The organism is Candidatus Buchananbacteria bacterium CG10_big_fil_rev_8_21_14_0_10_42_9 (assembly GCA_002773845.1).
Taxonomy (GTDB): domain Bacteria; phylum Patescibacteriota; class Patescibacteriia; order Buchananbacterales; family 21-14-0-10-42-9; genus 21-14-0-10-42-9.
On the sequence record PEZZ01000017.1, the window covers coordinates 6816 to 50337 of the forward strand.

At 42.1% G+C, this 43522-nt stretch carries 41 protein-coding genes, 1 tRNA gene and 1 pseudogene (1 of these 43 running past the window's edge); 26 read left to right on the plus strand and 17 right to left on the minus strand.

The annotated features are described in order from the left end of the window. Together COT81_02385 and COT81_02390 are read right to left on the minus strand one after the other, a co-directional pair. Nucleotides 1–1020, minus strand: a pseudogene (locus tag COT81_02385) (leucine--tRNA ligase) (it extends 1452 nt beyond the left edge of the window). Between the two features lie 444 nt (nt 1021–1464). Beyond that, on the minus strand, nt 1465–4329 hold the full coding sequence (locus tag COT81_02390) for an excinuclease ABC subunit UvrA (protein ID PIS05166.1): 2865 nt from the start codon (nt 4327–4329) through the stop codon (nt 1465–1467). Nucleotides 4330–4504: 175 nt separating this feature from the next. Here COT81_02390 and COT81_02395 point away from each other — a divergent pair, with 175 nt between their 5' ends. Beyond that, nucleotides 4505–4918: a hypothetical protein gene (locus tag COT81_02395; GenBank protein ID PIS05167.1), complete on the plus strand. Its 414-nt coding sequence runs from the start codon at nt 4505–4507 to the stop codon at nt 4916–4918. A 163-nt stretch (nt 4919–5081) separates the two neighbouring features. On the opposite strand, the gene COT81_02400 is transcribed toward COT81_02395, so the two are convergent. Further along, a complete protein-coding gene (locus COT81_02400) occupies nt 5082–5837 on the minus strand; it encodes a hypothetical protein (GenBank protein ID PIS05168.1) in 756 nt (251 codons plus the stop codon). Between the two features lie 337 nt (nt 5838–6174). Between COT81_02400 and secG the strand changes: the two genes are divergently transcribed. The 10 genes from secG to COT81_02450 all read left to right on the plus strand — a co-directional run bounded on the left by secG (nt 6175) and on the right by COT81_02450 (nt 14846). Continuing rightward, a complete protein-coding gene (secG, locus tag COT81_02405) occupies nt 6175–6387 on the plus strand; it encodes a preprotein translocase subunit SecG (GenBank protein ID PIS05169.1) in 213 nt (70 codons plus the stop codon). 72 nt (nt 6388–6459) lie between these two features. Beyond that, nucleotides 6460–8367: a hypothetical protein gene (locus tag COT81_02410; GenBank protein ID PIS05170.1), complete on the plus strand. Its 1908-nt coding sequence runs from the start codon at nt 6460–6462 to the stop codon at nt 8365–8367. Between the two features lies 1 nt (nt 8368). Next, nucleotides 8369–8453, plus strand: a tRNA-Leu gene (locus COT81_02415). 14 nt (nt 8454–8467) lie between these two features. Further along, nucleotides 8468–8749 (plus strand): hypothetical protein, encoded by a 282-nt coding sequence (locus COT81_02420; protein ID PIS05171.1) that lies wholly within the window; start codon nt 8468–8470, stop codon nt 8747–8749. Between the two features lie 24 nt (nt 8750–8773). Further along, complete coding sequence (locus tag COT81_02425; GenBank protein ID PIS05172.1) at nt 8774–10585, plus strand: ribonuclease J; 1812 nt, start codon at nt 8774–8776, stop codon at nt 10583–10585. A gap of 170 nt (nt 10586–10755) precedes the next feature. Then, nucleotides 10756–10962 (plus strand): hypothetical protein, encoded by a 207-nt coding sequence (locus tag COT81_02430; protein PIS05173.1) that lies wholly within the window; start codon nt 10756–10758, stop codon nt 10960–10962. 73 nt (nt 10963–11035) lie between these two features. Then, complete coding sequence (locus COT81_02435) at nt 11036–13177, plus strand: ribonucleoside triphosphate reductase (GenBank protein PIS05174.1); 2142 nt, start codon at nt 11036–11038, stop codon at nt 13175–13177. A gap of 8 nt (nt 13178–13185) precedes the next feature. Continuing rightward, nucleotides 13186–13875 (plus strand): anaerobic ribonucleoside-triphosphate reductase activating protein, encoded by a 690-nt coding sequence (locus COT81_02440; GenBank protein PIS05175.1) that lies wholly within the window; start codon nt 13186–13188, stop codon nt 13873–13875. 77 nt (nt 13876–13952) lie between these two features. After that, nucleotides 13953–14303 (plus strand): hypothetical protein, encoded by a 351-nt coding sequence (locus tag COT81_02445; protein PIS05204.1) that lies wholly within the window; start codon nt 13953–13955, stop codon nt 14301–14303. After that, a complete protein-coding gene (locus tag COT81_02450) occupies nt 14304–14846 on the plus strand; it encodes a disulfide bond formation protein B (protein PIS05176.1) in 543 nt (180 codons plus the stop codon). Between the two features lie 65 nt (nt 14847–14911). Here COT81_02450 and COT81_02455 read toward each other — a convergent pair whose 3' ends face one another. Continuing rightward, the gene (locus COT81_02455; protein ID PIS05177.1) at nt 14912–15571 is read right to left on the minus strand and encodes a hypothetical protein; all 660 of its coding nucleotides are present in this window, start codon (nt 15569–15571) and stop codon (nt 14912–14914) included. 84 nt (nt 15572–15655) lie between these two features. Between COT81_02455 and trpS the strand changes: the two genes are divergently transcribed. The 3 genes from trpS to COT81_02470 all read left to right on the plus strand — a co-directional run bounded on the left by trpS (nt 15656) and on the right by COT81_02470 (nt 18997). Then, nucleotides 15656–16624, plus strand: a complete 969-nt coding sequence (trpS, locus tag COT81_02460) for a tryptophan--tRNA ligase (GenBank protein PIS05178.1) — start codon at nt 15656–15658, stop codon at nt 16622–16624. 234 nt (nt 16625–16858) lie between these two features. Further along, complete coding sequence (locus COT81_02465; protein PIS05179.1) at nt 16859–18130, plus strand: glutamate dehydrogenase; 1272 nt, start codon at nt 16859–16861, stop codon at nt 18128–18130. 165 nt (nt 18131–18295) lie between these two features. Continuing rightward, a complete protein-coding gene (locus COT81_02470; protein PIS05180.1) occupies nt 18296–18997 on the plus strand; it encodes a DNA alkylation repair protein in 702 nt (233 codons plus the stop codon). A gap of 196 nt (nt 18998–19193) precedes the next feature. Here the strand turns inward: COT81_02470 and COT81_02475 are convergent, their stop codons facing one another. Then, nucleotides 19194–19406, minus strand: coding sequence for a hypothetical protein (locus tag COT81_02475; GenBank protein PIS05181.1), 213 nt, complete (start codon nt 19404–19406; stop codon nt 19194–19196). 104 nt (nt 19407–19510) lie between these two features. Here COT81_02475 and COT81_02480 point away from each other — a divergent pair, with 104 nt between their 5' ends. Beyond that, nucleotides 19511–21154: a thymidylate synthase gene (locus tag COT81_02480; protein ID PIS05205.1), complete on the plus strand. Its 1644-nt coding sequence runs from the start codon at nt 19511–19513 to the stop codon at nt 21152–21154. Nucleotides 21155–21699: 545 nt separating this feature from the next. On the opposite strand, the gene COT81_02485 is transcribed toward COT81_02480, so the two are convergent. From COT81_02485 to COT81_02505, 5 genes are read right to left on the minus strand one after another with little or no spacing between them, the layout of a single operon-like run. After that, a complete protein-coding gene (locus tag COT81_02485; GenBank protein PIS05182.1) occupies nt 21700–22287 on the minus strand; it encodes an NADPH-dependent FMN reductase in 588 nt (195 codons plus the stop codon). Nucleotide 22288: 1 nt separating this feature from the next. After that, the gene (locus COT81_02490; GenBank protein PIS05183.1) at nt 22289–23095 is read right to left on the minus strand and encodes a glutamate racemase; all 807 of its coding nucleotides are present in this window, start codon (nt 23093–23095) and stop codon (nt 22289–22291) included. A gap of 1 nt (nt 23096) precedes the next feature. Continuing rightward, a complete protein-coding gene (gene manB / locus COT81_02495) occupies nt 23097–24431 on the minus strand; it encodes a phosphomannomutase/phosphoglucomutase (protein PIS05184.1) in 1335 nt (444 codons plus the stop codon). Further along, complete coding sequence (locus COT81_02500; GenBank protein PIS05185.1) at nt 24432–25604, minus strand: hypothetical protein; 1173 nt, start codon at nt 25602–25604, stop codon at nt 24432–24434. Between the two features lie 33 nt (nt 25605–25637). Next, nucleotides 25638–26345: a hypothetical protein gene (locus tag COT81_02505; GenBank protein PIS05186.1), complete on the minus strand. Its 708-nt coding sequence runs from the start codon at nt 26343–26345 to the stop codon at nt 25638–25640. On the opposite strand from COT81_02505, the gene COT81_02510 reads away from it, so the two are divergent. The 5 genes from COT81_02510 to COT81_02530 all read left to right on the plus strand — a co-directional run bounded on the left by COT81_02510 (nt 26344) and on the right by COT81_02530 (nt 31871). Continuing rightward, nucleotides 26344–27966 (plus strand): tRNA uridine(34) 5-carboxymethylaminomethyl modification radical SAM/GNAT enzyme Elp3, encoded by a 1623-nt coding sequence (locus tag COT81_02510; protein PIS05187.1) that lies wholly within the window; start codon nt 26344–26346, stop codon nt 27964–27966. The genes COT81_02505 and COT81_02510 overlap by 2 nt on opposite strands. Before the next feature lie 431 nt (nt 27967–28397). Beyond that, complete coding sequence (locus COT81_02515) at nt 28398–29693, plus strand: serine hydroxymethyltransferase (protein ID PIS05188.1); 1296 nt, start codon at nt 28398–28400, stop codon at nt 29691–29693. A gap of 1 nt (nt 29694) precedes the next feature. Then, the gene (locus COT81_02520) at nt 29695–30327 is read left to right on the plus strand and encodes a hypothetical protein (GenBank protein ID PIS05189.1); all 633 of its coding nucleotides are present in this window, start codon (nt 29695–29697) and stop codon (nt 30325–30327) included. 3 nt (nt 30328–30330) lie between these two features. Beyond that, a complete protein-coding gene (locus tag COT81_02525) occupies nt 30331–31380 on the plus strand; it encodes a redox-regulated ATPase YchF (GenBank protein ID PIS05190.1) in 1050 nt (349 codons plus the stop codon). Between the two features lie 20 nt (nt 31381–31400). Continuing rightward, nucleotides 31401–31871 (plus strand): hypothetical protein, encoded by a 471-nt coding sequence (locus COT81_02530; GenBank protein ID PIS05191.1) that lies wholly within the window; start codon nt 31401–31403, stop codon nt 31869–31871. Here the strand turns inward: COT81_02530 and COT81_02535 are convergent. Further along, entirely contained in the window at nt 31864–33018 is a 1155-nt protein-coding gene (locus COT81_02535; GenBank protein PIS05192.1) for a hypothetical protein, read from the minus strand. The genes COT81_02530 and COT81_02535 overlap by 8 nt on opposite strands. Before the next feature lie 24 nt (nt 33019–33042). On the opposite strand from COT81_02535, the gene COT81_02540 reads away from it, so the two are divergent. The 6 genes from COT81_02540 (at nt 33043) to COT81_02565 (ending at nt 36279) form a co-directional block, all read left to right on the plus strand. Further along, the gene (locus tag COT81_02540; GenBank protein PIS05193.1) at nt 33043–33258 is read left to right on the plus strand and encodes a hypothetical protein; all 216 of its coding nucleotides are present in this window, start codon (nt 33043–33045) and stop codon (nt 33256–33258) included. Between the two features lie 402 nt (nt 33259–33660). Next, entirely contained in the window at nt 33661–34095 is a 435-nt protein-coding gene (rpsF, locus tag COT81_02545) for a 30S ribosomal protein S6 (protein ID PIS05194.1), read from the plus strand. A gap of 55 nt (nt 34096–34150) precedes the next feature. Next, nucleotides 34151–34612: a single-stranded DNA-binding protein gene (locus COT81_02550; protein ID PIS05195.1), complete on the plus strand. Its 462-nt coding sequence runs from the start codon at nt 34151–34153 to the stop codon at nt 34610–34612. A gap of 89 nt (nt 34613–34701) precedes the next feature. After that, a complete protein-coding gene (gene rpsR, locus COT81_02555) occupies nt 34702–34935 on the plus strand; it encodes a 30S ribosomal protein S18 (protein ID PIS05196.1) in 234 nt (77 codons plus the stop codon). 249 nt (nt 34936–35184) lie between these two features. After that, nucleotides 35185–35751, plus strand: coding sequence for an elongation factor P (gene efp / locus COT81_02560; protein ID PIS05197.1), 567 nt, complete (start codon nt 35185–35187; stop codon nt 35749–35751). Between the two features lie 3 nt (nt 35752–35754). Next, nucleotides 35755–36279, plus strand: a complete 525-nt coding sequence (locus COT81_02565; GenBank protein PIS05198.1) for a hypothetical protein — start codon at nt 35755–35757, stop codon at nt 36277–36279. Nucleotides 36280–36323: 44 nt separating this feature from the next. On the opposite strand, the gene recA is transcribed toward COT81_02565, so the two are convergent. From recA to COT81_02595, 6 genes are all read right to left on the minus strand, one after another. Further along, a complete protein-coding gene (gene recA / locus COT81_02570) occupies nt 36324–37364 on the minus strand; it encodes a recombinase RecA (protein PIS05206.1) in 1041 nt (346 codons plus the stop codon). Between the two features lie 48 nt (nt 37365–37412). Next, nucleotides 37413–38108, minus strand: a complete 696-nt coding sequence (locus COT81_02575) for a hypothetical protein (GenBank protein ID PIS05199.1) — start codon at nt 38106–38108, stop codon at nt 37413–37415. A 268-nt stretch (nt 38109–38376) separates the two neighbouring features. Beyond that, entirely contained in the window at nt 38377–40713 is a 2337-nt protein-coding gene (locus COT81_02580) for a cell division protein FtsK (GenBank protein PIS05200.1), read from the minus strand. Nucleotides 40714–41079: 366 nt separating this feature from the next. Next, nucleotides 41080–42585: a hypothetical protein gene (locus COT81_02585; protein PIS05201.1), complete on the minus strand. Its 1506-nt coding sequence runs from the start codon at nt 42583–42585 to the stop codon at nt 41080–41082. Nucleotides 42586–42685: 100 nt separating this feature from the next. Continuing rightward, a complete protein-coding gene (locus tag COT81_02590; GenBank protein ID PIS05202.1) occupies nt 42686–42958 on the minus strand; it encodes a hypothetical protein in 273 nt (90 codons plus the stop codon). Then, nucleotides 42933–43522, minus strand: a 590-nt coding sequence (locus COT81_02595; GenBank protein ID PIS05203.1) for a hypothetical protein, incomplete at its 5' end; no start/stop codon positions are given. The genes COT81_02595 and COT81_02590, both read right to left, overlap by 26 nt.

The window sequence follows — 43522 nt, forward strand, 5'->3', positions numbered from 1 at the left end:
GGCCATAATCGCGCCGGTGCCGTAAGAAATCAAAACATAATCAGCCACCCAAACAAGAATTTCTTTATTGTTGACTGGGTTAACCGCCTTGACACCTTTTAATTCAACTCCGGTTTTAATTTTACTCTCGTCAGTCCTATCAATATCGGTTTTCAATTGAGATGCCTCAATATAAGCAGCAACTTCTTTATAATTATCAATTTTATCTTTTAATTTATGAATAATTTGATGCTCTGGAGCGACCACAATGTATGTTGCGCCAAACAAAGTATCTGGGCGCGTGGTAAAAACATTTAATTTTTCGTCACTACCTTTTATTTTAAAATCAACGTTGGCGCCATAACTTTTCCCAATCCAATTGCGCTGCATTAATTTGATTGGTTCAGGCCAATCCAAATATTCTAAATCGTCCAGCAAACGGTCGGCGTAATCAGTAATTTTTAAAAGCCACTGCTTTAAATTTTTTAGCTCAACTTTTGTGCCACAGCGATCGCATTTACCGTCAACTACTTCTTCGTTGGCGAGTCCCGTTTTATCTTGCGGACACCAATTGATAGGGATTTCCGCCTCATAGGCGAGTCCCTTCCCCCATAGTTTAAGAAAAATCCACTGTGTCCATTTGTAGTAATTTGGATCAGTGGTGTTGATTTCCCGGTCCCAATCATAGGCAAAACCAAGCGATTGAATTTGGCGTTTAAAATTTTTAATATTATCTTCTGTCGTTTGTTTCGGATGCGTGCCGGTTTTAATCGCGTAATTTTCCGCCGGCAAACCAAACGCGTCCCAGCCCATCGGATGCAATACGTCAAAACCTCTCATAGTTAAAAAACGGGTTAAAATATCAGAGGCCGTATAGCCTTCCGGGTGGCCAACGTGTAATCCGTGAGCTGAAGGATATGGGAACATATCTAAAACGTACATATTTGGCCGGCTGGATTCGTCTTTAACTGAAAACGTTTTATATTTGGCCCAATATTTTTGCCATTTAGCTTCTATTTTTTGATGGTCGTATTTTGGCATACTTGTGGCATCCCCCTTAATTTAAGGGGGAGTTGAGGGGGTTACTTAATAAAATCATTTAACTTCTCAAATACTCCTTCAATATTACCAGTTATTTCAATATTCCAAAACATGCTAACTTTTACTATCATTCCTCACTGGGGGTGAGGCGGGGTGGGGGTTGTCATCCTGAGCGGAGCGTAAGCGGAGCCGAAGGATCTCATCATAGGTGAAGTTAACAGAGGTGAGATTTCTCGACGGAGTTTACCCCGTACTTGATACGGGGCTCGAAATGACAAATTGTTTAGCTTTAACACCCCTATCCCCTCTTATGCTAAGCGGGGAACACGCTATTAATGGTACTAGTTGCCTATCAATAAATTAAAAATCCATTTTGAGTAACTCCCTTACCCCTCTTAAATTAAGAGGGGGATCATCTAAAAATATTTTTTCATTCTCCATTAGCTATTTACCATTCGCCTTTTTCAATTTCATCTCTTCCTTCAAATATTTACCAGTGTAACTTTTTTTCTCTTTAACAATATCTTCCGGGCGGCCTTCGGCTACAATCTCACCGCCTCGATCGCCGCCTTCCGGCCCTAAGTCAATCACCCAATCGGCGGATTTAATCACATCCAAATTGTGCTCAATAATCATCACGGTATTACCTTTATCAACCAATTTATTTAACACGTTTAAAAGGCAGGCAATGTCGGCAAAATGCAAACCAGTGGTTGGTTCATCTAAGATGTATAAAGTTTTACCGGTCGCTCGGCGGGACAATTCAGTTGCTAATTTAACCCGTTGAGCCTCTCCGCCGGACAAAGTCGTGGCCGATTGTCCTAACTTCAAATAACCCAGTCCAACATCAAACAAAGTTTTTAACTTATCAAAAATTATATCATTCCCTTTAAAAAAATGCATCGCTTCTTCTACCGACATGCTTAAAACATCGGCAATATTTTTTCCTTTAAAATGAATTTCTAAAACTTCTTTTTGGTAACGCTGGCCATGGCATTCTTCACATTTAACATAGACGTCCGGTAAAAACTGCATTTCCACCTTGACGTAGCCTTCGCCGGCGCACGTTTCACAACGCCCGCCTTTGGCGTTAAAACTAAATACGCCGACATTGTAACCGCGAATTTTGGCTTCGGGAGTATTGGCAAATAAATCACGGATGTATGTAAACACACCAGTGTAAGTCGCTGGATTTGACCGCGGGGTACGGCCGATTGGCGATTGGTCAATCGTAATTACTTTATCAATATTTTCTATGCCATTAATGTCTTTGTGTTTACCCGGAATATCTTTGGCGCGGTAAAACCTTTTGGCTAGCGCCCTGGCTAAAATATCCAACATTAAAGTTGACTTACCTGATCCTGAAACTCCAGTTAAGCACACCAGCATGCCGAGCGGTACCTTAACATTAATATTTTTTAAATTAAATTCTTGCGCGCCGATTACTTCCAAAAACTTCTTATTGCCTTCTCTACGTTTTGTCGGCGGTTCAATTTTTTCTTTACCCGAAAGATAACGACCGGTAATAGAATTATTGTTTTTTAATATTTGGGCTGGACTGCCAGAAGCAATCACTTCGCCGCCATTTTCTCCAGCGCCCGGACCCATATCAATAACATGATCAGCCGCTAAGATGGTCATGGAGTCATGCTCTACCACTAATACAGTATTATCCAAATCGCGTAAATGCCGCAAGGTATCAATTAATTTTTGGTTATCTTTTTGATGCAAACCAATTGACGGCTCATCTAAAATGTAAACAATGCCAGTTAGATTCAAGCCTAATTGGGTTGCCAGCCGAATGCGCTGTAATTCTCCGCCAGATAGTGTCGTGGAAGTACGGTGCAAGGTAAGATAATTCAAACCAACGTTTTGCAAAAATTGCAAACGCTGATGAATTTCTTTAATAATTGAGGTGGCAATTTTTTTATCCTTTTCATCCAAGCTGAGCTTACCTTTAATCTTGCCGTTACTAATACCAGCAAAAAATTTAACCAGTTCGTCAATTGTCATCGCCGTTAAATCAGCAATATTTTTATCAGAAATTGTAACTAGCAACATATCGCTTTTCAATCTTTTGCCTTGGCAAACCGGGCAAATGGCCGTACGCATATATTTTTCTAGCTCTTGCTTTAAATATTCAGAGGTTGTTTCTAAATATTTTTCTTCCAGCATCGGGATGGCTCCGGGAAAAGTCATGCCGCCATCCACGTCATACTTTTGTTCGCTACTGCCGTGCAACACAATGTTTAAAGCTTCCGCAGATAAATCACTAATCGCATCATCTAATAAAAAATTATGGACTTTCGCCACTGCCTCTAACAGCTTCCAGTATTTCGCTTGATTGGAAAAATTTCTAGCCCATGGCTTGATTGCGCCTTGGGCTAATGTTAATTTTTTGTTTGGAATAACTAGTTCGGGATCAATTTCCAAACACGTGCCAATTCCCAAACATCGGTTACAAGCACCCGCCGGGCTATTAAATGAAAAGTTCCTTGGTTCAATGTTGGGTAAGTTAATATTGCACCTTGGGCAATTAAAATATTGCGAGAATAAAATATCCTTGTCCGCACTCGTTAACACAATTAGTTGGCCATTGCCTAAATCTAAGGCTAAATCCACCGCTTGGGCTAAATCACGGCGCAGATCGCGCGTTTGGTTGTATTGACTCGCTTTAAATTGACTAACTAATATTTCCAAAGTCGGACTGCTATTCCAATCAATATTGCCAGTTAGAGCCGCGTCAATTTTCATAAGTTGACGATTTATTCTAACTTGACTATAGCCGGCTTTTTTAATTTCTTTTAAAGTTGAGCTGCGGTCAGATTTTTTATCTTCGTCAACCGGAGATAAAATTGAAATTTCTTTTTCCTTTTTAGTAATCTCTGTTGCCTGATTGATGATTTGAGTCGGCGTAAGTTTACTCACCTCCTGGCCGCAACGAGGGCAATGTAATTTACCAACACGTGAATAAAGCAACCGCAAATAATCATAAATTTCGGTGATTGTTCCGACCGTTGAGCGCGGATTGGTGGCTGAAGTGTGTTGGTCGATTGAAATCGTGGGTGATAATCCATCAATCCTATCAACGTCTGGTTTGTCCGCCAAACCTAAAAATTGTTTAGCGTAAGTTGACATGCTTTCAACATATCGCCTCTGGCCCTCAGCAAAAATTGTGTCAAAGGCTAATGATGATTTGCCCGAACCTGAAAGTCCGGTAATTACCACAAACTTGCCTTGCTCAATATCAACAGAGATGTTTTTTAAATTATTAACGCGAGCGCGTTTGATAGAGATCACTTTTGGCATAAATACAAAACAGGAAACCAGCTTACCACAAATTCCAGCGACTGTCAAACCCTTGGTCTATCCGCCAAGGTTGACATTTTCCCTTAATTTTGCTAAATTATCCGGTTCGCGCCAGATATTTAGGGAGGGCGTTGGACCGCCTGGCGCAGGGCCAGGTCGTTGAGGGGAGACTATCATGCAATACCTGCACCCAGGCCGGACGCTGTCCGGACTGTTCATAACCTTGGCCATAATCGGCGCGATTATGTACTTTGCCGCGCCTGTGTGGGCCGAGGAGACGGCAGAGGCCGGCGCGTGGGTCGGCGATTTCTTCGTCTACGACGAGGGAGCCGACGAGTCGCAGTGGTTTTGCGGCTCGTTCGCCGAACAAGCGCCACCGCGGCCTTGCGCCGATGTTCGCGAAGAGCTCCAAGACGAACTGCTCCGCCAAGAAGAGCAGTTTCTTGATCACCTTCAAGAGTTCGAGCGTGAAATGCTCCAACTCGAAAAGGAGATGAGGAAAAACCCGGACCGTTTCCGGGAGGAGCTTGTTTTAGGACCCCATGCGGCTACGGCTGTAGTGGGGTCCAACTGCTTTATAGGTAGTTAAACTCGATCAACGATAAATTTGTATAAGACAAAACCAGTAATTAAAGCTAAAGCGCCCTTAACCCAAAACCCCCCTGAATAAATCTCATACGCCCAAGACAACACCGCAAACATAGCGCCAAACGCAGAGAGAAAAATCCAATAGTGCTTAGCCTTATTTTTCATTAAAGTAATGATTCAATAATTTGGGTCAATTGTTTTTCAAGAATGACGCCCTCAAATTTCTGGCCATTGATAAAAAAGGTGGGTGTGGCTTTAACGCCGCGGCTAATACCTTCCTCAAATTCGGCATTGACGTCGTCAAAGTATTTGTTGGAATCCAAGCACTCATTAAATTGAAAGCTATCCAGGCCGAGCTGAAAAGCGCCGCGTTTCAAATCAGTCGCAGATAACTTACTTTGGTCAGCGAACATTAAGTCATGAAACTCCCAAAATTGAGCTTGTTCAAAAGCGCACCGGCCAGCAAGGGCGGCCACCAAGGCGTTACTATGAATATTAATTAAAGGAAAATCTTTATAAATAAACTGTATTTTATCGCCAAATTTCTCGACCACTTTTTTTAGTATCGGGGCGGCCTGTTGGCAAAAAGGACACTCAAAATCTGAATACTCTTCAATCACTACTTTGGCTTCTGGATTACCTTTGAACCGCGGCGTAGCTTGGCTAACAGCCGGGGAAGAAGGGGGTGATAAAGTTTGAGGTAAATTATTTAAAACCGTTTGTCCACCATGTCCATTAACAATATTATTCGGCTCCAAATTGTTTGAATTAGCAGCAAATTTTCCTACTAGTAGCGCGCTGGCATATAAAACTACAAACGCCCCCAAAAAAATTGCTGGCGCCAAAACAAAGCAGTTACGATACCAACGCCGATTTTTTTTCCGCGGCTGCTCAAAAGTGGTAAAATTATTGTCGACCATACCAAAATATTATACTATTTAATCAGCTAGGACAAATTAGCCAACTGTTTAAATTACAACTATCCCAAAGGCATATGGCAACTCTAAAAGATGAGGAGCTAGAAAAACTGGCCCGGAAACAAAATCGGCAAAAACGAGGACGGGCAAAAATGAAAGTTACCGGCAAACAAAATTTAAAATTACAAAAAATAATCGCTAAAAAAGCCTTTAAATCAAAACCCGAGGGCAAGGCTTGACAATTATGACTCTTCCTGCTATCATAAGCGCAACGTTTTCATCTCGCATACCTACTCTTTAATAACAATACGAATATTAATTTCATTTCGAATATTTCTCTATGCTTTTAGATGTTTTACAAGTTGTTGTTTCAATTATTTTGATTATTGTCATAATTTTGCAAAACCGGGGTGCTGGCCTTGGGGCAGCCTTTGGGGGAGAGGGCAATGTTTACCGAACTAAACGCGGCTTAGAAAAAATTCTTTACACTTTGACTATCGTTTTTGCTACCGCTTTCATGGTAGTGTCTTTTTTAAATATTGTGACTGTTTAATACCCCGTGGACACAACCCAATCCCCGATCCCGGAGGAGGAAACCCGCGACAATTCTGGGCCATCAAGCAAAATGGCTTGGCGCGAGTATTTTAAAAAAAGACCCAATTTCCAACAGCTTAAAGAGATAAAAAAATTTTTATCCCCCCAAGAGCTTTGGGCGACCAAACTGCTATTAGCGGCAATCACTCTGAGCACCGTTTGGCTCGGCACACAGTTGTACCAAGACAATGTGACTAAAGTGCCAATGGCTGGAGGCACATATGTAGAAGCTTTAATTGGCGCGCCAAAGTTTATTAACCCCCTGCTGGCCCAAACCAATGATGTTGACACTGATATATCCCGCCTAGTTTTTTCCGGCCTTTTAAAATTTGATGCCGATTTAAACTTAGTTCCAGACCTAGCAACGAGTTATAAAATTTCAGAGGATAAATTAACTTACACTTTTTTCCTTAAACCGAATGCTTTTTGGCATACCCGGGGGAGCGAAGAGGCCAAGCCGGTCACAAGCGACGATATAATTTTGACCTTTGAAAACATCCAAGACCCTGATTTTAAAAGCCCTTTAATTGTAAGCTTTCGGGGCGTTCAAATTAAAAAAGTTGACAACTTAACAGTTCAATTTATTTTACCTGAGCCATTTGAGCCATTTTTGGAGAGCATGACATTTGGCATTTTACCAGCCCATGTTTGGCAAGAAATCCCAAACACTACCGCGAATTTAGCAGAAGCAAATATTCGCCCGGTTGGCTCAGGTCCGTGGCAATTTTCAACGCTCACTCGCGATAAACTAGGCAATATTAAATCCTATACTTTGGTACCGTTTGAAAAATATTATGACAACCCGCCTTTAATCCAAAAACTAACATTCAAATTTTACCCAAACTTTGAAGAGGCGGTCGGGGCTTTGATTAACAACAACGTTGAGGGCATTAGCTTTTTGCCCAAGGCGCTCAAGGAACGGTTGATTAGCGAATCCGATATAAATTTTTACTCCTTTGACTTGCCGCAATATACTGGCGTCTTTTTCAACCAAAAAATAAATTCTATTTTAAAAGACAAAAATGTTAAACAAGCCTTAGCCTATGCGATTGATAAAACTAAAATCATATCCGAAGCCTTAAGCTTAGAAGGTCAAATTGTCGATGGACCAATTTTACCAGGATATGAAGGTTATAATGAAAATATTGAAAAGTATGATTTTGACCCCGACAAAGCGAACCAAATACTAAATGAAGCGCAATGGCAAATTATCACCGCCGATGAATACAAGCAAAAATTAGCCGAAAAGATTAGCCAAGAAAGAATTGATTTGCAAGCAGAGCTTAGTCAAGGCGAAGATGTAGCACCCGAAACTATTGAAGAAGAAGTTTTTACCGCACCGACTAGCACTGAACAAATTTTGGAAGAAATTATTTTAGATCCTAACCAAAACATTTTCCGTTCCAAAAATGACGAAATTTTAGAAATAACTTTGACAACAGTTAATCAGCCAGAAAACGTAACAGCGGCCACATTGGTAAAAAAAATGTGGCAAGATGTTGGCGCATCGGTCAATTTAGAAATTGTGGACCCTAACCGCATTGGCCGCGAAATCATTAAGCCGAGAAATTATGAAGCTTTGCTGTTTGGCGAAAACTTGGGTGCCAGCCCCGACCCTTTTCCATTTTGGCATTCCTCGCAAAATCAAGACCCGGGATTAAATTTAGCTGTCTTTTCTAATCGGAACGTTGATAAATTGCTTGAAGACGCCAGAATTGAAGCTGATTCAGCCAAGCGCGATGAATTGTATCAAGAATTCCAAAATATTATTATTAGCGAAATCCCAGCCATCTTTTTATACCGGCCGACATACACTTACGTGATAAGCGATAAAATTAAAGGTTTAAATGTTTCGCAAGTGATTGTGCCAGCCGATCGGTTTAACAATATTACGGGTTGGTACATAAAAACTAAAGCCAGCTTCGCCAAGGAAAACTAACGCCGATGTGGTGAAATTGGTATACACGCACGCTTCAGGAGCGTGTGCCGCGAGGCTTGTGGGTTCGAGTCCCACCATCGGCACCAATGCATAATGCTATATGGCAAAAAGTATCAAAGAACTGCAAACCTTAATGGTTGAACAATTAAATAGGCGAGGATTTTATCCTAAGGACGATAAAGAAGTACTGCTTAGGCTCGGCGAGGAAGTTGGCGAGGTTATGGAGGCGGTTAGGGAAGACCGTAGTAAAACTGATTTGAGTTATGAAATAGTGGATGTATTTTGGAATTTACTCAGATTAGCTGAACTTAAAAATATAGACTTAGAAAAAGCATTTATTGAAAAATGGGAAAAGAATGAAAAACGTCCCATTGATAACTAATTAAATTATTACTTCACAGAAAATATGGTAACTAAAAAAAATGCTGCTCGCCCTGCCTCCAACAAGCAGACTAGCAGCAAAGCGACAACTAAACGTACGGCCAAGCCAACCAGGCAAAAATCTAGAACTATAAAAAAGCCTGGAGTTTCAACCGGAGAAAAACAAACTGTCAAATCGGGTAAATTAAACATTATCCCAGTCGGTGGCTTTGAAGAAGTTGGGCGGAATTGCGTCATTTTTGAGTATGGTAACGACATTATCATTGTTGATTTGGGCTTACAGTTTCCGGAAGAAGAAATGCACGGCATTGACTATATTATCCCTGATTTAAGCTATCTCAAAGGCAAGGAAAAAAATATACGAGGCGTGCTCATCACTCACGGACATTACGACCATATTGGCGCGGTTCCCCACGTGATGAAAGCCATTGGCAATCCGCCGATTTACACCGGGGATTTAACCGCCGGTATTATCAAAAAGCGCCAAGAAGAATATAAAGAAGCGCCGCCTTTAAAATTGCAGGTTGTGCGCGGCGGTGATAAAGTTAGGCTGGGCTGTTTTGATGTTGAGTTTGTGCCAGTCAACCACAATATTCCGAACTCTTTTGCGATTTTAATTCGCACGCCGGTCGGCAACATTATCCATACCGGCGACTTTAAATTGGATAAAGCGCCGATTAACGACGCCCCGGTGGACTTGCAAAAATTTGCCCTGATTGGCGCTGAAGGAATTTTGGCCCTTATGGCCGACAGCACTAACGCCTGGCAAAAAGGACATCAGTTATCTGAAACTGAGGTGGGCGTAGATTTGGAAAAACTAATTGAAAACGCTAAGGGGCGAATGATTATCGGTACATTTGCGTCATTGCTGTCGCGGATTCAGCAAATTTTAACCCTCGCCGAAAAGCACGGCCGCAAAGTAATGTTTGAGGGCCGCAGCATCAAAACGAACGTGGAAGTAGCAAAAGAATTAGGTTATCTAAAATTTGATAACAAAACAATAGTGGAACAGCATAACTTTAAAGATGTTGATGATGACAAACTGATAATTATTTGTACTGGCGCGCAAGGTGAAAAAAATGCGGTGCTCATGCGCATTGCCGAAGGCAACCATCGATTTATAAAATTTAAATCAAACGATACGGTTATCTTTTCCTCTTCGGTTATTCCGGGGAATGAACGCACGGTGCAAAATTTGCAGGACGCGATTTACCGCTATGGAGCGTCGGTAGTGAACTATAAAATGTTAGACGTCCACGCCGGCGGGCACGCCAAAGAGCAAGATATTAAATTGCTGTTGCAGCTAGTGCGGCCAAAATATTTTATCCCGATTGAAGGCAACCACTTCATGTTGCGCATCAATGGCCAAAACGCCAAAATTATTGGACTAAAAGACGAACACATTATTGTCGCTGAAAACGGCCAAGTAATTGAAGCTGACAAAGAAAAAGTGGCGCTAACTCAAAGGCGAATTTCAACTGAATATGTATTTGTGGATGGCCTTGGCGTTGGCGATGTGTCGCACATTGTGCTTCGGGACCGTAAACTCATGGCCGAAGACGGTATGATTGTGATTATTGCTACTATCTATAAAAAATCCGGCGAACCGGTGCAAAACCCGGATATAATCTCTCGCGGCTTTGTGTATATGCGCGAAAATAAAAAATTGATTGAAGATGTGCGCCATAAAGTCAAAAGCATGCTTAAAGAAACCGATAACCGTTCTCCAGCCTTTGAGAATTACATCAAAGAGCGCATTCGCAACGAAATCGGCCAGTATGTTTACTCCAAAACGCATCGCCGCCCGATGGTTTTACCGGTTTTGATAGAAGTTTAGGCGATAAAAATACAACTCGGATAAAATAAGGAAAAATTGTATTCTTGACAAATTTTTCTAACTAATTCTAGGTAAATTTTTAGCCTCCAGGACAAAATGAGGACGCATCCAGATTGACTTCGTCCTTTTTTTGCGATATAATGACTAAACCCTCCCTTGGGTAAGTCGTTATGACCAATCATGAAAACATCGGGCGAGAATATAGATGTCCTGACTGCAATAAATTGTTGTTTAAAGGTATTTTGGTAGATAGCGACGTGGAAATAAAGTGCAAACGTTGTAATGAATTAAAAATTATCAAAGGCGAGCCGGGAAATAAGTATATTTGCCTGGTCTACCCATGCACTAATCGCATAGAAGCCAAAACTAATAAATAAATTAGAAACTCGCGAAGCTCTTGAAGCTCACCACCCGGTGAGTTTTTTTAACTAAAAAATAAATAAAAAACATATGAGCCCCATCAAAACGATTAGCCGAGACGGCACCAAGGCAACTTTTGATAAAGAGCGAATTTATAAAGCGATTCTAAGCGCGGCGGAAGCGACCGGCGAATTTGGCAGCACTGAAGCTAGAAAGATTACCGAAATTGTAGTCTCGTTTATCAACAAGTCCAAAAAAATTAAACGTCAAATAAGTGTTGAGGAAATCCAAGATATAGTTGAATTTTCCTTGATGAGCTCTGGGTATTTCAAAACTGCTCGGGCCTATATTGTTTACCGGGAAAAAAGATCTCAAGCGCGATCGGCTGAAAATATTGCCGTGGAAGTGGAAAAAACTATGAGCGAATATTTAGACCGCTCGGATTGGCGGGTCAACGCTAATGCTAACCAAGGATATTCACTTGGCGGATTAATCCTCAACACCTCTGGCAAACTAATCGCTAACTATTGGTTAAATTATATTTACCCGAAAGCGGTCAGAGAGGCGCACATTGAAGGCGATTTCCATATTCATGATTTAGATATGTTTTCCGGTTATTGCGCCGGTTGGAGTTTACGCCAACTTTTAGAAGAAGGATTCAATGGCGTACCGGGAAAAGTAGAATCTAAGCCTGCCAAACATTTGGAAACGGCGGTTGGACAAATGGTGAATTTTTTAGGCACGCTCCAAAACGAGTGGGCGGGAGCGCAAGCATTTTCATCATTTGACACCTACTTAGCGCCGCTCGTAAAAAAAGATAACTTATGCTACAAGCACATCAAGCAATGCATTCAGCAATTTGTCTTTAATTTAAACGTACCCTCACGCTGGGGCACGCAAACACCGTTTACGAATATTACTTTGGATTGGGTGTGCCCGGATGACTTAAAAGACAAACATCCAAAAATCGGCGGTGAGTTACAGGACTTTAGTTATGCTGATTGCCAGCCGGAAATGGACCTAATCAACAAAGCGTTTATAGAAGTTATGACTGAAGGCGATAGCAACGGCCGCATTTTCACTTTTCCAATTCCGACTTATAACATCACCAAGGATTTTGACTGGGAGAATGAAAATGCTAAGGCACTTTTTGAAATGACGGCAAAATTTGGCATCCCCTACTTCCAAAACTTCATAAACTCAAGCTTAAATCCGGGTGATGTACGGAGCATGTGCTGCCGCTTACAGCTTGATTTACGCGAGTTGCGTTCCCGTGGCGGCGGGCTATTTGGGTCGGTTGAAATGACGGGGAGTATCGGCGTTGTGACCATTAACTTGGCGCGCATCGGTTATGTCGCCAAAAACAAACAAGAATTCTTTGAGCGGTTGGAGCGGTTAATGGAATTGGCCAAAGAATCACTAGAACTCAAGCGTAAAGTCGTGGCTCAAAACATTGAAAGCGGCTTGTTGCCGTTTACCAAGCGCTACTTGCCTTCTTTGGACCATCACTTTGCCACGATCGGCATTAATGGTGGTAATGAGGCTTGCCAAAACTTACTCGGTAAAGATATCGCAAGTAATGAAGGCAAACAGTTTACCAAAGAGATAATGAAGTTAGTGCGTAAAAAACTGGCTGACTTTCAAGAAACTACTGGCAACATGTATAATTTAGAAGCCACACCGGCCGAAGGCACGACCTACCGTTTTGCCAAAGAAGATGCCAAGCGATTCCCGGGGATTATCCAGGCCGGCAGCGATGAAGCTCCGTATTACACCAATTCTACACATTTGCCGGTTGATTATACTGATGATCCGCTCTTTGCCTTAGATCACCAAGACGAACTGCAAACAGCTTACACTGGCGGCACGGTGCTACACATGTTTTTGGGTGAAAAGGTAAAAGATTGGAAAACCTGCCGCAGCTTTGTTAAAAAAATCGCTAACGGCTACCGCCTGCCCTATTTCACCGTTACGCCAACGTTGAGCATCTGCCCAAATGATGGATATTTGCAAGGGGAGGTTAGAATTTGCCCCAAATGCAACGCTGAATGTGAAGTCTGGTCGCGCATTGTCGGCTATTTCCGCCCGGTCAAAGAATGGAACAAAGGTAAAAAAAGCGAATGGAAAGACCGCAAAGAATATGTCGCCGAAAAGGCTTTAGCCAGCAAAAAAAGCAAAGCAGAAACTAACCCGGCGGCCGTGGCGCTAAAAACCGGAGCGGTGGCGGCTTAACGGCGGTGATGCAATTTGGCGGGCTGCAAAAATTAAGCTTAATTGATTACCCGGAAAAAGTTGCGGCTATAGTTTTCACACAAGGTTGTCTGTTTCGCTGCCGCTATTGCCATAACCCGGAACTCATTCCAACCTCAACGCAAAACATTGTCAGCCAAGAAGAAGTGCTGGCGTATATCTCGTTCAAAAAAGATTTTTTGGACGGCGTGTGCATTACCGGCGGGGAGCCAACCTTGCATGCCGATCTTCCTGACTTTATTAAAAAAGTTAAGGCGCTTGGCTTGTTGGTGAAACTTGATACGTCTGGAGTTAATCCGGGCATGGTTGAATCACTGCTTCGCGACGGACTAGTTGACTATTTGGCAATGGACATTAAGCACCGGTGGGAGAGCTACAACGATATTGTACAAACCGCAAACCAGCAACGAATTGACAACTGCAAAAAAACCATGCGCTTAATTCAAGAATCTGGCATTGACCATGAGTTTCGAACGACGGTATTGCCAGAATCACACACGGCGGAAGATTTTATAAGCATTGCCAAACAGTTATTGCCGGGCGAGAAATACTTTATCCAAAATATTAGTTTCGCCAAAAATTTAGACAACACCATAGATAAATCTAAACAGCTTGACGTTTCCGCCATTGTTGACATACTCAAAAAATCATTTCCTCAAGTTCAAATTGAACAACGCTAAAAACTGTGATATTATATTTAGCATTAAAATAATGCTTTATTGATATGCGAAAAAAATCTAAAAATAGCTTAGTTTGGATGTTCGTGGGGATTATATTAGCTTTAGGAGTAATTTATTATATTTATTCTGGCACCAAGCCCGGAACTTATGATGCCTTTGCCGAGTGTTTAGGCGAAAGTGGCACCACCTTCTACGGAGCCTTTTGGTGTCCGCATTGCCAAAGTCAAAAATCAAAATTCGGTCGTTCTGAAAAAAAATTGCCTTACGTTGAATGTTCTCAACCAAACGGCCAGGGCCAAACTAAAGTTTGCATTGACGCGGGCATTGAATCTTACCCGACATGGGAATTTCCTGACGGCACGCGGGAAACCGGCGACTTGTCATTACCATACCTAGCTGAAAAAACCGGGTGTGAATTACCAAACTAAATGGAATTATCCAACAACTTAACCTTAGTCATTTCTATTGGGACGATAGCGACTCAAATTGCAATTGGAGCAATTTTAGTGAGCATTTTTTTAACGCGCAACGGAAATAAAAATAGTGTGATAAAATTTTTTGGTTCTAAGGCTATCTTCTTTGCATTTTTAGTCGCGTTGATTGGAACTTTGGGCAGTTTAGCCTACTCCGATATTGTCGGCTTTGAACCATGCCTGCTTTGTTGGTATCAGCGCACTATGATGTATCCAATGGTCGTAATTTTAGCTTATGCACTGTGGAAAAAAAGCGAAGCTATTGCCTTTGTCACAATCCCCCTTTCGGTAATTGGTGCTGGAATTGCCGGGATTCAATATTTCGGGCAAATGACCGGCTCAACTTTGACGTCTTGTGCCGGCATTGGTTATTCTGCCTCTTGTTCTATTCGTTACTTTTTAAGCTTCGGTTATATTACGATTCCGATGATGGCGTTAACCGGATTTTTAATGATTATCGCCTTGATGCTTGCCTTAATGCAATACAATAAAAAATAAAGTGTGGAATTTCATCCACATTTCTCAAATAAAAAACGGCTAATTGACTAGCCGTTTTAAAAATTTCAGATTGGTTGGTTTTTTAGGCTATAAAAATGAAAGAAAATTAAAAAGCTAAGAAACGTTGCGAAAAAACACCAAACCGAAATAAAGCCGGCGAAATATATTGTATATGAGAAAATAAATGAGCCTAAAAGCGCCAAGCCATAGACTTTTATCAGCCGGGATTGCGAAATAAAATAAGGTACCACGAAAATTATACAATAAATAAAAACCACAGCCTTCCATTGTGGTGATGTTAAAAATGGTATACCGGTACTATATGCAATGCTCCGATTAATTATTTCAGAAGCTGCTCCACCAAAAATAAACAGAGCTGAAGTTAAAAATAAACTCATAATTACACCCGACGCTACAAGAATAGCTAACATACTTTTTCTAATTTTTTCTGTTTCATTAAAATAAATACTTAGCGGATTAAAAATCGGCCAAATTAAATAAGGAAAAACAATATAGCCATAAGTTAATATGGCATAAACGGCGGGATTATTATAATAATTGAAGTTTAGCCATGCCAAGCCTTCAATAAACTGCATAATCGCAAAAAGCATAGGGGTGCTCGCTAAAAGCAAAGCTCTTTTGCTTGGCGATCTTTTTATGCTCGCATATCCGGTCGCGCCAATGACTGATCCGGCGATGAAGCTAGCAGGGGCAGAAAAACACATAATGGGGATATTATACAAGAAAAAAAACTTATCGTGTAGGTTCTATCCTTTACTTTAGGCCTGTTTCATCATACAATTAACTGCATGAAAAAAGGACGAGTACTATCTGGTATGCAGCCGACCGGGCCGCTTCACGTTGGCAACTATTTAGGTACACTGCAAAATTTTTTAGCGATTCAATCCCAATATGAGTGCTATTTTGCAATCGTTGATTACCACTCAATTACCGAGAATTACCAACCAAAAGAAAAATATAATCAAATTTTGTCGCTCGCGATGGATTATTTGGCCGCCGGCATAGACCCCAAAAAATGCGTCATTTTTTTACAATCAGACGTGCCTGAGCATACTGAATTAGCTTGGGTTTTCAACACTATTACCCCAATGAGTGAATTGGAACGCATGACTCAATTCAAAGACAAAGCCTCTCGCCAAGCAAAAAATATAAATGCTGGCTTGTTTACCTATCCAGTCTTACAGGCGGCTGATATATTATTGTACAAAGCCAAGGCTGTGCCTGTCGGACTGGACCAAGAGCAGCATTTAGAACTGGCTCGTAAAATCGCGCGATGGTTTAACAATAAATTTGGCCAGACATTTCCTGAGCCAGAAACTTTGTTTACTGATACGCCCAAAGTAATGAGCTTGCAAGATCCAAATAAAAAAATGTCAAAAAGTTTGGGCGAAAATCATTGCATTTTTTTAGACGATGAGCCAAAGGTAATTGAGCAAAAAATTAAAAAGGCGGTCACTGATACCGGAGACGGCCAGGGCTCAGGTGCAAAAAACTTATTACTTTTATTTGAAAAATTTGGCGATAAAAAAACAGCAAAAAAATACAACGGGCAAAAATCAATCCGATACGCAGACTTAAAAACTGATTTAGCTAAAGCGATTATAACTTATTTTTCAGATTTTAGAAAGACAAAATCAATCCTTTTGGCTAAACCAAAGCAGGTTGAAAAAATATTAGCCGCCGGCGCTAAAAAATCTCAAAAAATTGCTCGAACGACAATGCGCGAAGTGCGCCAAAAAATCGGTATTAGAAAGTAAGTGTCATCCCGGATTAAGTCCGGGATGACAAAAACTGGTAACTTTTGTCACTTTACTATTTTTTACTATTATTCTAGTATAGTGTAATCACGAGCGACTCTGAGCTTGTAGAAGAGGAGCGTGGCGATCCAAAAAACTGGATTGCCATGTCACGACTCGCCTGACCGGTCACGTCAGGCGTGGCCACGTCGTTCCCCTGATTTACATCAAGGTCACTGCTCGCAATGACAAATAATTACATTTTTTATGAACCCATTTGCTAATGCCTTAGTCCAACTGGATAATGCAAACCAGATATTAAAACTTAAACTGGAAACTTTAGAAGCGTTAAAAAAACCAAACAAGATTTTGGAAGCCAAAATTCCAGTCAAAATGGACAGCGGCAAAACCAAAAAGTTCGATGCTTACCGAATACAATACAATAACGCCCGCGGACCCTACAAGGGCGGCATTCGTTTTCATGAGCAAGTTGATATTAACGAAGTCAAAGCGCTGTCGTTTTGGATGGCAATTAAATGCGCTGTAGTAAATATTCCTATGGGGGGCGGCAAGGGCGGCGTTATGGTTAATCCCAAAGAGTTAAGCACCAGCGAGTTAGAACAGCTTGCCCGTGGTTACGCCCGAGCTTTTGTCGATGACATTGGCCCAAATAAAGATGTGCCCGCTCCAGACGTTAATACAAACCCTTTGATTATGGATTGGATGGCTGACGAATATTCTAAACTAACCGGCGATAAAACTCAGGGATCTTTTACCGGTAAATCATTAGAGTCGGGCGGTTCAGAGGGGCGTAATACTGCCACAGCCGATGGCGGATTTTTTATTTTTCAGGAACTTGCTAAAATTTTGAAACTTAAACCTAGCGAAACAGACGTCATCATCCAGGGTTTGGGCAATGTCGGTTTTCACACCGCCCGCCTGATGGCGGAGGCAAAATATAAAATCATCGGTCTATCAGATTCTCAAGGTACTATTGTCAGCAACCGAAAAGCCCCGCTTGATCCAATAAAGGTTATGGAAGTAAAGCGGGAAAGCGGGCTGATTAACGCATGCTACTATGACGGCTCAGTTAAGGGTTATGACTGTAAGCATTTAGATCCGGCTGAATTTTTAGAATATCCGTGTGACGTACTAGTGCCAGCGGCTTTGGAAAATCAAATTACTAAAGATAACGCGGCCAACATTAAAGCTAAAATAATTTTAGAAATGGCAAACGGCCCAACCACGCCGGAAGCTGATAAAATTTTAGCCGAGCATGATACTTTAATCCTTCCTGATGTCCTTGCCAATGCCGGCGGGGTGACAGTTTCATATTTTGAATGGTATCAAAATGTACACGATGAGAAATGGACCGAAGATCAAGTCCGTAAAAAACTAAAACCGATAATGACTAAAGCCTTCAAAGAAGTTTGGAAAGTCTCTCAAAAACACAAAATTGATATGCGCACCGCCGCCTTTGTGGTTGCGGTTAGACGCATTGCCGACGCGATGGAGAAAAATAAATAATTCCTAATAAAACAATCCCAATAAATTCCTCTCCCTTGATGGGAGAGGATAAAGGTGAGGGCGCATGAATCTAAATGCTGACAGGTTTGAAACCTGTCCCTACAAAATTTCTTCCTCACCCAACCCTCTCCTGCCAGGAGAGGGACTATTTATAAATTTCATCCCATGCCTAAAGCATCCCAAGTAAAAAAAGAACTCAAAAAATTCACTAGCGTCAAAGGGGCTAAAACGGCCCAATGGTTTTTCAAAACCGGGCCGGGCGAATATGGCGAGGGTGACAAATTTATCGGCGTCATTGTTCCTAATCAAAGAAAAGTAGCTAAAAAATTTACCGGCTTACAGCTGAGCGAAATTCAAAAATTGTTAAATAGCCAAATCCATGAGCACCGACAAACCGGGCTTTTTATTTTGGTCGGTAATTTTTCTAAAGCTACAAATTCAAAAAAGAAAAAAATTTTTAACTTTTATTTAAAAAATGCTAAACGAGTAAATAATTGGGATTTAGTTGACTGCTCCGCTCCTTATATTGTTGGCGGTTACTTAATTAACAAGCCAAGGAAAATTTTATACAAATTAGCAAAATCTAAAAATTTGTGGGAACGACGAATTGCTATTTTAGCGACCTTTCCGTTTATCCGCAACAAAAATTACACCGACACGCTCAAACTGGCAAAACTGCTGCTTAACGACAGCCACGACTTAATGCACAAAGCAGTTGGTTGGATGTTGCGCGAAGTTGGTAAAATGGATGAAAAAGTATTGACTAAATTCTTAGACCAAAACGCCACCAAAATGCCGCGGACTATGCTCCGCTATTCAATCGAAAAATTCCCGGAAGAGAAAAGGAAATATTATTTGAATAAATAATGTCATCTCGAGCGTGCCGAGAGATCTCACACTTACCAAATAAGTACGGCTGAGATTTCTTCATGCGCTCCTCTGTCGCTTAGTCGAAATGACAAATGTAAAAAGCAAAACTCCGCCGCGGCCGTAGACCAGTCAAACTGGTCATAACCTTGGCGGAGCTCTGTGGCGAATGCGCGTGTCTGTAGGTGTGCCCCCGCTAAAACTCGACGCTAGTGGCGCCTGGAACCTTGATTTTTCCGTTACGCTGCTTCTTACAGCGCTTCATGTCGCCATTGGCATAGAGACCGTCCAGGGTTTCAAAGTGGAGGAAAACTTCATCGCCGCCACCCTTTTCAATCTGCCGCACCCGTAGGCGCCTGCCGCCCTGAAATACGACCACGCTTCCCACTTCCAACACCGCCTTTATCATCGATTTGCCTCCTCTTCTGATCTAAACGGGTTTTAGGCATTTAACTATAAAAGACTCTTTTAGTCAACTTGAATATGTGGCTTTGGCGCGTTATAATAGCTTGGATGAAAGACGACTTTTTTGTAGATGAATTTAGCCCGGAAGAAAAAGAGGTTTTGCGGCCGTTTTGCACAAATTTAGACCGGTCGATTTTTGGTTTGCGCAATTTGCCGGAAGTGGTCAAAGGCGCGCTTTTCTCCCGCTACAGCCGAACTGATAAGTCCTTGCGGCGCGTATTGTTAGATGAATTTATCAATGAACCAGAAATGGGATTTTCTGAAATTGTGGGCTTTGCAAAATCCCAAGGTGAAGATCAAATGGTCGCCACTCAAAAAGCGGAAGAATTTTATGACCGTGTCTTAGTTGGCTATGGTGATGATTCGGTCGCCGAATTAGGTTCAGCGCATATCGCGATTGAAAATGTTACCCATGTCGCGACAAAGTTTATGGAAGATTCGCGCATTGGCCTAGATCCCTTAGAAAAATCCACCCGCTATGTGTATTACGACGAGAAAGTTAACGGCAAGTATAAATTTTACCGGCCGGCAGATATCATGCAATCAGAATTTGCCAAAGACTATGAGGACTATTTGAATTTACTTTTTGAAACGTATAGCGAATGGCGCAAACCGATGCGTAAAATGATAAAAGCCAAATTTCCACAAGACCCCGAAACCACTGACCGCGCTTATAAATCCACGGTTAAGGCCAAAGTGTGCGACAGCTTGCGGCCGCTCCTACCGGTTGGCACTGTAACCAACATGGGTTTTTTTGGCAACGGCCGCGCGTTTGAATATTTGCTGCTCAAAATGTTTGCGAGCGACTTTCAGGAAGTGTGCGATATTGCCGAAGTTATGAATAAAGAACTAAACAAGCTCATCCCCTCTTTTGTTAAACGAGCTAATAACGAACGCGGCCAAGCAACCCAAAAATATTTGCGTGATACCCGGGCCAAAGTCAAAGAATTAGCGGAAAAATTTGTATCGGTTACTAACACCCAAAACGAACCCCAAGTAACATTGGTGGATTATGACCAAGATGCGGAAAATAAAATTGCGGCTGACATTATTTTTGCCAATAAAGAAGTGAGTTTAGCTAAAGCACACGAAATTGCCAAAAAATTATCGGGTGAAGAAAAAACAGAGCTGCTAAATGCGTATTCAGGCGCTCGCCAAAATCGCTTTCATCGCCCGGGCCGCGCCTTTGAAGAGACTTTTTATACTTTTGAGGTGGTCGCCGACATCAACGCTTTTCGTGATATTCATCGCCATCGCATGTTAACTCAAGAACGGCAACCATACACCACCGCCCATGGATTTATCACCCCGCCAGAAATTATTGAAGCTGGCACAGTTGACGAATATAAAAAAATCATGAGCCAGGCGCATGATTTGTACCAAAAAATTGCACCGCAATTTCCCCACAGCGCACAATACTTAGTGCCGATGGGCTATTTGATTCGCTGGCGGATGAAGATGAATTTGCGTGAAGCGTATCACTTGCTTGAACTTCGCTCCGTCCCGCAAGGACACCCAACATATCGCAAAATTGCTCAAGATATGTACTTAGCCATAAAAAAAATACATCCACTATTAGCGGAAGGAATTCAATTTGTTGATATGAGCGAAAAAGATGAATTAGAACGGCTTGGCGCTGAGAAAAAAATTGATAAAAAACTAGAAACGGTTAAGGAGAAGTACGGAAATTAACGGGCGGCGAATGGCTACTACCACATAGCGAATTCCGTAAATTCTCACTCGATAAAATGGTGCCTCCAACTCTACTGCCAGGTTGGTAAAATAATAGTCCTCCCCTTTGCCACGTCTGACGTGGCTTTGACCGCTGAAGGCGGTTATACTAGAAGGGGAGGTGCGGGGGGGTTTATAAATATGACCTCGGCCTACGCCAGAGCATGCGCTGGGAAACCCTTCGCTTCTAACTTAGTTTTCACCCAAGGATACCAACAGTATTCAGGATATCCATCCCAACAATGGACTATAATTGCTCGTTTAGACATAATAATAGGTCATTGCGAGCGAAACGTAGTGAAGCGTCGCAATCTGACGCGTTAGCGTCATCCTGAGCGTAGGCCAATTTGACTGGCTGAAGCCGAAGGATCTCAAGCTGAGATTACCACGTCCCCCTGCCGGAGTTTATCCCGTACCACGATACGGGGCAGGGGTCCTCGTAATGACAATTCATTTGATAATTATAAATAAGGAAATCTCCCCCTTAATTTAAGAGGGGGATGATTTTATTTTTTGTGGTATTGACTTGGCACGTTTTCCCGCCCCCAGCGTAACGTTTTTGCCATCCAAATAAGTTCATCTAACATTCTATCAATGCGCTTATCAAAAACGGCTTTGTCCTTTGGTATGCCTTTACTATTAAATACATCTTGAACGTGAGAAACGTTTAAATCGGTAAAGGTTGCCTGCATTCCCAGCTCTCGTACTATCGGCAATAAATTCTCAATCACCCTAACGCCGCCAAAGCCGCCGGAGGACACACCGCAAAAAGCCACCGGACGGTGAATATATTCACGCAGCAACGTATCAAGCATAGATTTTAGCGGGCCAGGATAGCCGTGGTTATATTCAGGTGCCACGATAATTACGCCATCAGCTTTTAGGATAGCTTTGCGATATTCAGGAAATTTACCCTTGACGGCCTCGCCGTAGTCATTAGTTGGAAACTTAAACTTGCGCGGATCAAAAAGTTTTGGTGTCGTGTCAGCTCTCGCTTTTGCGCGCTTAACTAAATACTTAGCCACCTTTTCGCTTTCTCTACCCTTTCTTATAGTCCCCAATAAAACCGGAATAAACAATTTTTTATCTTCCATATTATTGTAATGTTACTTTTTCAAGCACAATTTTATGCCCTAACCATTTTACGGCATTAGCCTCAAACGTGTCGGTGACATCAGTCACAAAATACTTATGGTTCCCGCCCTTAGTTAATTTAGATTCAATATCAGGGTGGCGAACTAAGTAATCAGCTAAAGAGTCCGCTATAATTCTTGGCGCATCTAAAACATTACAGCTTTTGCCCATTATTTTTTTAAACTGCTGATAAAGCAACGGGTAATGAGTGCAACCCAAAATTAACGTATCAACTTTTTTGTTTTTTAACTCACGAACATAATTTCTAATAATTTTACTTGTTTCCGGCCGATTTATCATACCCTCCTCAACCAATGGCACTAATATCGGTGTGGCGACAGCATAAACTTCAATGTCTGGTTCTAATTTCCGCAACTCTTTTAAATAGGTATCTGATTTAATCGTAGCGCGTGTTCCCACTACGCCAACTCGGCCAAAACGAGAGAGCTCGGCGGCTTTCTCAGCTAATGGAATAATTACGCCCAAAACTTTGCGGTCCGGATAATGTTTTAATAACCACTCGCGTTGAATTTTTCGTAGTGCTTCAGCTGACGCGGTGTTGCAAGCAACAATTACCAACCCGCAACCTTGTTGAAATAAAAAGCCTAGCGCCTGAGTGGTAAATTTGTAAATTGCCTCTTGTGATCGGTTGCCGTAAGGTAAGCGCGCTGTGTCACCAAGATACATTAACTGATATTGAGGTAGTTTATGTTGAATGGCTTTAAGCACAGTTAGTCCGCCGATGCCAGAATCAAAAATACCAATCATGTTATTTAGACGCTTTAACAATCTTGATTAATTTTTTGATGTGTTTTTTCCACTCTCTCTTATTTGGAGCTTCAACTGTAACCCGAACCAACGGCTCAGTGCCTGACGGGCGGACATTAAACCACCAATTTTGATAATTCACAGTTAACCCGTCTAGTTCATCTTGTTCGCCGTCGCTATATTCTTGTTTCAACTTTTCAATTAGACTTTGAGCATCTTTAATTTCAAAATTAGTTTCCGGCTCTTTGTAATATCTTTCATATTCAGCTCGGAGCTTAGATAGCGGTTTATCACTTTGAGATAAGATTTGTAAAAATAATAGCATAGAAATAAATCCGCCATCGCCATAAAAATTATCCTTAAAAGCGTAGTGAGCAGATAATTCTCCGGAGGCAATGGCGTCATGTTCCAACATTGCTTGCTGCAAATTAATGTAACCGACTTTGCTACGGAACGCCTTGCCGCCAAATTTTTCTATGCACTCTGGCACTGAACGTGAACAGACCGCGTTATACACAATTCCGGCGCCGGGTTGCTCTTGCAGCAACGCTTTAGCCATTAAAATAAACGATATATCGCCTTGCATAAAACCGCCCTTTTCATCAATAAAAAAAGTTCTGTCTGAATCACCATCAAACATCACGCCGCAGGCAGCTTTTTCTTGACGCACTATTTTACTCGCTTTTTTATAAGCACCTGGAGCATACGGGTTGGACGGGCGGTTTGGAAAATTGCCATCCAGTTCATAATCCACTTCAACAAATTCAAACGGCAAATGTTTAGCCAACATTGGCATAACTTTTCCCGCCGTGCCGTTGCCGGCATCCACCACTACTTTTAAGGGTTTTAATTTGCTAATATCTACAAAACTTAATATGTGTTTGATGTATTCATCGTAATAATTAACTGAATTTAATTTACCGCGTTTAGGTTTTTTTTCTAGTACGCCTTTCATAAACGGCAGGTAATCTTTGCCATAAATCGCTTTATTGCCTTGCCTGACTGACTTGATACCGTTGTATTCTTTAGGGTTATGCGAAGCGGTAATAATTGTGACCGCGTCATATTGTTTGGTACCAGCGACAAAGTAAATAAAATCAGTTGGAATCAAACCTAAATCATCCACGTCACAGCCCATGTCTAAAATACCGTTGATGTATGCTTCTTTCAATTGCGGCGTGGAAACGCGCATATCACCGCCGACCGCAATTTTTTTGCCTTTAACCATCCGGACAATTCCTTGCCCAGCGGTGTAGGCAATTTGTTCAGTTAATTGGTCGGGGTAGACGCCCCGAATGTCATAAGAGCGAAAGATTGAGGTATCAATATTTTTCATTTATCGGTATTGCTCCAAAACTACGCGCTTAAAGGCCATCACGCCGCCCAAAGCCCACAAAATCAAAGCTATTTTTATCAATCCACCAATCAAGGGCAAGAAAGTTAGAACAATAAAAATTATCATGCCAATAATCATTGGCAAAATGAGCCCACCCGAAGGCTTATTTTTCTTAACCACTGATTGCATGAAAAGCAAACCCAAACTAATGCCAGCGAAAACCTTACTGAACCATAAAGCAATGACGTAAATCGGAATCAAAATCAATGCTAAGGGAATGCCAATAACGGTTAAAGCTAAAAGTATAATCACAAATGGTGTTACAATCGCGTAAACTAAACCCCAACCAACTTTAGTTAATGGCTTTTCTATCATGGCTTGATGAATTTGGGTCACTGCCTTTGGCGCTAAGGCCACAAAAACCAAACCAACTAAAATCAAGCTAAATAATGATATGAGTTTTAGGAAAAAGTAGCCCGCGGCAAGTTTGCGCGGATTAACCGGTATATCCTTTTTGTGTTTCGGCAATTGATAGGAAACTTCTCCGGCAATACTTCCGCCTTCCCGCACTAACAGCTGATCTTCTTTATTGCTGTAATAGGTTACATTACCATTAATTTCACCTTCGGGATTGACAATCATTTGACCTTGGTCGTCTAGACCAACTTTAACATCTTTTTCAATAACGCTTGCCACCACTAAATTTCCGACTCCGGCCGCCACGTTACCGCCAACTGGTCCGCGGATGTCTAAACTGCCAGCCCCGGCATATACATCCCAACCAACCGATGCGTCTTTGGCGATCGTAACTGAACCGCCGGCCGCGTTTACATTATGCGCTACATTGCCGCCAACTTCCACGGCGCTGCCGGCGACCCTGACACTGCCGCCAACATCACCGGTAATTTTTACAGTCTGCCCGGCCGCAAACACATCGCCTTCCACATCGCCGGTAACTAAAACAAAAGCCCCGGCCGCAAACACATCGCCGACTATCGTGCCATGAATTTCAATTGAATTTCCAGTGGCAATTAAATTACCGTCAACTATATCTTCTTCGCCAACATACACGCTTGGCCCAGTTTCAAAATTAAAGGCCAAGGCGGCTAAAGGAACAACTAAAAATGAAATTGCCGCGAGACTTAAAAAAATTTTGCGGTTGAAAAAATGCATATTATTTTATTAGTATTAAACGGATATATTTTATCACTTTTTGGCCACGGTGACAATGTTCCAGCCCTGCCAGACACCAACTTTTTGCCCTTTTCTAACATAGTAATTTTGCACTACCGTAAAGCCAGCTAAATGCAATAATCGTTTCACCGATGACTTGCTAAAACCGTAGTAGTATCTATTCACTACATCGCCGTGCGCTGAAAAAGGCACCCAAACCCCGCGCCAATCAAGCTCACTTTGCCCAAGTAGCTTTTTGAGCAAAGAAGCAAAATACAACCGTCGATACTTACCTTGACGTAAATTCCAATTTGTCATTATAATGTAACCCCCGCCTGATAAATGATGATATGCATTTTGGATCACTTTTAAGCGCAGTTCAGGCGACGGTATGTGATGCAACGAGGCAATCAAAAAAATCACATCATATTTTTTCGGAAGTGAAAAATTTGTTATATCGCCGACTATGAACTTAGCTTTGGGGTAGCGCTTTTTCGCCGCTTGGATAATTGGTTCGCTAATATCAAGCCCGGTGTAATTCACCTTCGTATCGGTTAAAGCATCTAGTAAGCGCCCGTTGCCGCATCCCAAATCTAAAATCTTTGCGCCAGTCGGCACAAATTCAATAAAATCACTAAATTCTGGCCAAGCGAACCGGCGTGAATCATTAAAAAAATCACTTACCTGCTCGTAAGCTAACTTATTTTGCTGTAAAATATTTTTGACTACACTTTTTTTCATGAACCAAGCTCAATTAAAAAATATCATAACCAATTTGTCTAAAACCCGAATTAAAAATCGGGAGAATTTTAATACCTTAGTTAAACGTTACGCCGGTAGCTACCAAGAACCCTCGCCACTTAATTCTGAACTTTTACAAGCTTATCGTCAACTGGTCAAGTCAAAAAAAATTAAACCAAGCAAAGGCTTAGAAAAGCACTTACAGAAACGCTCGGTGCGAAGCATGTCCGGAGTAGCCGTAATTACCTGCCTCACTAAACCAATGGGCTGTCCGCACACGTGCGTGTTTTGCCCGACCGAAGACCGCATGCCCAAAAGTTATTTATCTAATGAGCCGGCGGTGATGCGCGCGCTGATGAATCAATGGGATCCATACCGCCAAGTTAAAACTCGACTGAAAGCGCTTAGTCGGCACGGCCACGCGACTGACAAAATCGAACTGATTGTGATTGGGGGCACCTGGTCGGCACATCCCAAACGTTATCAAGCATGGTACGTCAAAAGATTGCTGGACGCATTAAATGGTAAAACTAGCACAACCTTACTACAAGCCCAAAAGTTAAATGAAAAAGCTTCGCACCGCTGCGTCGGGCTGACGTTGGAAACCCGGCCGGATTGGATTGATGAAGCTGAAATTAAACAGCTACGTAAACTCGGTTGCACGCGAGTAGAAATTGGCATTCAAAATCCACGCGATGACATTTTAAAATTATCTCGCCGTGGCCACGGTGTGAAAGAAATTGTTCAAGCCACAAAACTATTAAAAGAAGCTGGGTTTAAAATTTGTTACCATACTATGCCGCAACTGCCCGGAAGCACCCCCGCGATTGATTTGCAAATGTACAAAGATTTGTACGGCAAAGAAAAATTTCAACCAGATTTGGTAAAAATTTATCCAACCGCGGTAGTTAAAACTGCAGAACTATATGACTGGATGAAGCGCGGAGACTACACGCCTTATTCCGACGCTAAGTTAAAAACAGTGTTGAAAAAAGCGAAGTTACTTACTCCTGAATATGTCAGAATTGTGAGATTAATTCGCGACATCCCGGCTGAATCAATTGAAGGCGGAAACAAAATAACCAACTTAAGACAATTGATTAGCTATGAATTGAAAAAAGAAAGCAAGGCATGCCAATGCATCCGTTGTCGGGAAGTCGGGCATCAATCAGAAAATAAAAAATCGCTTGGGCAACCCATTAAACTAAGAGTTAAAAAGTACCGGGCGTCAGGCGGTACTGAATACTTTATCAGCTTCGCAAGCCAAGACAACGCTATATTGTACGCCTACGTCAGGCTACGAATTAACGACGAATCCAAAGACCACCATCTGCAAGAATTACGCAACGCGGCGCTGATTAGAGAAATTCACACTTACGGCCCGCACGTAAAATTGGGCGAGTCAGGCATGATCCAGCACACTGGCCTTGGCAAAAAATTAATGGCCGAAGCTGAATACATCGCTGGACAAGAAAATCGTAAGCGTATTAAGGCTAAAAAATCTTCTATTGCAAAAGTGGCTGTGATTGCCGCTGCCGGAGTGCGCGAATATTACCGCAAGCTAGGGTACCGCCTGGACGGCACGTATATGAGCAAGAGGCTATTAGCAACTGGCAAGTAGCATGTCCCCTCTTATTTTAAGAGGGGACAGAACCTGCGCTAAAGCGAAACACAGTGCAGGACAGTTCTGTACCGAGCTCCGCTCTGGTACAGGGGGAGTTACTAAATGTCATCTTGAGCGAAGCGTTAGCGGAGCCGAAAGATCTCACACATATATAACCCTACGTATGAGATTTCTCCACTCGCCTATGGCTCGGTCGAAATGACAAATTAAACAACTCCCCTAGTGCCCATGAGGAAAAGTTTTACGGAACCTATATGGTCAAAGAACATAAGTACTATTTAATGGCCGATATACTTACGGAAAAGTAGTATAAGCAATAACGGGCCATATACCTTCTCTCCGATTCGGAGAGGGAACGACCGATTAACTTCTTCGCGATATGAAAGCGGTGTGCTAAAATGAATTTATTATAAAAGTAATCTAAAACCATGGAATATCTCAAAAATCAAGATCAGGAGGTCGTTGATATACTTAATCGTGAATTGGAGCGAATCAGGGGTGGTGTGGAATTAATACCTTCTGAAAATTTCGTCTCCCGGGCAGTGATGGAAGCGATGGGCACAATTATGACGAACAAGTATTCTGAAGGTTATCCAGGTAAGCGTTATTATGGCGGTAATGAACATGTTGATGAAGTTGAAAACTTGGCAATTGAACGCGCCAAACAACTTTTCGGCGCTGAACACGTTAATGTCCAACCCTACAGCGGTTCCCCGGCCAACATGGCGGTCTTTTTTGCACTCATGAATCCCGGCGATACGTTCATGGGGTTAGACCTCAATGCTGGCGGGCACCTAACCCATGGTTCCGCAGTAAATTTTTCCGGCCGCTTATTTAAATGCGAACCTTATAATGTCAGACCAGACACCGGATATTTAGACATGGATGAGATTCGCGAGCAGGCCAAGCGAATCAGGCCCAAAATGATTTTATCGGGACTAACTGCCTATCCGCGGGAAATTGATTTTAAAGCCTTTCAAAAAATTGCCGATGAGGTTGGGGCTTACCACTTTGCCGATATTTCACACATTGCGGGATTGATAGCTGGCAGTGTCCATCAAAGCCCAGTGCCGCATTGCGATGTCGTAACCACAACTACCCACAAAACATTGCGCGGACCGCGTGGCGCGATAATTATGTCTAAACTTGAAGACAAATATCATGATAAGCTCCGTCCGGACGAAAAGAAAAATTTAGCCCAGTTAATTGATTTTCACGTTTTCCCGGGCATGCAAGGCGGCCCCCATGATCACATCACTACAGCTAAAGCGGTCGCGTTTAAAGAAGCGCTAAAACCGTCGTTTAAAAATTACGCGCAACAAATCGTTAAAAACGCTAAGCGTTTATCAGAAGAACTGATGAGCCGAGACATTGCTTTAACCAGCAATGGAACTGACAATCACTTAATGGTCATTGATTTAACCAAGTCAGATTTAACCGGGCAAGGTAAAGACATCCAAGACGCTCTTGATGTGGTCGGAATTTTTACGAATAAAAATACTGTCCCCTATGAGCCGGCAAGCCCGTTTAAGCCTTCCGGTATTCGCATTGGAACTCCAGCCATTACTACCCGAGGACTAATTGAAGATGACATGGTTGTGATTGCCGACGGCATTGCAAAAATTATCAAAAATCATAAAAGTGAAAGCGTTAGAGGCGATGTCAAAAAATCAATCACCGAGCTGTGTGATAAATACCCGCTGTACCCTAAGCTAAAATATTAAAATGCCAAAGCCTAGCCTATCAACAACCTACGGCCAAGCCATTAAGCGGATAAGCAAAGGCAGCGGCATGCCTACTCAATCTTTTATTAAGGCGCTCGGTGATGAAATTCCCGAACTTAAACATAGTTCATACCGACCACCTTCAGAACATAAAATTAAGGCCGGCTTAAAAAAACTAGAAGCCAAAAGGGCGGCCGGAGAGCTTTCGCCAACAGTGGAGCGAGGGTTAAGAAAATACGGCCTACATGACATTAGCTCAACGGTCAGGCAATCAAAAAATGCCGCTAGATTGACCAAGGCGGATTTGGCTGATACTTCTCAAGACGTAAAAATTGAAGAGCAAATCGCCCAAGAATCAGGCGGGGCTACAAGGGCTGCGGATGTTTCTGATCCCCTTGCCGAGCGCCACAAAACTGAATTTAAAAGCGCGGCTCGGGCTTCAGCCCAAGCTCAAAATAGAAAACAACCTGATTTTAAAACTGCCCAACGGCAATCTTATTCCAGTATTTCAGACGTGCCCCAAAAATCACAAAAAAAGGATGAACTTGAATCTCCGAAACCAAAAATACGCATACCCGGCAAAAATAATCTATTCGTTGATGAGGCTGAATTAGAGGATATGGACATTGGCTAAAATATGTCTTTCTCGATTGGCATTGTCGGGCTGCCTAACGTTGGCAAATCAACTCTGTTCAAAGCGCTAACTAAAGTCCAAGTTGACGCTTCTAATTTTCCCTTTTGTACGATTGAGCCTAATGTTGGAGTTGTCGCGGTCCCCGACGTGCGATTGGAAAAATTATCTCAAGTTTCTAAATCCAAAAAAACTATCCCCACCACAATTGAATTTGTGGATATTGCCGGACTCGTGGCCGGTGCGCACAAGGGAGAAGGTTTAGGCAACAAATTTTTGGCTCATATTCGCGATGTTGACGCGATTGCGGAAGTGGTCCGAAATTTTGCTGATGCAAATGTCACTCACGTGGGCGGAAAAATTGATCCTGAAGCCGATAAAAAAACTATTGGCATTGAATTAATTTTAGCTGATATTCAAACTTTGGAAAAAGTTAGCGTTAAATTAGAAAAAGAAGCGCGCGGGCAAGATAAACAAGCCACTAAGAAATTGAGCATTGTTAAAAAAACTTTAGAGGCATTAAATAATGAGCAATTTGTTAACTCAGTTGAGCTTGATCCAGAAGAACGAAACTTACTCAAAGAGTATAATTTGCTAACACTCAAACCAATTATTTATATTTTAAATGTTGATGAAGCTGATATTGAAAAGGCGCATGATGGCTACGTCACTGTCTCGGCAAAAATCGAATCAGAAATTGCGGAGCTAAGCGATGCGGAGATAAAAGAATATCTAGATTCCATGAACTTAAAACAAACCGGCCTAGATAGATTAATTAGCGCGGCTTATAAAATTTTAAATTTAGACACTTTTTTCACTTCTGGACCGGAAGAATCGCGCGCTTGGACAATTACTAAAGGCACCAAGGCGCCCCAAGCGGCCGGGGCTATTCATACGGATTTTGAAAGAGGATTTATCCGAGCTGAAATTATCAATTGGGAAGACTTTGTTAGTTTGGGCGGAGAACCTCAAGCCCGAGAAGCTGGCAAATTGAGAACTGAAGGCAGAGATTACATTGTCAAGGACGGCGATGTATGCCATTTTCTATTTAATTAAATTAGGTGTATAATATAAATATGCAACTGGATAAGCAAAATAATGAAATAAAGAAACTGCAACGTAAAATCAGGCTTTTATTTATTTTAATGCCGGTTCTTTTTATTATTAGTTTTGCCTTATATGGTTACGGCGCGGTACAGGGCAACTACAATAAACAGACGGGCGACCAACTAACCGCTGCCGACTGGAACACATTGACTACAGATTTTGAGATTTCTTGGCAGGATGTTAATTTAACTGACAATGCGTCCTTTGACGTTAATTGCGAATATCGCATGAGTATATCCGGTGACACCTCACGTGCGTATGCTCATGTGGTGTCACCTTCCGGACTTATTTTTGAAACTTCATCGGCCTCCTTTAGGCTAGCTAGCATCCCCGCAAACGAAAAAGGATTTTTAGATATCGTTGAAGACGGAAATACAGCTAATATTATCCTCAACAACCCCTTTGCTGTTTCCAGCATCCAAAAACTTTGCCCTACATAGTAAAGACGTTAATTTCCCTTACCACTTTTTGATCAACGCGGCTATAAACTAGCGGCGTTTTGTTTTGTTTAACCCATCCGTCGCCTTGAAGGGTTGGCATGATATTCATTTTTACCTCGCGATTTTTATGCTTGAAAATTGGAAATATAATTACAACCCGACCCCCTTTTTTTAAAACTTTTTTAAATTCATCAAAGGCGTTCAAATAAAGCTGCTCCAGCTCGGCCATTTCTTTACTTAAGCTATCCGTAGATTCGTTACCTTTTTTTGGTTTACCTAAATAAGGCTCAGAAATTATAGCGTCAACTGAATTTTTGTTAACAAAGGTAGAAATAGCTTCAGCCGGGGAATTAAAAAGCTTGAGGCTGGCTTTAATTTTGTATTTATCTTTTAGCCAAGCTAAATTGTTTTCCGTATCTTTAATTGCTTTTTCAGAGATATCGCTACCAACTACATTTTGATAGCCCATTAAAATTGCCTCTTGTAACATAGTCCCCGATCCGCAAAAAGGATCTAAGATGTTGGCATTTAGGGCGGTTTGAGACAGGTTAATCATAATTTTAGCTAGTTTCGGCGGCATTGAGCCAGAAAGCATATCTCGTTTCGGCCGGCCATAATCACGCTCGCTAAACGCTTTAAAATCTTGCACTGCGATAGTGCGGCCCCAATACCCGATGGGTTCTCCCCCTTTTGAAGGGGGAGATAAAGAGGGGGTTGATACTACTATAATTTCAGAACCATTGGCGAGCAATTTATTTTTCTCAACTATAACTGACGACAATTGTTTTTCCTTTGACGTTACCAGCCGAGAACTAACACCTTTTTCTTTTAGTTGTTTTTTTATAGCCAGGCCAATTTTTTTATCTTCTGTGCCATACCAGCTAAAGCCAAAAAATATTTTCTTAGATTTATCAGCATTGTTCAAAATCATCTGCTCAATATTTTCCGCACTAAATTCTTGATCCGAAGCTTGGGCAATTTTTATTGTACCGCCCAATCGTTCAATCGCCTGCCTAGGGCTAATTTCCCCCTCCACGATTAATACCGGGGGTTCAAATGACAACTTTTTAAGCCTTGGCCAAACTGCAAACACTTCCGCTTTACAAAGTTCATGATTTCGACCTAGTATAAAGATATATTTCGCCATGATGAAATTATAACATACAAAACTATGCCTGAAACTGAATCATTTGAACCAAGCCAAAATGATGAACTAGAAGGGGCTCGTGAAAAACTTCAAGCTTTGGTTGAAGAAAATTTTACTCAATTTGCCCAAATTACCAATGAAATGAAAGAAATAGCCGAGAGGTTAAACCGTCGAAAACCAGCGAAAATTTTAGATACGGAGATAGCGGCAATGGAGCAATTTGCTGGGGTTAAAAAATGATCTTTTGCATCAAATTGCCGGTGCTAATTCCAACCAAGAACTGGAAGAAGTTAATAGCCAATTAAATGAGGCCAAAGTAGCTTTTGAGTCATCCAGTCAGCCGCGGAGGAAAAACCTTGAAGAGTTTGAGGCAAAAATGAACTGACATTGACATAAAAATCTTTATTTGCTAGGATACTCCTATCCTTTCCCAATGCGTTCGCTTGAGGCGAGCTGTCCTGTGGCTTAAGACCATAGGAAAAGGTAAACTTTAAAGTCAAATTGGATAAAAAAAGTTTATTTTTTCTGCAATCTTAAGTCCGGCGCCAACCGGATTTTTATAATGCCTCCTCTGCCTGCCCTTTCGCCCAGAGGGCGATCCACCTCTGGCGGAAACAGGGGAACTATACACTAATAAAAATTATGCATTACGAATTACTTTATATCATCCCCGGCACTTTTGCCGAAAATGAAATTGACCCGGTCAGGTCAAAAGTTTCTGACTTGGTAAAACAAAGCGGCAAGGTGACAGCCGAAACCGCCCTGGGCAAAAAAAAGCTAGCTTATCCAATCAAACACATGGCCCAAGGTTATTATGAAATTGTAGAATTTGATGCTGAGCCAACAGATATGAAAAAGCTAGATACAAATTTAAAATTATATAACGACGTATTGCGACATTTAATTGTTAAAAAGGAAATCGTCTCAGGGCCGGCTCATGTTAGCCGAGAGCGCGTACCAGACGCGCCAAAACTGGTTAAAGAAATTCCAACCAAAGATCATGCTTCAGAGAAAAAAACAAAATCAATTGACATTGATAAAAAGCTTGATGAAATATTAGAAGACAACATGTTATAATTAGGGGGCGGCAAACGTTTTGAAGCGGCGCTGCTTAAATAGTAAGAACAATTTTATGGATCTAAATAAAGTCATGCTCATCGGCCGATTAACGCGAGACCCCGAAGCTCGCTCAACGCCTTCGGGCCAATCAGTTTGTTCGTTTTCTGTCGCTACTAGCCGAAACTGGACCGACCAACAAGGACAAAAACAAGAAAAAACAGAATTTCACAACATTGTTGCTTGGGGTAAATTAGCTGATATTTGCAGCCAGTATTTAAACAAGGGCAAGCAAGTCTATATTGAAGGTCGATTGCAAACTCGTGATTGGGAAGGACAAGACGGCGTAAAGCGCTACCGCACAGAAGTGATAATGGATAATATGATTATGCTTGGATCAAAAGGCAGCGGTGGCGGAGCACCAAGCGGGCCAAGCACACCAATTATTACTGAAGATGTACCGACAGGCAAATCAGATACTGACAAGGGTAAAAAAGGCGGGGATGATGAGATTAATGTAGAAGATATCCCGTTTTAACTAACCCCTCTCTGCCAAAGGCTGATCCGCCTCTGGCGGAGACTTCGCCTGCCTGCCGGCAGGCAGGCTCGGGGAATTAATACTATTCAATGAAAAAAAAGCACAAAGGGCCATTAGCCAAAGACCGTTACTGTTTCTTTTGCGTTAATGACTTCAAGGAAATTGACTATAAAAATACAAACGTTTTGAGGCGTTTTATCTCTTCTTATGCCAAAATTGTACCGCGTAAAAGAAGCGGGGTATGTGCTTGGCATCAACGTAAATTGGCCACTGCCATCAAACGCGCGCGAAGCATGGCGTTATTACCTTTCACTTCACGGTAAAAACTCCCTCTCCCGGCGGGAGAGGGTAGGGGTGAGGTTAGGAGTTGAAAACCAAGTGCCTCCCCTATTAAGGGTGGAGAGGAAGGGTTAATTCCTCCTTTTCTAAAGGAGGTACCCCGACGCTACGTCGTGGCGGAGGATTTAGACAAGTATTAAAAATCCCTCCCTCCGCCGCTATGGCGGAGTACTCCCTTTATTAAAGAGAGAATAACCACCTAAGTCCCCCTTGACAGGGGGAAATAAAAAATTATGTCAATAAACACACTAAATGACATCAAGCAAGGCACTAACGTCCTTTATCAGGGCGAACCTTATATTGTGGTGGAAGCTAAATTTGTTCGAATGCAACAACGCAAACCGGTTATGCAAACTAAGCTTAAGAATTTAATCTCGGGCAAAGTTGTAGAGTATAATTTCAAAGCCGGGGAAACAGTTGAGGAGGCAAATTTAAGCCGTACCAAAGCTAATTTTTTATATGCCGATGATTCTGGCTTTAACTTTATGGATGAAACAAGCTACGAACAGTTCTCGCTTGACGCTGATGTGATTGGCGATAAAAAAGACTTTCTAAAAGAAGGCAATCAAATTGACGTATTAAATTTTGAAGATAAGCCAGTTAGCATTTCTTTGCCGGCTAAAATTAATCTCAAGGTAACTTCGGCACCGGAAGGTGTTAAGGGCGACACGGCGCAGGGCCGAGTAACAAAAACTGCGGAATTAGAAACCGGCGCAACAGTGCAAGTCCCCCTCTTTATCAAAACTGGCGATACTATCAAAATCAACACTGAAACTGGAGAATACGTCGAGCGGGTATAATAAATGAAAAATAAGACTATAAGCACAGGCAATCTTATTGTGGGCGTATTAGTTTTTCTTGCTACCGTCATTGGATTTTTTTTTACATCAAATAAGCAGAACCTGAAAATTAATGGCGACAATAATGAACAATCACAAGATTATTATGAAGATAGCATAAAGAACGAAACAAATACTACCAATCGGTTAAATGCTGGTGATATAACTAACAGCAACGTAGCCGTTGGGGGGGATGTTAATATTGGTGAAATTCAAGCAAGGCTAGACGATGCCTCAAAAAGTAAATTGATTAAACTAATAGACCAACATGAAATTACTCAAATATCCAGATTGATTTTAAATGCCGACACTTTAATAACTGCCCAGGATATTATTGATGCGCTTTATATGTATGGCGTAATATTGCCGCCAAAGCATGATATAGTTTTTGATCCTCCTGTCGATACAATAAAATTTTATCCTAACGGCGATGGTACCCATACATTACTACTGAACGTTCCGGGAGAAGGTATAGAATTTTCTCTGTAAATCAAAGAACCCCGCTCTATAGCGGGGTTCTTTGATTATTCATTTTATTTTTGTTCTTCTTTTTCCGGCTCCGGGCCGCCGGCTTTTGACTCTTCTTCGTCCGGCGGTACGCCTTGGCGGACTACTTCCCAAACTTTTTTAGTAATTTCATTCATCATTTTAGTATCTTCAGCTAAGCCTTTCTTCGCGTTTTCGCGGCCGACGCCAAGCTTCGCTTCGCCATAACTATACGAATTGCCGGACTTGGAGATAGTCCCGTAGTGCGTACCTGCGTCTAAGACATCGCCAGACCTATCAATGCCCTGGTTATACATGATGTCAAATTCAGTCGTTTTAAACGGCGCGGAAATTTTATTTTTTACAATTTTTACTTTAACGCGATTGCCAATAATAGAATCGCCTTGTTTAATCTGCGCCGAGCGGCGAACTTCAATCCTTACCGACGCGTAGAATTTAAGTGCGTTCCCCCCAGTCGTAGTTTCCGGATTGCCGAAAAAAACGCCTATTTTTTGCCGGGTTTGGTTAATGAATATAACCACGGTTTTGGATTTAGAGATAATGCCGGTCAACTTGCGTAATGCCTGACTCATCAAACGCGCCTGTAACGCCATGTGTGATTGCCCCATCTCCCCTTCTAATTCAGCCTTAGGAGTAAGCGCGGCCACCGAATCCACTACAATCACATCCACCGCGTTGGAGCGAACCAGAGTCTCCACAATATCTAGCGCCTGTTCGCCATTGTCTGGCTGGGAGATTAATAATTCATTCACGTTCACACCGATCTTTTTCGCGTATTCTGGGTCAAGGGCGTGTTCGGCATCAACAAATGCCGCTGTACCGCCCAATTTTTGTACCTCAGTCACAATGTGTTGGGCTAATGTTGTTTTACCCGATGCTTCCGGACCATATATTTCTATAATCCGTCCGCGTGGTACGCCGCCAGCGCCAAGGGCAATGTCCAGCGATAAACTTCCGGTCGGAATCACATCCACCTTCATTGTTTTCGCTTCCCCTAATTTCATAATCGCGCCATCGCCAAACCGTTGCTTGATTTGCTCAACGGCTTGGTTTACGCCTCCCCCCATTGTTGCTGCGCCGGTTTTAGCTTTTCGGGCCATAAATTTCCTTATTTATTAATTATTTTCGCTCACGACAATACGCCGATAAATGGTTTGCTCTTTGCCGTGTTTTTTATGTGCAGTTATTTTAATGATATTAGTGCCATTATGCAAATCTAGCTCTTCTGCAAAGCTGCCGTCCGCATTTGTCACAATAGTTTTACCGTTGATGGCAATTGTGACCTCGGGGTCAGTTTGGCCCATCAGGGTCGTTACCTGGCTATTAATAACAAGGTCTTCGGCCGGACTGATAATATTTAATGTTGGAGGACTAATTATCGCTTGAACCCTAAACCCGACATAAACCACAACCGCCAGAAACGCCAAGGTAATGATACTATTTCTAACTAGCTTGGGCGTGGCTAAAAAATGCCAGCGCGAAGCCTTCATCACGGGCTTATAATGTTTAACATTGGCAATTTTAACTTGCTTTCTGGCATTCGTCTCTTCCAAAAATAAATGCTCTAATTTTTTCACCGGTAATTCCAAAGCTTGTGCGTAAACTCGTAAAAAATTTTTAGCGTACACTAACCCAGGCATTTTTTCGTAACTGCCGCTTTCTAAAGCCAATAAATAGTTAAACGATATTTTTGTATCTTTAGATACTTCTTGCAAATCCAAGCCTAACTCTTGGCGCTTAGATTTTAAAGTCTCGCCAACTGTACGCTCTGATTTAATTTTTCGTACAAGAAAACTTGTCATATTCTTCATGTAGTAGTAACAAAATTATTTTAGGATAGGCCTATACCTTTTAGGTTCCCTCTCCGATGACGGAGAGGGCTAGGGTGAGGTAAGGAATCACAATCATTACTTATAAATATCCAATCTTCTAAATTCGTAACCTCACCCTGACCCTCTCCCGCAGGGGACGTCTGACGTCCCAGGGAGAGGGGACACTCTATTTTAATACTTCTTTCAAATTTAGCTTACTTATCGTAATTTTCATTTCCTTAATTAACTATCTGCCATTCGCTATTTGCTATTTTTCCTCCTCTTCTTTGTAATCACCCTCGTCTTCGCCTTCGACTTCTTCATCTTCACTGTCTTCCGTCTTTTCCTCCTCTGGCTCATCTTCACCTTCTTCGTAATCGCTCTCATCCTCATCTTCAACTTCTAGGTCACCATGTTTTTGCTCATCATACTCTTCTTCGGCCACGGTCGGATCTAAAATTTCACGAGGTTTAGCGCCATCAGCCGGGCCAATAAAACCTTGCTGCTCTAAAATATCTAAAATCCGAGCCGCGCGAGCATAACCCACCCTCAACCGCCGCTGCAGAAGCGAAGCTGAGGCCTTGCCGGCTTGAATAATAATTTGTTTAGCATCTCCCAAAAGCTCATCTTCACCGCCTTCATCGTCCACCCCGCTGCCAATCTCAACCCCGGTTTGTTTTTCTGTAATCCCATCGATGTATTCAGCATTAGACTTATCTTTAAGGTAGCGGACCACTTTTTTTACTTCTTCTTCGGTGGCAAAAGCGCCCTGCAGCCTGATTGGCTTACCCAATTCAGCGGTTAAAAACAACATGTCGCCCCGGCCCATTAATTTTTCAGCGCCTGGCAAATCAAGGATAGTGCGAGAATCAATTAAAGAAGCGACTGAAAAAGCAACTCGGGCCGGTATATTAGCTTTCATAAGGCCAGTAATTACATCAACAGACGGCCGCTGGGTGGCAAGAACCAAATGAATACCAACGGCTCTGGCCATTTGGGCTAAGCGGATAATGCCGGCTTCAACTTCAGCTCCTGAAGTGCTCATCAAATCAGCTAACTCGTCAATAATAAATACAATAACTGGCAGTTTATCGTGGGCCTTTTTGTTATAAGTTAAAATATTTCGGCTGCCTGACTTGGACAACAATTCAAAACGCCGCTCCATCTCAGCAATTGTCCATTTAAGCGCATTAATAGTCTTTTTAACATCAGTTATAACCGGCGTCAGCAAATGAGGGATACCGTTATACAACGGCAGCTCAACTCGTTTAGGATCCACCATAATAAATCGTAAATCCACCGGGCTATTTTGATATAGCAAGCTTAAAATTAATGTATTAATGGCTACACTTTTACCAGAGCCAGTAGCGCCGGCGATTAACAAATGCGGCATGGTCGTTAAATCTGCCACAAAAGATTGGCCTTTAACGTTTTTCCCAAGGGCAATGGTAAGACTGCTTTTGCGTGCTTTATATTCAGGGCTTTCCAAAAGTTCACGCAAGCTAACGGTCGCGGCACTGACGTTTGGCACTTCAATACCGACCAACGATTTGCCGGGGATCGGCGCTTCAATTCTAATTGGATGAGCGGCTAAGGCCAAGGCTAAATCATTATTTAAAGACACAATTTTTGAAAGCTTGACACCTTCAGCCGGCTTTAAGGTATATTGAGTCACGGTCGGACCAACGTTCACCTCTCCCATATCTACATTAATGTGAAAATGTTGGAGCGTGCGCTTAATAATAATTTGATTGCCCTTAATATCCCCTGAAGTCGGCTTACTGCCGTTTTTACTTAACAAGTCCAACGGTAATTCAACTTCAGCTCCAGTGTATTGAATAGTGTGGCTATCCTGGTCAATGGTATCTCCGAGCGCAGCCTCTTCTTCGTCTTCGTCTTCCTCATCGTCCTCTGGCTCTGCCTCTTCTTCGTCTTCCTCGCCTACTTCTTTGGCGCTAAATTCTTCTTCCTCATCGTCTTCGTAATCTTCCTCGGCCTGCATATCTTTTGAGCGCTTAGCTTTTTCGTATTGCTGATCGGAAATTTTACCGCTCACTTTATCAATTAATAGCCTAGCGGAATGAATTGGGCGCAATAATGTTTCCAACGACGTATCAAAAAATAAAATTAACCCAATTAAAAATAAGGCGACTAACACGACTAGACTCACTAAAAATCCAGTGAAAGTTAGTAGTGGCCACGACAACACTAGCCCGAAATATCCGCCGCCGTATCCGAATTTGGCGGCAGTGACTAAACCGTCGCTATGCCATACTAAATGAATAAAACTTGAAAAACTGCCGACCAAAAGCAGCAAGCCAACAACATGGACGATTCTTAAATTATGCTCATCGGGCCGGAGCATTAGATAGCCCAAGGCCATAAAAACAATAAAGATATACCAACGGACCGCCCCAAAACCAATACTCAAAATAAAATCTAACTTTTCGCCTGCCACGCCAGCCACCCCAAGAAAACTTAACAGCGCCACAATCCCGAGTACAAAAAAAACGATAGCCAAAATTCCATTTTTGGCTTCTGTTGATAATCCTCCGATTTCATCATACCCTAGCTTTCGCCGACGCTTTGGTTTACCAAACCTCATAAGACTAAATTATATCATAAAGACACCTATTATAACAGGCGATAAAATAGCTAAAATTAGCCACCATTTGCCCCCTGCCAATGCTTTTGATTGTGGCACTTTCCAACCGATCATACAGGGGTTATCAACTGAGTGTTTGAACCGAGTCATAATTATTCTTTTAAATACAATTCAAAGTTCCATAACGAAAAACTAAGTTCGTCGCGGGCATCGCGCCAAAGATAGGGCGACCTTTCAGCTTCATTGCCGCATTGCCAGCCATGAATTACGCAATCGGTTCTGTCCAACTCCCAATTAATTGTGGATTTATTTGCGTACTCCATATAAATACATTAATTAGTTAATAGACTATTTGTATTACTTAAATCAACTGCCTTTAATTTTAATGGTCTGCCCATTAATTCTAAAAGCGGCCGGGACAGTATAAGTAACCTCTAAATAAGGACGTTGGCCGTCAGTGCCTTCGCTTGAGGCCCAATTATTTTGAAAATTAGCAGGGTTGCTCACGCTTCTAAATAACAAGCCATAGTTTACGCTTGGATTATCAACCCATTTTTGTGCCGCCGAAGTTATATCAAAGCTAATATAACGTTGGACACCCGTATCAGAAATACTTACACTGTCAACTGCCGTTGAATTATAATCAGTATCCGCCGTCAAAAGGCACACGCTTCCGGCCCAAGCTATAGTTGCGGATTCTTTATAGTTACATGACGGTTCGCCATCTGCGGCAATAGTAGCATCGCTATTTCCTTCCGGCCACCAATTATCATTGCCGCTTAAAATCTCATACAAGGCCACAGTGTCAGCTGCGTCTAAGATATTATAAAGATACAGTGTGGCCCCCATGACTGTAGCGCCGGTCGGGATGTCGGAAGTATCAATACGCATTACGGTATATTGCGCTCCAATGCCGTTACCGACAGCAAACGATGTGCTCGCACCAAAGTTGTAGGCGCGAGCGAATGAAAAAAAACCGTTATAGCTATCAAGCCTGGTATCGTCCCAGCGGCCAACATAATCATCACTGGTGTTGTCGCCGAACGTGCTTGTCACAACCTCGCCAGTACCTCCTCCGGGCCCCTTAATTATTACCTTCCTTACTCCCGGAATATAATAATCTACTTCTAAATAAGGGCGGCTACCATCAGTGCCTTCGCTTGAATGAAATTGAACTGAAGTATTAGAGGTCAATGAATCAAACCGCATAATAATGCCATAATTTGTGCTTGGATCTAAAACCCAACCTTGCACTTCGTCGGTCAAATCCAATGTAATGGTGGTGTCTGTTGTGGCGACCGGTAATGTCCCAATAGGGGTTGAATTATAATCAGTTCCGGCGGTGGCCATACCGGCACTGCCGCCCCAGGCAACGGTATTATATTCCTTATGGCTCCACGTGGGTTCATTAGCATTAGCTGTGGCCGTGCCATCACCGGCACCTTCCGGCCACCAGGCATCATTGCCAGATAAAATTTCATGTACCGGAATGCTTTCGGTTGAACTATGCAAAGATGAATCGCTGCTGTGATCATGCTCTAAATATAACGTGGCGTTGGTTACTATGGCATTACTGGGAATGTCTGAAACGTCAATCCGAATCAATTGATTAGCATCGTTACTGCTAATATTAAGACCATCTTTTTGAATTTGTAATAATGTATGAATGCCATAATTCCTGATTGTTAGATTAGTACCAAATGCGTTCATGCCGGCAATCATGGCGTCATTCCATTTTCCGGTAAAATCATCACCGGTATTATCACCAATCTTTATCGTTGCGCTGACAGCCTCAACTGGTTCCGGCTTGTCTGGCAATAAAAAATAAACCGCCAAGCCTAAAATGATTAAAATTAACAATAACTTTTTCATATGAAATGCTCAGAACAAACCATATCATCCGCATGCGGACGAGAATCCCTCGCCTTATCCTGGGAACCCAAATCAGGATGGGGATGATATTTTAGTATCTTCATAAGCGACCTTTTTTGTTTAAGTCTTTAATCTCTTCTATCGTTAAACGCCTCACTTCTTGCAATTTACTTATCTTTTTAATCATCTGTACGGCATAGCTTTCTTCATACATGCGATATCCGCCTTGAGAGCGCGCCGCTTCTTGCAATAAACCTTCCTTGGTATAAAAATTAATGGTGGAAGGTAAAACTCCAACCAATTTGGATAATTGACCAATCTTTAACAATTTTTTATTGGTCTTAAAATTAGCCATCTGATCCTCCTTCCTCATTGAGGCTCCCAATCTCCACCTCGCTAGTAGTGGTGGCAGGGGGGTTAGCTTCAACCACTATGGTGTCATCTGTGGGAGTCGGCGCAGGTTCGTCTTGGGCTAGTTCTTCGGTAGTGGTTGAGTTTTCATCCTCTGGTGTAGGGACAGGTTCATCTCCTTGGGCTACATCTGCTGAAGTGCCAATCACTGAAACGGTGGTGGTCGCAATTAAATCTGAGGCGTCGTCATACACTCTGACTTCAATTTCCACCTCTTGAGTGTGGGGGTTAGAGTAAAAAACTAAGCCTGATTTAATGTTGCCGGAAAACTGCCCGCCCGCGCCGTTATCTGACCAGGCGTATTTAAGATCATTAGTATTATCGCCAGAAACGATAACCCAAAGTTCAGTCTCTTGGCCCTGGGCAGTGTTAAATTGAGAGATACGCCACTCTTCAATGGCGTAAGAGTTAGAGCTATTAGTGTCTGAGTTATTAGCTAGGGCGATCCAATCAAAGCCAACATCCTCATCTTGCGTTTCATTAATGACGACCCGAAATCCATTAATGGTTTTTTCAATAACTTTAA

Coding starts and splice junctions, on each gene's coding strand:
- COT81_02425 (PIS05172.1), top strand. CDS start 8,774: ATGGTAACTAAAAAAAATGCTGCTCGCCCTGCCTCCAACAAGCAGACT.
- COT81_02500 (PIS05185.1), bottom strand. CDS start 25,604: ATGCATTTTTTCAACCGCAAAATTTTTTTAAGTCTCGCGGCAATTTCA.
- COT81_02455 (PIS05177.1), bottom strand. CDS start 15,571: ATGTGTTTTTCTGCCCCTGCTAGCTTCATCGCCGGATCAGTCATTGGC.
- COT81_02590 (PIS05202.1), bottom strand. CDS start 42,958: ATGAGGAAGGAGGATCAGATGGCTAATTTTAAGACCAATAAAAAATTG.
- recA (PIS05206.1), bottom strand. CDS start 37,364: ATGGGGGGAGGCGTAAACCAAGCCGTTGAGCAAATCAAGCAACGGTTT.
- COT81_02475 (PIS05181.1), bottom strand. CDS start 19,406: ATGATAAAGGCGGTGTTGGAAGTGGGAAGCGTGGTCGTATTTCAGGGC.
- COT81_02485 (PIS05182.1), bottom strand. CDS start 22,287: ATGGAAGATAAAAAATTGTTTATTCCGGTTTTATTGGGGACTATAAGA.
- COT81_02515 (PIS05188.1), top strand. CDS start 28,398: ATGGAATATCTCAAAAATCAAGATCAGGAGGTCGTTGATATACTTAAT.
- manB (PIS05184.1), bottom strand. CDS start 24,431: ATGAAAAATATTGATACCTCAATCTTTCGCTCTTATGACATTCGGGGC.
- COT81_02505 (PIS05186.1), bottom strand. CDS start 26,345: ATGAAAAAAAGTGTAGTCAAAAATATTTTACAGCAAAATAAGTTAGCT.
- COT81_02575 (PIS05199.1), bottom strand. CDS start 38,108: ATGAAGAATATGACAAGTTTTCTTGTACGAAAAATTAAATCAGAGCGT.
- COT81_02420 (PIS05171.1), top strand. CDS start 8,468: ATGGCAAAAAGTATCAAAGAACTGCAAACCTTAATGGTTGAACAATTA.
- COT81_02490 (PIS05183.1), bottom strand. CDS start 23,095: ATGATTGGTATTTTTGATTCTGGCATCGGCGGACTAACTGTGCTTAAA.
- COT81_02550 (PIS05195.1), top strand. CDS start 34,151: ATGGATCTAAATAAAGTCATGCTCATCGGCCGATTAACGCGAGACCCC.
- COT81_02445 (PIS05204.1), top strand. CDS start 13,953: ATGTTCGTGGGGATTATATTAGCTTTAGGAGTAATTTATTATATTTAT.
- rpsF (PIS05194.1), top strand. CDS start 33,661: ATGCATTACGAATTACTTTATATCATCCCCGGCACTTTTGCCGAAAAT.
- trpS (PIS05178.1), top strand. CDS start 15,656: ATGAAAAAAGGACGAGTACTATCTGGTATGCAGCCGACCGGGCCGCTT.
- COT81_02450 (PIS05176.1), top strand. CDS start 14,304: ATGGAATTATCCAACAACTTAACCTTAGTCATTTCTATTGGGACGATA.
- COT81_02435 (PIS05174.1), top strand. CDS start 11,036: ATGAGCCCCATCAAAACGATTAGCCGAGACGGCACCAAGGCAACTTTT.
- COT81_02410 (PIS05170.1), top strand. CDS start 6,460: ATGGCTTGGCGCGAGTATTTTAAAAAAAGACCCAATTTCCAACAGCTT.
- COT81_02440 (PIS05175.1), top strand. CDS start 13,186: ATGCAATTTGGCGGGCTGCAAAAATTAAGCTTAATTGATTACCCGGAA.
- COT81_02525 (PIS05190.1), top strand. CDS start 30,331: ATGTCTTTCTCGATTGGCATTGTCGGGCTGCCTAACGTTGGCAAATCA.
- COT81_02585 (PIS05201.1), bottom strand. CDS start 42,585: ATGAAAAAGTTATTGTTAATTTTAATCATTTTAGGCTTGGCGGTTTAT.
- COT81_02430 (PIS05173.1), top strand. CDS start 10,756: ATGACCAATCATGAAAACATCGGGCGAGAATATAGATGTCCTGACTGC.
- COT81_02580 (PIS05200.1), bottom strand. CDS start 40,713: ATGAGGTTTGGTAAACCAAAGCGTCGGCGAAAGCTAGGGTATGATGAA.
- COT81_02565 (PIS05198.1), top strand. CDS start 35,755: ATGAAAAATAAGACTATAAGCACAGGCAATCTTATTGTGGGCGTATTA.
- COT81_02470 (PIS05180.1), top strand. CDS start 18,296: ATGCCTAAAGCATCCCAAGTAAAAAAAGAACTCAAAAAATTCACTAGC.
- efp (PIS05197.1), top strand. CDS start 35,185: ATGTCAATAAACACACTAAATGACATCAAGCAAGGCACTAACGTCCTT.
- COT81_02530 (PIS05191.1), top strand. CDS start 31,401: ATGCAACTGGATAAGCAAAATAATGAAATAAAGAAACTGCAACGTAAA.
- COT81_02520 (PIS05189.1), top strand. CDS start 29,695: ATGCCAAAGCCTAGCCTATCAACAACCTACGGCCAAGCCATTAAGCGG.
- secG (PIS05169.1), top strand. CDS start 6,175: ATGCTTTTAGATGTTTTACAAGTTGTTGTTTCAATTATTTTGATTATT.
- COT81_02510 (PIS05187.1), top strand. CDS start 26,344: ATGAACCAAGCTCAATTAAAAAATATCATAACCAATTTGTCTAAAACC.
- COT81_02540 (PIS05193.1), top strand. CDS start 33,043: ATGCCTGAAACTGAATCATTTGAACCAAGCCAAAATGATGAACTAGAA.
- COT81_02480 (PIS05205.1), top strand. CDS start 19,511: ATGAAAGACGACTTTTTTGTAGATGAATTTAGCCCGGAAGAAAAAGAG.
- COT81_02400 (PIS05168.1), bottom strand. CDS start 5,837: ATGGTCGACAATAATTTTACCACTTTTGAGCAGCCGCGGAAAAAAAAT.
- COT81_02395 (PIS05167.1), top strand. CDS start 4,505: ATGCAATACCTGCACCCAGGCCGGACGCTGTCCGGACTGTTCATAACC.
- COT81_02390 (PIS05166.1), bottom strand. CDS start 4,329: ATGCCAAAAGTGATCTCTATCAAACGCGCTCGCGTTAATAATTTAAAA.
- COT81_02535 (PIS05192.1), bottom strand. CDS start 33,018: ATGGCGAAATATATCTTTATACTAGGTCGAAATCATGAACTTTGTAAA.
- rpsR (PIS05196.1), top strand. CDS start 34,702: ATGAAAAAAAAGCACAAAGGGCCATTAGCCAAAGACCGTTACTGTTTC.